The organism is Nitrospirillum guaranorum (assembly GCF_034653275.1).
Classification (GTDB): Bacteria; Pseudomonadota; Alphaproteobacteria; order Azospirillales; family Azospirillaceae; genus Nitrospirillum.
On record NZ_JAYEES010000003.1, the window covers coordinates 1,766,708 to 1,824,378 of the forward strand.

General features: G+C 67.9%; 48 protein-coding genes (2 of these 48 running past the window's edge). 31 read left to right on the forward strand and 17 right to left on the reverse strand.

What is annotated here, in order from left to right; all coding sequences use genetic code 11:
• The 6 genes from lipA to UAJ10_RS17090 all read left to right on the forward strand — a co-directional run.
• Positions 1-628, forward strand: partial view of a lipoyl synthase gene (gene lipA, locus UAJ10_RS17065; RefSeq protein ID WP_322916411.1) — the 3' portion only. 353 nt of this gene lie to the left of the window's left edge; 628 of the gene's 981 nt are visible here — the last part of the coding sequence; the start codon falls outside the window, past its left edge; its stop codon occupies positions 626-628.
• A 5-nt stretch (positions 629-633) separates the two neighbouring features.
• On the forward strand, positions 634-1,095 hold the full coding sequence (locus tag UAJ10_RS17070) for a type II toxin-antitoxin system RatA family toxin (RefSeq protein ID WP_322916412.1): 462 nt from the start codon (positions 634-636) through the stop codon (positions 1,093-1,095).
• A gap of 101 nt (positions 1,096-1,196) precedes the next feature.
• Positions 1,197-1,454, forward strand: coding sequence for a type II toxin-antitoxin system prevent-host-death family antitoxin (locus tag UAJ10_RS17075; protein WP_322916413.1), 258 nt, complete (start codon positions 1,197-1,199; stop codon positions 1,452-1,454).
• Between the two features lie 37 nt (positions 1,455-1,491).
• Complete coding sequence (locus tag UAJ10_RS17080; RefSeq protein WP_322916414.1) at positions 1,492-1,896, forward strand: hypothetical protein; 405 nt, start codon at positions 1,492-1,494, stop codon at positions 1,894-1,896.
• A 95-nt stretch (positions 1,897-1,991) separates the two neighbouring features.
• Positions 1,992-4,145 (forward strand): S9 family peptidase, encoded by a 2,154-nt coding sequence (locus tag UAJ10_RS17085; RefSeq protein ID WP_322916416.1) that lies wholly within the window; start codon positions 1,992-1,994, stop codon positions 4,143-4,145.
• Positions 4,146-4,252: 107 nt separating this feature from the next.
• Positions 4,253-4,981, forward strand: a complete 729-nt coding sequence (locus UAJ10_RS17090) for an SDR family NAD(P)-dependent oxidoreductase (RefSeq protein ID WP_322916417.1) — start codon at positions 4,253-4,255, stop codon at positions 4,979-4,981.
• Between the two features lie 4 nt (positions 4,982-4,985).
• Here the strand turns inward: UAJ10_RS17090 and rtcR are convergent, their stop codons facing one another.
• The gene (gene rtcR / locus UAJ10_RS17095) at positions 4,986-6,578 is read right to left on the reverse strand and encodes an RNA repair transcriptional activator RtcR (protein WP_322916418.1); all 1,593 of its coding nucleotides are present in this window, start codon (positions 6,576-6,578) and stop codon (positions 4,986-4,988) included.
• A gap of 249 nt (positions 6,579-6,827) precedes the next feature.
• Here rtcR and UAJ10_RS17100 point away from each other — a divergent pair, with 249 nt between their 5' ends.
• The 3 genes from UAJ10_RS17100 (at position 6,828) to rtcA (ending at position 11,479) form a co-directional block, all read left to right on the forward strand.
• On the forward strand, positions 6,828-8,372 hold the full coding sequence (locus UAJ10_RS17100; protein ID WP_322916419.1) for a vWA domain-containing protein: 1,545 nt from the start codon (positions 6,828-6,830) through the stop codon (positions 8,370-8,372).
• A 788-nt stretch (positions 8,373-9,160) separates the two neighbouring features.
• Positions 9,161-10,390 (forward strand): RtcB family protein, encoded by a 1,230-nt coding sequence (locus tag UAJ10_RS17105; protein ID WP_322916420.1) that lies wholly within the window; start codon positions 9,161-9,163, stop codon positions 10,388-10,390.
• A 75-nt stretch (positions 10,391-10,465) separates the two neighbouring features.
• Positions 10,466-11,479 carry an RNA 3'-terminal phosphate cyclase gene (gene rtcA, locus UAJ10_RS17110; protein WP_322916421.1) on the forward strand — a complete coding sequence of 338 codons (1,014 nt, stop codon included), beginning with the start codon at positions 10,466-10,468 and terminating at the stop codon, positions 11,477-11,479.
• A 16-nt stretch (positions 11,480-11,495) separates the two neighbouring features.
• Here the strand turns inward: rtcA and UAJ10_RS17115 are convergent, their stop codons facing one another.
• Positions 11,496-12,170 (reverse strand): hypothetical protein, encoded by a 675-nt coding sequence (locus UAJ10_RS17115; RefSeq protein ID WP_322916423.1) that lies wholly within the window; start codon positions 12,168-12,170, stop codon positions 11,496-11,498.
• Between the two features lie 4 nt (positions 12,171-12,174).
• Positions 12,175-13,167, reverse strand: coding sequence for an MBL fold metallo-hydrolase (locus tag UAJ10_RS17120; RefSeq protein ID WP_322916424.1), 993 nt, complete (start codon positions 13,165-13,167; stop codon positions 12,175-12,177).
• 199 nt (positions 13,168-13,366) lie between these two features.
• On the opposite strand from UAJ10_RS17120, the gene UAJ10_RS17125 reads away from it, so the two are divergent.
• Both UAJ10_RS17125 and UAJ10_RS17130 read left to right on the forward strand, forming a co-directional pair.
• On the forward strand, positions 13,367-14,128 hold the full coding sequence (locus UAJ10_RS17125) for an alpha/beta hydrolase (protein WP_322916425.1): 762 nt from the start codon (positions 13,367-13,369) through the stop codon (positions 14,126-14,128).
• Between the two features lie 97 nt (positions 14,129-14,225).
• Positions 14,226-14,888 (forward strand): NMCC_0638 family (lipo)protein, encoded by a 663-nt coding sequence (locus UAJ10_RS17130; RefSeq protein WP_322916426.1) that lies wholly within the window; start codon positions 14,226-14,228, stop codon positions 14,886-14,888.
• A gap of 40 nt (positions 14,889-14,928) precedes the next feature.
• Here the strand turns inward: UAJ10_RS17130 and UAJ10_RS17135 are convergent, their stop codons facing one another.
• Positions 14,929-15,438: a CinA family protein gene (locus UAJ10_RS17135; protein ID WP_322916427.1), complete on the reverse strand. Its 510-nt coding sequence runs from the start codon at positions 15,436-15,438 to the stop codon at positions 14,929-14,931.
• A gap of 5 nt (positions 15,439-15,443) precedes the next feature.
• Positions 15,444-16,619: a bifunctional 2-C-methyl-D-erythritol 4-phosphate cytidylyltransferase/2-C-methyl-D-erythritol 2,4-cyclodiphosphate synthase gene (locus tag UAJ10_RS17140; RefSeq protein WP_322916428.1), complete on the reverse strand. Its 1,176-nt coding sequence runs from the start codon at positions 16,617-16,619 to the stop codon at positions 15,444-15,446.
• Positions 16,620-16,872: 253 nt separating this feature from the next.
• On the opposite strand from UAJ10_RS17140, the gene dusB reads away from it, so the two are divergent.
• The 14 genes from dusB (at position 16,873) to UAJ10_RS17210 (ending at position 35,083) form a co-directional block, all read left to right on the forward strand.
• Positions 16,873-17,964 carry a tRNA dihydrouridine synthase DusB gene (gene dusB / locus UAJ10_RS17145; RefSeq protein WP_322916429.1) on the forward strand — a complete coding sequence of 364 codons (1,092 nt, stop codon included), beginning with the start codon at positions 16,873-16,875 and terminating at the stop codon, positions 17,962-17,964.
• Positions 17,964-19,088, forward strand: coding sequence for a two-component system sensor histidine kinase NtrB (locus UAJ10_RS17150; RefSeq protein ID WP_322916430.1), 1,125 nt, complete (start codon positions 17,964-17,966; stop codon positions 19,086-19,088). Before dusB ends, UAJ10_RS17150 begins: the two co-directional genes overlap by 1 nt.
• 3 nt (positions 19,089-19,091) lie before the next feature.
• Positions 19,092-20,546 (forward strand): nitrogen regulation protein NR(I), encoded by a 1,455-nt coding sequence (gene ntrC, locus UAJ10_RS17155; protein ID WP_322916431.1) that lies wholly within the window; start codon positions 19,092-19,094, stop codon positions 20,544-20,546.
• Between the two features lie 452 nt (positions 20,547-20,998).
• On the forward strand, positions 20,999-23,227 hold the full coding sequence (locus UAJ10_RS17160) for a sensor histidine kinase NtrY-like (protein WP_322916432.1): 2,229 nt from the start codon (positions 20,999-21,001) through the stop codon (positions 23,225-23,227).
• A gap of 17 nt (positions 23,228-23,244) precedes the next feature.
• A complete protein-coding gene (gene ntrX, locus UAJ10_RS17165) occupies positions 23,245-24,648 on the forward strand; it encodes a nitrogen assimilation response regulator NtrX (RefSeq protein WP_322916433.1) in 1,404 nt (467 codons plus the stop codon).
• A 65-nt stretch (positions 24,649-24,713) separates the two neighbouring features.
• The gene (locus UAJ10_RS17170; protein ID WP_322916434.1) at positions 24,714-25,598 is read left to right on the forward strand and encodes a D-amino-acid transaminase; all 885 of its coding nucleotides are present in this window, start codon (positions 24,714-24,716) and stop codon (positions 25,596-25,598) included.
• A complete protein-coding gene (locus UAJ10_RS17175; protein WP_322916435.1) occupies positions 25,595-26,281 on the forward strand; it encodes an HAD family hydrolase in 687 nt (228 codons plus the stop codon). Before UAJ10_RS17170 ends, UAJ10_RS17175 begins: the two co-directional genes overlap by 4 nt.
• 145 nt (positions 26,282-26,426) lie before the next feature.
• The gene (gene hfq / locus UAJ10_RS17180; RefSeq protein ID WP_322916436.1) at positions 26,427-26,675 is read left to right on the forward strand and encodes an RNA chaperone Hfq; all 249 of its coding nucleotides are present in this window, start codon (positions 26,427-26,429) and stop codon (positions 26,673-26,675) included.
• Between the two features lie 127 nt (positions 26,676-26,802).
• Positions 26,803-28,167, forward strand: a complete 1,365-nt coding sequence (gene hflX / locus UAJ10_RS17185) for a GTPase HflX (protein ID WP_463667867.1) — start codon at positions 26,803-26,805, stop codon at positions 28,165-28,167.
• 231 nt (positions 28,168-28,398) lie between these two features.
• The gene (locus UAJ10_RS17190) at positions 28,399-28,686 is read left to right on the forward strand and encodes a co-chaperone GroES (protein ID WP_145616338.1); all 288 of its coding nucleotides are present in this window, start codon (positions 28,399-28,401) and stop codon (positions 28,684-28,686) included.
• A 134-nt stretch (positions 28,687-28,820) separates the two neighbouring features.
• Positions 28,821-30,470: a chaperonin GroEL gene (gene groL, locus UAJ10_RS17195; RefSeq protein WP_322916437.1), complete on the forward strand. Its 1,650-nt coding sequence runs from the start codon at positions 28,821-28,823 to the stop codon at positions 30,468-30,470.
• A 166-nt stretch (positions 30,471-30,636) separates the two neighbouring features.
• Positions 30,637-31,488, forward strand: coding sequence for an inositol monophosphatase family protein (locus UAJ10_RS17200; RefSeq protein WP_322916438.1), 852 nt, complete (start codon positions 30,637-30,639; stop codon positions 31,486-31,488).
• A 111-nt stretch (positions 31,489-31,599) separates the two neighbouring features.
• The gene (locus UAJ10_RS17205; RefSeq protein ID WP_322916439.1) at positions 31,600-32,625 is read left to right on the forward strand and encodes a hypothetical protein; all 1,026 of its coding nucleotides are present in this window, start codon (positions 31,600-31,602) and stop codon (positions 32,623-32,625) included.
• A gap of 37 nt (positions 32,626-32,662) precedes the next feature.
• Positions 32,663-35,083, forward strand: a complete 2,421-nt coding sequence (locus UAJ10_RS17210; protein ID WP_322916440.1) for a S9 family peptidase — start codon at positions 32,663-32,665, stop codon at positions 35,081-35,083.
• Here UAJ10_RS17210 and UAJ10_RS17215 read toward each other — a convergent pair.
• Positions 35,080-35,781, reverse strand: a complete 702-nt coding sequence (locus UAJ10_RS17215; protein WP_322916441.1) for a glycosyltransferase family 32 protein — start codon at positions 35,779-35,781, stop codon at positions 35,080-35,082. The genes UAJ10_RS17210 and UAJ10_RS17215 overlap by 4 nt on opposite strands.
• Positions 35,782-35,784: 3 nt before the next feature.
• Positions 35,785-36,585: a glycosyltransferase family 2 protein gene (locus UAJ10_RS17220; protein WP_322916442.1), complete on the reverse strand. Its 801-nt coding sequence runs from the start codon at positions 36,583-36,585 to the stop codon at positions 35,785-35,787.
• A 402-nt stretch (positions 36,586-36,987) separates the two neighbouring features.
• Between UAJ10_RS17220 and UAJ10_RS17225 the strand changes: the two genes are divergently transcribed.
• A complete protein-coding gene (locus tag UAJ10_RS17225) occupies positions 36,988-38,013 on the forward strand; it encodes an alpha/beta fold hydrolase (RefSeq protein ID WP_322916443.1) in 1,026 nt (341 codons plus the stop codon).
• Positions 38,010-38,462 (forward strand): DUF6265 family protein, encoded by a 453-nt coding sequence (locus UAJ10_RS17230; protein WP_322916444.1) that lies wholly within the window; start codon positions 38,010-38,012, stop codon positions 38,460-38,462. The genes UAJ10_RS17225 and UAJ10_RS17230 overlap by 4 nt, the downstream gene beginning before the upstream one ends.
• 224 nt (positions 38,463-38,686) lie before the next feature.
• Here UAJ10_RS17230 and UAJ10_RS17235 read toward each other — a convergent pair whose 3' ends face one another.
• The 3 genes from UAJ10_RS17235 to UAJ10_RS17245 all read right to left on the reverse strand — a co-directional run bounded on the left by UAJ10_RS17235 (position 38,687) and on the right by UAJ10_RS17245 (position 41,246).
• Complete coding sequence (locus UAJ10_RS17235) at positions 38,687-39,463, reverse strand: SDR family NAD(P)-dependent oxidoreductase (protein WP_322916445.1); 777 nt, start codon at positions 39,461-39,463, stop codon at positions 38,687-38,689.
• Between the two features lie 12 nt (positions 39,464-39,475).
• On the reverse strand, positions 39,476-40,312 hold the full coding sequence (gene mazG / locus UAJ10_RS17240) for a nucleoside triphosphate pyrophosphohydrolase (protein WP_322916446.1): 837 nt from the start codon (positions 40,310-40,312) through the stop codon (positions 39,476-39,478).
• Between the two features lie 94 nt (positions 40,313-40,406).
• Entirely contained in the window at positions 40,407-41,246 is an 840-nt protein-coding gene (locus UAJ10_RS17245) for an isopenicillin N synthase family dioxygenase (RefSeq protein ID WP_322916447.1), read from the reverse strand.
• 506 nt (positions 41,247-41,752) lie between these two features.
• Between UAJ10_RS17245 and UAJ10_RS17250 the strand changes: the two genes are divergently transcribed.
• Entirely contained in the window at positions 41,753-42,058 is a 306-nt protein-coding gene (locus UAJ10_RS17250) for a hypothetical protein (RefSeq protein ID WP_322916448.1), read from the forward strand.
• Positions 42,059-42,061: 3 nt separating this feature from the next.
• On the opposite strand, the gene UAJ10_RS17255 is transcribed toward UAJ10_RS17250, so the two are convergent.
• The gene (locus tag UAJ10_RS17255) at positions 42,062-42,412 is read right to left on the reverse strand and encodes a TfoX/Sxy family protein (RefSeq protein WP_322916449.1); all 351 of its coding nucleotides are present in this window, start codon (positions 42,410-42,412) and stop codon (positions 42,062-42,064) included.
• Between the two features lie 98 nt (positions 42,413-42,510).
• On the opposite strand from UAJ10_RS17255, the gene UAJ10_RS17260 reads away from it, so the two are divergent.
• From UAJ10_RS17260 to UAJ10_RS17270, 3 genes are all read left to right on the forward strand, one after another.
• On the forward strand, positions 42,511-42,948 hold the full coding sequence (locus UAJ10_RS17260; RefSeq protein ID WP_322916450.1) for an EamA family transporter: 438 nt from the start codon (positions 42,511-42,513) through the stop codon (positions 42,946-42,948).
• Between the two features lie 78 nt (positions 42,949-43,026).
• On the forward strand, positions 43,027-44,319 hold the full coding sequence (locus UAJ10_RS17265; RefSeq protein WP_322916451.1) for a hypothetical protein: 1,293 nt from the start codon (positions 43,027-43,029) through the stop codon (positions 44,317-44,319).
• 100 nt (positions 44,320-44,419) lie between these two features.
• Positions 44,420-45,685, forward strand: coding sequence for a hypothetical protein (locus UAJ10_RS17270; protein WP_322916452.1), 1,266 nt, complete (start codon positions 44,420-44,422; stop codon positions 45,683-45,685).
• On the opposite strand, the gene UAJ10_RS17275 is transcribed toward UAJ10_RS17270, so the two are convergent.
• The 6 genes from UAJ10_RS17275 to UAJ10_RS17300 form a co-directional block, all read right to left on the reverse strand.
• The gene (locus UAJ10_RS17275) at positions 45,682-46,263 is read right to left on the reverse strand and encodes a YdeI/OmpD-associated family protein (RefSeq protein WP_322916453.1); all 582 of its coding nucleotides are present in this window, start codon (positions 46,261-46,263) and stop codon (positions 45,682-45,684) included. The genes UAJ10_RS17270 and UAJ10_RS17275 overlap by 4 nt on opposite strands.
• Positions 46,264-46,306: 43 nt before the next feature.
• Positions 46,307-47,284: a transglutaminase family protein gene (locus UAJ10_RS17280; RefSeq protein ID WP_322916454.1), complete on the reverse strand. Its 978-nt coding sequence runs from the start codon at positions 47,282-47,284 to the stop codon at positions 46,307-46,309.
• Entirely contained in the window at positions 47,262-49,823 is a 2,562-nt protein-coding gene (locus UAJ10_RS17285; RefSeq protein WP_322916455.1) for a circularly permuted type 2 ATP-grasp protein, read from the reverse strand. Before UAJ10_RS17285 ends, UAJ10_RS17280 begins: the two co-directional genes overlap by 23 nt.
• Positions 49,816-53,133 (reverse strand): transglutaminase family protein, encoded by a 3,318-nt coding sequence (locus UAJ10_RS17290; RefSeq protein ID WP_322916456.1) that lies wholly within the window; start codon positions 53,131-53,133, stop codon positions 49,816-49,818. Before UAJ10_RS17290 ends, UAJ10_RS17285 begins: the two co-directional genes overlap by 8 nt.
• A gap of 159 nt (positions 53,134-53,292) precedes the next feature.
• Positions 53,293-55,197: a tetratricopeptide repeat protein gene (locus tag UAJ10_RS17295; RefSeq protein WP_322916457.1), complete on the reverse strand. Its 1,905-nt coding sequence runs from the start codon at positions 55,195-55,197 to the stop codon at positions 53,293-53,295.
• A gap of 139 nt (positions 55,198-55,336) precedes the next feature.
• Positions 55,337-57,671, reverse strand: partial view of a TonB-dependent receptor domain-containing protein gene (locus UAJ10_RS17300; protein ID WP_322916458.1) — the 3' portion only. 662 nt of this gene lie beyond the right edge of the window; 2,335 of the gene's 2,997 nt are visible here — the last part of the coding sequence; its start codon lies beyond the right edge, outside the window; its stop codon occupies positions 55,337-55,339.

Here is a 57,671-nt window from a genome sequence, read left to right on the forward strand (position 1 = left end):
GGTCACCTCCGTCGACCGCGACGACCTGCCCGACGGCGGTGCGGAGCATTTCGCCCGCACCATCCGCGCCATCCGCCGCGCGGCGCCCGAGGCCACCATCGAGGTGCTGACGCCCGACTTCATGAAGAAGCAGGGCGCCATCGAGACGGTGGTGGAGGCCCGCCCCGACGTCTTCAACCACAACCTGGAGACGGTGCCGCGCCTGTATCCGGGCATCCGCCCCGGCGCCCGCTATTTCACCTCGCTGTCCCTGCTGTCGCGCGTGCGGGAGCTGGACCCCAGCATCTTCACCAAGTCCGGCATCATGGTGGGCCTGGGCGAGACCAGGGAAGAGGTGGGCCAGGTCATGGACGACCTGCGCGCCGCCGACGTGGATTTCATCACCATCGGTCAGTACCTGGCGCCCACACCCAAGCATGCGCCGGTGGACCGTTTCGTTACGCCGGATGAGTTCGCCAGCTATGCAACCCTGGCCCGGGGCAAGGGGTTCCTGATGGTGTCCAGCTCCCCGCTGACCCGCAGCAGCCATCACGCCGGCGACGATTTCGTGAAGCTGCGCGCCGCCCGCGAGGCCAAGCTGGCCGGCCGCCCGCTGCCTGTGGCGGCCGCCGAAGCCGCCGCCGAGTAAGCCTGATGCCCACGCACGCCGAGAAGCGCGTCCTGCCCTACACGCCGGAACAGCTGTACCAGCTGGTGGCGGACGTGGAGAAGTACCCGGAGTTCCTGCCCTGGGCGGTGGCGGCCCGCATCCGCCGCCGCGAGGGCAACACCTTCTGGGCCGATCTGGTGATCGGCTTCAAGATGGTGCGTGAGCGCTTCACCTCCAAGGTGGTGCTGAGCGAGCCCGGCCGCCGCATCGACGTGGCCTATACCGAGGGCCCGTTCCACTACCTGAACAACCACTGGATCTTCGAGCCGCACGCCGACGGCTGCCTCTTGGACTTCTACGTGGATTTCGAGTTCCGCAACCTCATCCTGCAGAAGATCATCGGCGCCCTGTTCGGCGAGGCCGTCCGCCGCATGGTCGCCGCCTTCGAGGCCCGGGCGCACCAGCTGTATGGCGCCCCCGGCGGCCGGCCGGTGGGGGCGGTCTAAGCCGACCGCGCCAAACTTATTGCCAGCCGGCGCCAGCGGCCCCATTTAACAGTTCGTGGGGATTGCATAGACTGCTGTCTACGTGGCAAGGGAGTGTGGTGATGCTGAAGGTGTCGGTGGCTGACTTTCAGCGCGATATTGGGCGTTATCAGGATATCGCATTGCGGGAGCCCGTGGCGGTTACCCGCGACGGCCGGGAATCCACCGTCCTGATTTCAACTGAGGAATATGCCCGCTTGAAACGACGCGATCGTCAAGTGCTTACCTTAGACGATTTCACGGACGCGGATATCAAAGCGTTGGAACAGTCGCGTCCCGACCCCGCCTCCTTGGCGTTTGACGCTGAAATGTCCCGTTGATCTCGTGGGGCTGTCGAAACCCACACCAGGACTGGTGGTGCGCTACAGTTATCTGTGGCAGCGGGAATATTTAAATGGCCGGGACGAGGGGTGCAAAGATCGGCCCTGTGCCGTCATCCTTGTCACCACGACGCAAGATGGCGATGAGGTGGTGACCGTCCTCCCGATCACCCATACGCCACCAGCTAATCCGGATCATGGGGTTGAAATCCCGTTGGCGACTAAGCGTCGCTTGGGGTTGGATGACGAACGATCCTGGGTAGTTCTCACCGAAGCCAATCGCTTCGTCTGGCCAGGGCCGGATCTACGGCCTTCGCGGGCAGGGGACTGGACCAGCGTCGCCTATGGATTGTTGCCCTATTCGCTGATGGAAATGATCCGGCTCAAGTTCATCGCTTTGCTGAAGACGAACCGGAGTGCCATTGTGCGACGGACGGACTGACCGCTCATCTTTTGCTCCGGCTTAAATTTTGATGCTCGTTCCTTACCCTGGTATGGTTACCCCAACGTGGGAACCACAAACAGGCAGGGATGGGAATGAGGCATTCTGTGACGCGCGCGCTGGCGGGCGCGCTGTTGGTTGGTTGCGCCTTCACGGCGCTGGGCGCGGCGGCCCAGGCGGTCGAGAAAAAGCCCCTCACGCACGAGACCCTATGGATGATGAAGCGCCTCGGCGCGCCCATCACCAGCCCCAACGGCAAGTGGGTGCTGTTTTCCCTGGTCGAGCCGTCGTACGAGCAGGACAAGTCGGTCACCGACCTGTGGCTGGTGCCCACGGATGGCAGCGCCGCCCCCCGGCGCCTGACTAACACCAAGGGCGGCGAAAACGACCCCGTCTGGTCGCCGGACAGCGGCAGCATCGCTTTCGCCGCCAAGCGCGAGGGCGATGAGGTCGAGCAGATCTATGTGCTGGACCTGGCCCAGGGCGGGGAGGCGCGGCGCGTCACCACCGTGTCCACCGGCGCCAGCCATCCGCAGTGGCGCCCCGACGGCAAGGCCATCCTGTTCGAGAGCCGCGTCTTCCCCGGCGCCACCGATGACGAGGCCAACAAGAAGATCGCGGCGGAGCGCAAAGGCCGGAAGTACAACGTCCGCACCTATGAGCATTTCCCCGTCCGTTACTGGAACGAATGGCTGGACGACCGGCAGCCCACGGTGATGGTGCAGGGGCTGGAGCCCGGCGCCATCGCCCTGGACATCCTGTCGCCCACAGCCTTCGCCCACACCGACGGCTTCGGCGGCATGCAGGGCGAAAGCAGCGTCTCGCTGTCCCCCATCTGGAGCCCGGACGGCGGCGAGATTATCTTCGAGGCCACGCAGACGCGCTGGAACGCCGCCTTCGCCCATGTGCCCTATCATCTCTACCGTATCCCGGCGGCGGGCGGGGCGGAGCCGCGAGAGGTCACGGCGGCGCCCGGCATTTACGGCCATGCGGCCTTCAGCCCGGACGGCAAGAACCTGTACTTCACCTACATGCCGCAGAATGAGGAGGTCTACAACCTGCCACGCCTGTCGCGGGTAGTCTGGCCGGCGGGCGGCGCCGTCACCGTGGTGGCGCGTGACTTCGACCGGCAACCGGCGCAGTACGCCGTGGCGCCCGACAGCCGCACCGTCTATCTGCTGGCCGAGGATGGGCCGGCGGAGAACCTGTACAGCGTCCCGGCCGAGGGCGGCAAGCCCGCGCTGGTGGCCCAGCCCAGGGTCGGCGGCTATACCGCGCTGTCCCTGCCCAAGTCGGGGAAGCTCCAGCTGATCGCCCAATACGGCAGCGCGGTGAACCCGGCGGAAATCGTGAAGATCGACCCGGCCGGCAAAGCGGGTGGGACGGAGGGCGGGAAGGGCGGCCACACCAACCTGACCAGCATCGACACCGCCGTCGCGGCGGGCATCGATTGGCAACCGCCACGGCACTTCACCTTCACCTCGGCCAAGGGGCGGACCATCCACAGCATGATCGTGCTGCCGCCCCATTTCGATCCCAACAAGAAATACCCGCTGTTCGTCTTCATCCACGGCGGGGCGGCCAGCAACAACCCGGACCAGATCGGCCTGCGCTGGAACTATCACCTGCTGGCGGCCAGCGCCGGCGGCACCGTCATCCTGATGACGGACTATACCGGCTCCACCGGTTTCGGCGAGGCCTTCGCCCAGGCCATCAAGCTGGATCCGCTGAAGACTCCGGCCGATGAGATCAACCAGGCGGCGGACGAGGCCATCAAGCGCTTCCCCTTCATCGACGCCAGCCGCCAGTGCGCTGGCGGCGCCAGCTATGGCGGCCACCTCACCAACTGGCTGGAGGCCACCACCACCCGTTACCGCTGCCTGGTCAGCCACGCCGGCGAGGTCGATCTGCTGACCCAATGGGGCGAGAGCGACGGCATCTATAACCGCGAGGTCAACAACGGCGGCCCGCCCTGGGAGGGCAACGCCATCTGGCGCGACCAGAGCCCCATCACCTACGCCGCCAACTGGAAGACGCCCATGCTGATGAGCATCGGCGAGCGCGACTACCGCGTGCCGCTGGGCAACACGCTGGAGGCCTGGGCGGTGCTGCAACACCAGCACGTGCCCAGCCGCCTGCTGGTCTGGCCCGACGCCTGGCATTGGATCACCAAGCCGGAGGACAGCCGCCACTTCTACCAAGAGGTGGGGGACTGGCTGGCCAAGTACCTGCAGGCGACCTCACCTTAAGGCTAGGGACTGATCCTTTCCCTCATCTCGGGCGTATCGTCCTTCGCCGTTGGCCCTCCGGGGCCGGCGGCGGGGTGGCGTGGTCAGGATGCGTGAAGGGTGATGGGATGATGGGCTACAACGGTCTGGCGCCGGACGGATGCGCCGTGGTGGTCGGGGCAGGGGGGCTGGGCCAGGCGCTGGCGGTGGCGTTGGAGAAACGTGGTGCCCATGCGCGCGTGATCCTGACCGGCAGGCGGACGGATCCGCCGTGCGACATCACCGACGAACGCGCCGTGGCCACCTTGGCCCAGCGGGTGTGGGACACGGGCCTTTCCCTGCGCACCGTCATCGTCGCGTCCGGCTTCCTGCACGGGCCGGGGCCGGAGCCCTACCAGGCCTTCGCCCCGGAGAAGACCTGGCGCCAGCTGGACCCCGCGCACCTGGCTCACGCCTTCGCCGTCAACGCCATCGGCCCGGCCCTGCTGGCCAAGCACCTGCTGCCCCTGTTCCCGGCCAGCCGGCGCTGCCTCTTCGCCGCCCTGTCCGCCAAGGTCGGCTCCATCGCCGACAACAGCGCCGGCGGCTGGTACGCCTACCGCGCCAGCAAGGCCGCGCTGAACCAGATCGTCCGCACGGCGGCCGTGGAACTGGCGCGCACCCGCCCCCTGTCGCTCTGTGTCGCCGTCCACCCCGGCACGGTCGACACCCCCCTGTCGGCCCCCTTCGCCAAGACGGGCCTGGAGGTGCGCAAGCCAGACCGCGCGGCATCGCAAATCCTGGACATGCTGGACCGCCTGACCCCGGACGACACCGGACGCTTCTGGGCCTATGACGGGCGCGAGCTGCCGTGGTGAGGGATCAGGCCGCCGTCAGCGTCGCCCATTCCAGCCCGAACCGCTGCAAATACTTCCGCAGCCGGTCGGCGTCATTCGATGACGCGCGCCGGGTGCGGGAGGCGCTGAACAGTTGACGTCCCGCTTCTGATAGACTGCGGCAGGCACGGCAGATGCGAATCACTTCGGCCAGTTGCACCCGGTCGAACGGGTCGAGGGCGGCAAGGGTGTCGGCGTCCAGCAGGGCGGCCAAGCCGTCGTCGGCGGGGGCGGGGCCCCACAGGCGGCGCAAGCGCGCGATCTCCTGCTCCACCGTGTCCTGGTCGATGCGGGCGCTGGGTGCCAGGGTGGCCATGCGGGTGATGCTGGCGGCGAGATCGCGGAAGTTGCCGGGCCAGGGCGCCTCCGGCCCGGTGGCGAAGGCGAGGAAGTGCGCGCGGGCTTCCTTGTTGAAGGTCACGCGCCGGCCGTCGCGCTGGGCGTGGCGGTCCAGCTCATAGTCCAGGTTGGGCTCGATATCCTCCCGCCGCTGGGCCAAGCCGGGCAGGGTGAAGGTCCACAGGTTCAGGCGGGCGTAGAGGTCGTCGCGGAAGGCGCCCTGGGCCACGGCCGCGCCCAAGTCGCGGTTGGTGCCGGCGATCAACTGGAAATCCGACGCCACCTCCTTGTCCGATCCCACGGGCAGGAAGCGCTTGTCCTCGATGGCGCGCAGGATCATGGCCTGCTCGTCCAGGCCCAACTCCCCGATCTCATCCAGGAACAGCATGCCGGTGTCGGCGGCGCGCAGCAGGCCCGGCCGGTCGCTGACGGCACCGGTGAAGGCGCCCTTGCGGTGGCCGAACAGGGCGGACATGGCGCCCTCGCCGCGCAGGGTGGCGCAGTTCACCTCCACGAAGGGACCGGACACCTGGTGCTTCAGGCGCTTCAGCTCATAGATGCGGCGGGCCAGGTGGCTTTTGCCGGCGCCGGTGGGGCCCATCAGCAACAGGGGCGCCTTGCTGCGCAGGGCCACGCGCTCGATCTCATCCACCATGCGGTTGAAGGCGGCGTTGCGTGTCTCGATGCCGGATTTCAGGAAGGACGATCCCTCAGCCGCCGCCGCCGCGAACCGGGTGGCGATGCTGTCATAGCGCGACAGGTCCAGGTCGATGGCGCCCCATTCCCCCGCCGGGTTGAGGCCCTCGCCACGGGAGGGCTGGGTCTGCAGCAAGCGGCCGGGCAGGAAGCGCGCCTCCGTCAGCAGGAACAGGCAGATCTGGATGACATGGGTGCCGGTGGTGATGTGGACCAGATAGTCCTCCCGCTCCGGCTCGAACGGGAAGGCGCGGGCGAAGTCCAGCAGCTTGCCGTAGACCTCCTCGAAGTCCCAGGGGTTGGCGAACCCCAGGGTGCGTCGCTCGACCGTCGTTTCCGGCGAGACGGTGCGGATGTCCTCCACCACCTGGTCGGCCAGTCGGCCGTGCCGCTCCCCATGCAGCAGCACGAAGCGGTCCACCCGCAAATCCTCATGCATGCAGATGCCCACGCTGGGCCGCCACTTCTGCCAGCGGCTGGGCCCGAACTTGGCGGCGTCCAGGGTGGAGCCCAGGAAGCCGATGACGGTGAGGGGGCGGGGCACGAGGCTTATCCATTTTTATAAAGTCGTATCTACTGATATCCGAATTTTCCCATTGCCGGAAGGCGTATTTAAAGCGGCCATGGTGGCAGTCACGAAAATATCAATTTAATATCAATGCATTAAATTTTTCCCTCGGTGCGCCCGAACCCTCTGGCACGGCCATTGCTCTATATCCTGGCATCGGATCGGGGCCGCCGGAATGCGCCGGCGGCCCCCGGGCGGAAGCCTCGAGGAAAAGGAGTGAGGACCATGGCCAACAAGCAGCTGTTCGCGTCGATGATCGCGAAACTGATGCCGGATGCGCGTAACCGCGAGGGCGCGCCGGCCTACAGCTATGGTCCGGAACACAAGCTGGCCCAACTGGCCGCCACCGGCACGCTGAACGACGGCTTCTACGGCGCGGCCGAGGCCCAGTTGGCCGAGGTGCTGGCCGTGGCCAAGGCGGTTGACCCGCGCTTCGTGGCCCAGGTCGCCGTCTATGCCCGCACCAAGGGGGTGATGAAGGACATGCCGGCGCTGCTGACCGCCTGGCTGACCGTGGCCGATCCTGACCTGTCGGTTGCCGTGTTCCGCCGCGTCATCGACAACGGCCGCATGCTGCGCACCTTCGTGCAGATCATGCGGTCGGGCGTGGTGGGCCGTACTTCGCTGGGCACCCGGCCCAAGCGCTTGGTGAAGCAGTGGCTGGAGCAGGCGTCCATGGCCCAGCTGATGCGGGCGGCCACGGGCAACGACCCGTCGCTGGCGGACATTGTGAAAATGGTCCATGCGGCGCCGGTGGACGCCACGCGTCGCGCCTTCTATGGCTGGCTGATCGGCAAGCCCTATGACGTGGCGGCGCTGCCAGCGGAAATCGCGGCGTTCGAGGCCTGGAAACGGGATCGCGCGCTGCCCCTGCCGCCGGTGCCCTTCGAATGGCTGACGGCGGAGCCGCTGACGTCCCGGCAATGGGCGGAGGTGGCGGACCGCATGGGTTGGCAGGCGCTACGCATGAACCTGAACACGCTGGCCCGTCATGGTGCGTTTGAGGGGACGGGGCTGGCGGAGCGCGTCGCCGCCCGGCTGGCCGACCCCGAGGCCATCGTCCGGTCCAGGGTCCTGCCCTACCAGGTGCTGGCGGCGCGGGGCATGGTGGGCGAGGGCGTGCCGCCTGTGGTGGTCGCGGCGCTGGAAACGGCGCTGGAGCTGTCGCTGGCGTCCGTGCCGGTGCTGCCCGGCCGGGTGGTGGTGTGCCCCGACGTGTCGGGGTCCATGGCCAGTCCCGTCACCGGCCATCGCAAGGGGGCGACGACGGCGGTGCGCTGCATCGATGTGGCCGCCCTGGTGGCGGCGGCGGTGATGCGGCGCAACCCCGGCGCACGGGTGCTGCCGTTCGAGACCAAGGTGGTGCCGCTGGACCTGGACCCCCGGGCCCCGGTCTCGGTGAACGCCGCCAAGCTGGCCGCCATCGGTGGCGGCGGCACCACCGTCTCCGCCCCGCTGGCCTGGCTGAACGCACAGCGGGCGGTGGCGGACCTGGTGGTGATCGTTTCGGACAACCAGTCCTGGGTCGATGCCAAGCGCTTTGGCGCCACGGCGACGATGCAGGAGTGGGAACGCCTAAAGCGCCGGTGCCCCCGGGCCAAGCTGGTCTGTATCGACCTGCAGCCCTATGGCACCACCCAGGCGGTGGAGCGCCCCGACGTGCTGAACGTCGGCGGCTTCTCCGACGCCGTGTTCGAAACCCTGGCCCGTTTCGCCGCCGGCGGAGCGGATCGGGATTGGGTTGCGGAGGTGAGCGCGACGGTCATCTGACCGACGGACTGGACTGAGTTGGGTCATGGCGAATGCTGGATGGAACTACATCCTCCACCAAAGCCCGTGGTAGAGCGCCCGGTCCGCAAGGGCCGGGAGGTGCGGTTCGAGCCCGCCTTGGAGAAGATAGCTCAAAGGGCGGTTTCATCCCTCCTGGTCGCCACGATCCAGCCCGTCCATCCCAGGTCACCGCCGGTGAATGCGGTGGGGAGTACAGTAGGCATGGCCGTAAGGCCTGCGGTTCGACTCCGCTAACCTCCCCATTCCCCTTGTCACCGGCGGCTCGGTCGTTGCGTCCATTCCCCGCAGGCGGTACCGGCGAATGTCGGCCGGACTACAAGGTTAGAGCGTCCACCGCAGGGTGGGAGGCGGCGGTTCAATTCCGCCCCCGGGCAACCGGGTAGCTCAGTCATTGTCTGGCAATGCCTTGTCGCCGGTGCCGCTTTCCACTTCCGGGCGAATGCCGTGGGGAACTCCGTCACCTGCAAGGTCGCCGGTGCAAGTCCGGTCGTGTCCGTCCCATCCGGGGGCTGGACGCGTAGCTCAGCAGCGAGAGCATGCAGCCCCTGTTTCCCACACCTCTCGTCGCCGTTTTTTGAAGTCAAAGCTTGTGGCGGCCCCTGGCGAATGCCGCGGGGAACTACAGGATCATGGGGCCGCCGGTTCGAGCCCGGCCAAGCGTCCGTTGCTTGTAGCTCAGTTGGTAGAGCACGTGGCTGTTTCCCGCATTCCCTCGTCGCCACCCGCCCAAGCTGCTAAATCTATGAAAGGACAAAAAGGAAATGACCATGAGTGAACATGGCTTCGAGGTGACGGTGGCCGACGGCGCCGTGCCCATCAAGATGTGGACCAAGGGGGTCGCCGTGGACGACCAGGCCCGCGCCCAGCTGGCGCGGGTGGCACGCCTGCCCTTCGTGTTCAAGCATGTGGCTGCCATGCCCGACGTCCATGTCGGCATCGGCGCCACCGTCGGCTCCGTCATCCCTACGCTGGGCGCCGTCATCCCGGCGGCGGTGGGGGTGGACATCGGCTGTGGCATGATGGCGGCCCGCACCTCGTTGGCGGCTGCCGACCTGCCGGACAATTTGGCGGGGCTGCGCACCGCTATCGAGCGCGCGGTGCCCCATGGCCGGGACGTGGGACGGGGCCGCCGTGACAGCGGGTCCTGGGGCGATCCGCCGGCCGACATCGTCGCTGCCTGGGCGACGTTGGCGGAGCGCTTTGCCCTCATCACCGCGAAGTACCCCAAGCTGGCCGGCGCCAACACGCTGGCGCACCTGGGGACGTTGGGCACCGGCAACCACTTCATCGAGCTGTGCCTGGATGAGGGTGGCCAGGTATGGGTGATGCTGCATTCCGGGTCGCGCGGGATCGGCAACGCCATCGGCACCTTCTTCATCGAGTTGGCGAAGAAGGACATGCGCCGCTGGTTCATCAACCTGCCGGATGAGGATTTGGCCTACTTCCCCGAGGGCACCGACCACTTCAACGACTATGTCGAGGCGGTGGGCTGGGCCCAGGATTTCGCCGCGCTGAACCGCCGCATGATGATGACCAACGTCATCGCGGCGATGCGGACCGTCATCACCAAGCCGTTCGACGCGGCCATGGAGGCCATCAACTGCCACCATAACTACGTCCAGCGGGAACGCCATTTCGACCGCAACAACGTCCTGGTCACCCGCAAGGGGGCGGTGAACGCGGCGGAGGGCGTGATGGGCATCATCCCGGGATCGATGGGGGCCAAGTCCTTCATCGTGCGGGGGAAGGGGAACGCGGAGGCGTTCAACAGCTGCTCCCACGGGGCCGGGCGCCTGATGTCCCGGCATGAGGCCAAGCGGCGCTTCACGCTAGAGGACCATGCCCATGCCACCGACGGGGTGGAATGCCGCAAGGATGCCGACGTCATCGATGAGACGCCGGCCGCCTATAAACCCATAGAGGCCGTCATGGCGGCGCAGGCCGACCTGGTGGAAATCGTGCATACGTTGAAACAGGTCCTGTGCGTGAAAGGCTAACGCCTTCACACACGGGGAAGCAGGTCCTGTGTGTGAAGGGGTAGGACCCTTCACGCGTCAGGACGGGGGGATACAGTGATCATCATTGATGGATCGGAAGGCGAGGGCGGGGGACAGGTGCTGCGCACCGCGCTCTCCCTGTCGCTGGTGACGGGCCAGTCCTTCCGTATCGACAACATCCGCGCCAACCGCGACAAGCCCGGCCTGATGCGTCAGCATCTGACGGCGGTTGAGGCGGCCTGCGCCATCGGCGGCGCCACCGCCGATGGAGCCGCCATCGGGGCGAGCAGCTTGGTGTTCACACCGGGCCGCGTGCGGGCCGGCGACTATACCGTTGCCGTCGGCACGGCCGGCAGCACGGGGCTGGTGCTCCAGGCCCTGCTGCCGCCCCTGTTGCTGGCGGACGGCCCGTCACGCCTGGTGTTGGAAGGCGGGACGCACGCCCATGCCGCGCCGCCCTTCGATTTCACGGCGCAGACCTTTCTGCCGCTGGTGTCCCGCATGGGCCCGGCGGTGACCGCCACCCTGGTGCGCCCGGGATTCTACCCGGTGGGCGGCGGCCGTGTGGAGGTGTCGGTGACCCCGGCCCCCTTGCGGCCCCAGGAGTTCATGGAGCGTGGCGCCTTGCGTGGTGTCCGTGGCCAAGCGCTGCTGTCCAACCTGCCGGCCAACATCGCGGAACGCGAGGTCGCCGCCGCCCGCCAGGTGCTGGATTGGCCGGAAGATGCTTGGGGCGTGGAGGAAGTGACTGAGGGACGGGGACCCGGCAACATCCTGATGCTGTCGGCCAGTTTCGATCAGGTGACGGAGGTGGTCAGCGCCGTGGGGCGCATCGGCCTGCGGGCCGAGGATATCGGCCGGCAGACGGCCAACCGCCTGGCGGGCTACATCGCCTCCGGCGCTTTCGCCGGGCCCTACTTGGCCGACCAGTTGCTGCTGCCCCTGGCGCTGGCCGGCGGCGGCCGCTTCACCACGGTGCGGCCGACGCGGCACACCCTGACGGGTGCCGCCATCATCCGCCGTTTCCTGGATCGGGACATCCGGATCGAGGGTCGGGCCGACGGCACCCATCTGGTGACGGTGGAATAAGCCTGAACCGGGGCGTCTACTTCGCCAGCGTCGTCACGACGACCGCCTTTTGCGGGCCGGCGGTGATGGTGGTGCCGGTGGCATCGGGGATGAAGCGGATGGGCACCTCGATCTGCTTGGTGCAGGTGCGCAGGGTCCACACCTCGCGCCAGGGTGGCGACTTGCCGCCCGGGGTGGGGCCAGGGGTGGGGGGAACCTCGCGGTCCACGAAGCGGGTGTCGGCCACGTATTCGCGGGCGCAGCCGTCCTCGGTGGCGCCGGGGGTGATCTTGACCAACTGATCCACCTGCTGGATGGCATCGCGCTGCAGCAGCACGTCGGTGTGCGTGCCGCCAGGCAGCAGGGCGCCCATGCCGATGGCCTGGCCCGCCTGTTTCCAGCCGATGACGTTCAAGGTGCGGGTGGCGCCGCAACCGGCGAGCGTCACCTGTTGGCGCCAGATGCCGGTCTGCAACTGGCCGGCGGCATCGAACACCAGGGGCTGGAACACCGCCACGTCGGTCGACACCGTGGCCTGGGCGCCGGGGCAGGGCTCGTTCATGACCACGGCCGATTGCTGGGCCGTGGCCAGGGTCATCTGCCGCACGCCGGGATCGGCGAACAATTTCGCCGTGTTGGCCTGATCATCCGCCCAAGCGGTTCCCGAGGCCACTATCAGGGCGAGGGTGGCGGCGATCCCGGTGCGCGTCATGGCCTCATTCCCCCAGGCTGAACTGCGCCGGTTCCCAGACGTAGCTCTTGGGATCGGCCTTGCCGTCGGTGGCGTCCTTGGGCCGGATGTGGCCGATGCCGGGGAAGGAGATATGGGCGGCGGCCACCCAATAGCCGTCCTTGGCGGCCTCGGCGAAAATCCTGGCCCGTTCCTTGTACGCGCTGGGGCTGTCGCTGTCGAACTGGACGGTGGTGGCCGGGGTGTCGAACTGCACCGCCGCCACATGCATCAAGTCGCCCCAGAACAGGATCTTCTGCCCCTTGCTCTCGGCGGCGTAGACGGTGTGGCCGGGGGTATGGCCGTGGGCGGGGATGGCGGTGATGCCGGGGAACAGGGAGGTCACGCCATCGAAGGTCTTCAGCTTGCCGGCGGCGGCATAGGCGTCCAGCATCTTATGCGCGGTGGTGAAGCCGCCCCGCTTGTCGGCCGGCGTCTTGGCCTCGGCCTCGGGATTCAGCCAATGGCCCTTCTCCGCCGCATCGACATAGACGGTGGCGTTGGGGAAGGTTATCCGGCCATCGGTCATCAGGCCGCCGATATGGTCGCCGTGCATGTGGGTGATCAGCACCGCGTCCACCTGGTCCGGCGTGTAGCCGGCGGCCTTCAGGTTTCCCAGCAGATGGCTGGGGGCCTGGGGACCCAGCAGGCCGTTGGCGCCGCTGTCGACCAGGACCAACTGTGCCCCCGTGTTGATCAGGAAGGCGTTGACCGAAACCGGTGTCGGGCTGGGTTGATGGTTGCGCGCCAGCGCCGTCCGCACCTTTTCCGGCGTCGTGTTGGTCATCAGGGTGTCGAGCGGCAGCGTGGCCACCGTGTCGTTCAGCGCCGTGATCTCGAAATCGCCCAGCATCAGGCGGTAATAGCCCGGCGCCTGGGTCTTGACCTGCAGGGCGGCGGCATGGGCGGCGTGGGGCAGGGACAGCGACAGCGGCGCGGCGGCGAGAGCCAAGGCCAGGCCGAGGGAACGCAGGGACATGGGGAAAGCTCCAAGAGGCATGAACCGCGCGCCAGACTAAGCCCCAGTCTCCCCGCGATGCAACCAAGGCAGGGTGCCGGTACCACTTTCTCCCCTGCGGCGGAGAGTCCCGGCGCCTGCCGTTGACGCGGTCCGATCCGCATCCGAAGCTGACTTGTCGGGGATGGCGGGGCGGGGGGATTGGATGCGCGGGCCCATCATGGCTGTGTTTGCCTGTCTGCTGGTCCTCACGACGGTACCGGTGTGGGCGGATGACCTGGTTCACCTGAGGGCCCGGCCGCAGGTTCCGCCCCCGGTGACGGAGGAGCCGGTTGGCCCCACGCGCCTGGGCGACGGGATCGTCCTCATCCCCAAGACCTACCGGCCGGGACAGCCTCTGCCGCTGCTGGTGATGCTGCATGGCGCCAGTCAGCGTGGCGCCGACATGGTGGCGAGGCTGGCGCCGGTGGCGGAAGCGCGCGGCGTCATCATCGCCGCCCCCGACTCCGGGGATTACACCTGGGACATGCTGGCCGCGCGCAAGCACGAGGCGGACGAGCGCTGGGGACCGCGCTATGGCACCGATCCGGCGCGCATCGACGCCTTCCTGGCCCTGGTCTTCGCCCGCTACGCGGTGGACCCGGCCCAGGTGGCGCTGGCGGGATTTTCCGATGGGGCGACCTACGCCCTGTCGCTGGGACCGGAAAACCGGGACCTGTTTACCACGCTGATCGCCTTTTCCCCGGGGCGCGTCGCGCCGCTGCATACCCAAGGGGCGATGCCCGGCGGCGGCCAGATCCGGGTGTTCATCAGCCACGGCAGGGCCGACCGCGTTTTGCCCTTGGATGAGACGACGCGCACCACCGCGCCGGCGTTCACACGGCGCGGCTTCCGGGTGGAACTGCGGGTGTTCGATGGCGGGCACGCCATGCCGCCGCAGGTGGTCGAGGGCGCGTTGGACTGGTGGTTGGGGCGCGGTTGAGCGTCAGGGCTGGAGAGTGATTGCACGGACGCAACCCATATGGGCTCAATTCCTTCGGCCATCCGTTGGGGGATGGCCTCGGCAAGAGGGGGATGCGTTGAAGCGGGTACGGGAAGCGGTCGCCGGGGCGGTGATGATCGTGGGGGTTCTGACCAATGTGGCGGCGGCGCAGGAGGCGACGCCGCAGCCGCCCCCTGCTCAATTTCCCGGTCCATCGCCTGAGGGGCCATCATCCGAGGATGTCGCCGCCGCGACGGAACTGGCCGAGGTCTTCGAGGATTTCTGCCTGAAGCGCTTTCCGGATGATGAGGCGGTCAAGGCCGGGGCACAGGACCTGACCGCCATGACGCCGGATCAGGTGAAGGGCATCTTGAAAGATGATCCGGGCATTGGCTGGTACAAGAAGACGCCCCTGGCCCTGTACAAGATCACCTTGGAACTGCCGCCCTATCATGCTTGCGCCGTTCGCCGCATGACCGCGAACGGCATACCGACGGTCAAGCCTTACCTGGCGGCCATCACGGCATTCGCCGCCGCGCAGGGGCGGCCTCTGCAGGGCCAGCAGGCCCAGAAGATGAACCTGCCCACGGGGCCTACCGTCACCATCTTTCCCCAGGCCATCGCGGACGTCACGGGGCAACGCATCCAGACCCAATTCATGGTGCTGCTGACCAACTACCACCATCAATATGGGGGTGAGGACTATGTTGGCGGCGTGGGATTGGAAGTCCGATACGTCCGGCAGGAAAAGCAGCCGTGATGGAACGCGGCCCCCTGGCGCTGGACGCCAGGGGGAAGGGTTAGCCTTCCCCCGTTTCGTCTTGCGCGGCGGTGGCCAGGCCCAGGGCCAGGGAGTGGGCCACCGCCGCCAGGCGCACCGCGTCACGGTCGCCTGGGAAGACATGGCGTTCCACCACCACGGGGCGGTCGCGGCGGGCGCAGCCGAGGTAGACCAGGCCCACCGGCTTTTCCACACTGCCGCCGCCGGGACCGGCGATGCCGGTGACCGACAGGGCGATGTCGGCGCGGGAGCGGGCCAGCAGCCCCTCCGCCATGGCGTGCGCCACCTCGCGGCTGACGGCGCCGTGCAGGGCGATCAGGCCGTCGGGCACGCCCAGCAGGTCGATCTTGGCCTGGTTGCTGTAGGTGACCACGCCCCGGTCCACCACGGCGGAGGAACCGGCGATGGCCGTCAGGCTGGCGGAGATCAGGCCGCCGGTGCAGGATTCGGCCGTGGCCAGCCACAGCCCGTCCTTTTGGCAGGCGGCAAGCAACCGTTCGGCCGCGCGTGTGATCTCCGCCGGGAACATGGGCCTCAGGCTCCCGCAGGGGCCCAGGGCAGGCGCACGGTGCAGGTCGCCATGGCGGCGATGCCCTCGCGCCGGCCGGTGAAGCCCAGGCCCTCGGTGGTGGTGGCCTTCACCGACACGCGGTCCGGCGCGATCGCCAGCAACTCGGCGACGCGGGCCACCATGGCCTCACGGTGCGGGCCCACCTTGGGCCGTTCGCAGATGACGGTGATGTCGCAATGGGCGATGACGCCGCCCTTGGCCGTCACCAGGCTGGCGGCGTGCTGCAGGAACTTGCCGCTGTCGGCGCCGCGCCAACGCTCGTCCGTGGGCGGGAAGTGGCTGCCGATGTCGCCGGCGCTGATGGCGCCCAGGATGGCGTCGGTCAGGGCATGCAGGCCGACGTCGGCGTCTGAATGGCCTTCCAGCTTGTGGGTGTGCGGCACCTTCAGGCCGCAAAGGACGATGTGGTCGCCTTCCGTGAACTTGTGCACGTCATAGCCGTGGCCCACGCGGACGTCGCCCAAGTCGTTCATGATGATCTTCTCCGCCCGCGCCAGGTCCTCGGCATGGGTCACTTTCAGGTTGTCGGGGTTGGTGGGCACCAGGCGCACGGGAAAACCGGCCTTCTCCGCCACGGCGGCGTCATCGGTCAGTTCCTGGCCCGCCAGGTCGCGGTGCGCCTTCAGGATGTCGGGGAAGCGGAAGCCCTGCGGGGTCAGCGCCCGCCACAGGGCGGTGCGGTCCACGGTGGCGGCCACGGCGCCGTCCTGGTCCGCGCGCTTCAGTGTGTCGCTGACGCTGGCCGCCGCCAGGGCGGCCGGTACCTCGCCCAGCGCCTTGATGACGGCGGAGATGCTGGCGGCGTCCACCAGGGGCCGGGCGGCGTCGTGGATCAGCACCAGATCGTAGCCGCCATCGGCGGCCGCGGCCTCCAGCCCGTTGCGCACGCTATCTTGGCGGGCGGCGCCGCCGGCCACGGGCGGGGGCAGGTCCAGGCCGGCCACGGCCTCCTCATACAGGTCGCGGTGGGCCGGATTGATCACCACCCGCACGGCCGTCACCTCCGGATGGTTCTGGAAGGCGGCCACGGTGCGGGCCAGGACGGGGCGACCGGCCAGGGACAGATATTGCTTGGGCATGTCCCCGCCGAAGCGGGAGCCGCTGCCGGCGGCGACGATCAGGGCAAGGCAGGACGGCATGGTTGGTCAAGACACCAGGAATGCGGGAGGCGGGTGGGGGATGCTGACAATTATCCCCATTTCGCGATGAGAGATATCTCCCCTTAAGACCTTGCCGCTAGGCTTGTTTGTTCGTCGGCGTCCACGATCTGCCATGCCACCTCGCCATACCATAGTCGCATCCGCCGTCTTCGGCGGCGTCGCTTCCCTTTGGCGGGGGCTCATGATAGCTTGAACGCCTAATTTTGTAGCAGTCATGGAAAGCGCCTAGGAAATGGGCAGTAAGTTAGCGCCGATCCAGGTCGGTCCCGTCACCATCCAGGATCCGGTGATCCTGGCGCCCATGTCGGGCGTGACCGACACGCCCTTCCGCCGCCTGGTGAAGCGCGCCGGCGCCGGCCTGGTCGTTTCCGAGATGATCGCCAGCCAGGCGATGATCCGCGCGACGCGCGAGTCCGAAAAGAAGATCGACCCCAACGCCCAGGAAGGCGTGCTGTCCGTCCAACTGGCGGGCTGCGAGCCCGAGGTGATGGCGGAGGCGGCGAAGTTGTGCGTGGACCGGGGCGCCTCCATCATCGACATCAACTTCGGCTGTCCGGTGAAGAAAGTGGTGAACGGCTACGCCGGTTCCGCCCTGATGAAGGACGAACCGCTGGCCGGCCGCATCCTGGACGCGGTGGTCAAGGCCGTGCCCGTGCCCGTGACCCTGAAGATGCGCAAGGGCTGGGACGAGCGGAACCTGAACGCGCCGCGCCTGGCCAAGATCGCGGAGGAGTGCGGCATCCGCATGATCACCGTGCACGGCCGCACCCGCAACCAGATGTACAACGGCGTCGCCGACTGGGCCTTCATCCGCCAGGTGAAGGACGCCGTGTCGCTGCCGGTCATCGCCAACGGCGACATCGTGGACTTCCCCGACGTCACCCGCTGCCTGGAAGAGAGCGGTGCCGACGGCGTCATGATCGGCCGCGGCACCTATGGCCGCCCCTGGTTCATCAACCAGGTCATCCAGATGCTGCGCACCGGCGCGGCCCCGGCCGAGCCCACGCTGGTGGAACAGCGCGACCTGGTGCTGGAGCATTACGACGCCATCCTGGAGCATTACGGCACCGACGCCGGCCTGAAGATCGGGCGCAAGCACATCGCCTGGTATTCCAAGGGCCTGCCGGGGTCCGCCGAATACCGCGCCAAGGTGAACACCATCGAGAAGGCGGAGCTGGTGCAGGACTTCGTGCGCGGCTGGTACCAGGATCTGCTGGACCGGGGCATCGTGGGGCGCGACCTGTCCGGCCGGGGCCTGACCGCCGAGGCCGGTTGCGATGTTGAGGACGACGACACCGCCGGCGAAAAGAAGGTGGCGGCCTGATGGGGCGGACGGCGGCCCTGCCTGCCCCGGCGAACGGCATGGTCGATCCCACGGCCATCCTGTCCGCCCTGCCGGAGCCCATCCTGGTCATCGACCGGCAGCGCCGCATCCATTTCGCCAACCTGCAGGCGGAGGAATTCTTCGACGCCAGTGCCGCCCTGCTGGTGGGCAGCCAGCTGGACACGTTGATCCCGGGCGACAGCCCCGTCCATTCCCTGATCGACCAGGCGCGGATGACGGGCGGCAGCGTGTCGGACTACAGCATCATGCTGGAGACGCCGCGCATCGGCCTGCACTTCCTGACGGCCAAGGCGGCGCCGCTGTCCGATCCGCCGGACCTGGTGGTGTTGTCGCTGCACGAGCGGTCCATCGCCCGCAAGATCGACAACCAGCTAACCCACCGGGGGGCCGCCCGGTCCGTCGTCGCCATGGCGGCCATGCTGGCGCATGAGGTGAAGAACCCGCTGTCCGGCATCCGGGGGGCGGCCCAGCTGTTGGAAGAGAACGCGTCCGAGGGCGACCGCATGCTGACCCGCCTCATCTGCGATGAGGCCGACCGCATCGTGGCCCTTGTGGACCGCATGGAGGTCTTCACCGACGGCCGGCCGCTGGAAAAGACGGCGGTCAACATCCATGGCGTGCTGGAGCACGTGCGCCGCGTGGCGCAGAGCGGCTTCGGCCGCGCCATCCGCTTCGTCGAGCGCTACGACCCGTCGCTGCCGCCGGTGCTGGGCAACCGCGACCAGCTGATCCAGGTCTTTCTGAACCTGGTGAAGAACGCGGCCGAGGCTTGCCCGGAAAAGGGCGGGGAAATCGTCCTGTCCACCGCCTACCAGCATGGGGTGCGCCTGGCGGTGCCGGGGTCCGACAGCCGGGTGCACCTGCCATTGCTGATCAGCGTGCAGGACAACGGCGACGGCATTCCCGAGGACCTGAGGGCCAACCTGTTCGATCCCTTCGTCACCACGAAGATGAACGGGACCGGCCTGGGCCTGGCGCTGGTGGCCAAGATCATCGGCGACCATGGCGGGGTCATCGATTTCGACAGCGTGCCGCGTCGCACGATTTTCAAAGTGTCGCTGCCGGTCGCCCCTGGGCGGACGGCGTCAGAGGGGGGCGTTTAATCCATGGGTCCATCCACCATCCTTGTCGCTGACGACGACAGGGCCATCCGTACCGTTCTGAACCAGGCCCTGCTGCGCCTGGGCCATGACGTGCGGGTCACCGGCAATGCCGCGACCTTGTGGCGCTGGGTCCAGGATGGGGAGGGAGACCTGGTCATCACCGACGTGGTGATGCCGGACGAGAACGGCCTGGACCTGCTGCCGCGCATCAAGAAGCTGCGTCCCGACCTGCGCGTCATCGTCATGAGCGCGCAGAACACGCTGCTGACCGCCGTGAAGGCGGCGGAGCGCGGCGCCTTCGACTACCTGCCCAAGCCTTTCGACCTGAAGGACCTGATGGGCATGGTGGAGCGCGCCCTGTCCACGCCCCAGCCGGCACCGCCGGCGGCGGCCGGCGCCGCGGCCGCGCAAGCCGAGGAGGAGGCGCTGCCCCTCATCGGCCGGTCGGCGGCCATGCAGGAGATCTACCGCGTCCTGGCCCGCCTGATGGGCACGGACCTGACGGTCATGATCACCGGCGAGTCGGGCACCGGCAAGGAACTGGTGGCCCGCGCTCTGCACGATTACGGCAAGCGGCGCAACGGCCCCTTTCTGGCGGTCAACATGGCCGCCATCCCCCGCGAACTGATCGAGTCCGAGCTGTTCGGCCATGAGAAGGGGGCCTTCACCGGCGCCACCGTGCGCTCCACCGGTCGGTTCGAGCAGGCGCAGGGCGGCACCCTGTTCCTGGATGAGATCGGCGACATGCCGCTGGACGCCCAGACCCGTCTGCTGCGCGTGCTGCAGGAGGGGGAGTACACCACGGTCGGCGGACGTACGCCCATCAAGACCGACGTGCGCATCGTCGCCGCCACCCACCGCGACCTGCGCACCCTGATCCGTCAGGGCCAGTTCCGCGAGGATTTGTTCTATCGCCTGAACGTGGTGCCTATCCGCCTGCCGCCGCTGCGCGAGCGGACGGAGGACATCCCGGCGTTGGTCCGCCATTTCTTCGGCCTGGTGAACCAGCAGGGCCTGCCGCTGAAGAGCATGGACAACGCCGCCCTGGACCGCCTGCGGCGCCATCGCTGGCCCGGCAACGTTCGCGAACTGGAGAACATGGTGCGGCGTCTCGCCGCGCTCTACACCCAGGAAGTCATCACCATCGATGTCATCGAGCAGGAGCTGGCGGACTTCGCCCCCGCCGCCGCCCCGGCCGAGGAGCCGCAGAACGAAGGCCTGGGAGCCGCGGTGGAGCGGCACCTGAAGGACTATTTCGCCGCCCATAAGGACGGCGTGCCCGCCGCCGGCCTGTACGACCGCGTGTTGCGCGAGGTGGAACGGCCCCTGCTGTCCCTGTCGCTGATCGCCACCCGGGGCAACCAGATCAAGGCCGCGCATATGCTGGGCCTGAACCGCAATACCCTGCGCAAAAAGATCCGCGACCTGGACATCCAGGTTGTCCGTGGCCTGAAGTAACAGGCGGCACTTCTACCAACGGGCGTAAGACGGACGGCTGGAAACACGCGTGGCATTCTGGTAACAGAGGTGGGCGCCCGGGCAACAGCAGCCCCTGCCGGGCGATGCCCCTCCGGTTTTGGCCGGACCGGCGTCGCTTGACGGATGTTGTCCGCACCACCTCCGCGCCGGGGGTGGCGTTTGCGCCGTGCAAACCACCGGCCTGGCAGGAACCGTGCTTCGTTTCGCCTTCAATGCGGTCTCACATCCCATCGCAGCGACGCCGCCCCGGGCGCCAGCCTTGATCATCGCGCCCATGACGGTGCGGCCATGACCGAGGTCCCTCCGGCGCTGATCACGCCGCCCAGCCCCCCGGCCGCCCCGCAGGTTCCCCCCAGGGCCCCAAGAGCGACAGCTGGTGGCGGCGCCTGTCCGTCTGGTCGGCCCGCCTGGGCCTGGGCAACAAGCTGGCGGTGGCCCTGGCCTTCGCCGCCGTGCTGTCGGGCTTCGCCACCTACGCCGCGCTGACGCAGCAGCCGCCCTTCGGCAACAGTCCCAACACGGTCAGCCTGCTGCTGACGCTGGACGGCGCGCTGCTGCTGATGCTGCTGGCCCTCATGGCCCGGCGCATCGTCGGCCTGTGGATCGAGCGGCGCCGGGGCCTGGCCGGGTCGCGGCTGCATGTGCGGCTGGTGGCGGTGTTCAGCCTGCTGGCCGTGCTGCCCGCCATCGTCATGGCCGCCTTCTCCGCCTTCTTCTTTTACCTGGGCCTGCAGTCCTGGTTCAGCGACCGGGTGCGCACGGCGGTGAATGAAAGCCTGGTGGTGGCCCAGGCCTATCTGGACGAACACCAGATCGCCATCCGCAACGACGCCTCGTGGGTCGCGAACGACCTGCTGGCCGCGCGCCAGGGGCCGCTGGTCACCCTGGACCCGCTGTTCATCTACGCCTTCCTGCGCAACGAGTCCTTCCAGCGCTCCTTTACCGAGGCGGTGATCTTCGACGGGCAGGGGCGGCAGTACGGCAGTTACACCCTGGGCTCCGTCTTCCAGCCCGACGTCATGCCCAAGGAACGGCTGGAGCGGGCGCGCAAGGGCGAGGTGGACTTCGAGTTCAATGAGAAGGAGAAGCGCGTCACCGCCCTGATCCGCCTGGATCCGGACTTCGACATCTTCCTGCTGCTGGGCCGCCCGGTGGAAGCCAAGGTGATGGAACACCTGAACGCCGCCCAGACGGCGGTGCGCGAATACACCGAGCTGGAGGGCCAGCGCTTCGGCTTGCAGACCAAGATGACGCTGATCTTCATCATCGTCTCGTTGCTGCTGCTGCTGGTGGCCATCTGGGCCGGCCTGAACTTCGCCAACACCCTCATCACGCCCATCAGCGCGCTGATCATCGCGGCGGAGCGCATCCGCACTGGCGACCTGACGGCGCGTGTGCCGGAGACCCTGCCGGGACCGGAGGATGAGCTGACCTCGCTCAGCCGCGCCTTCAACCGCATGACCAGCCAGCTGTCCTCGCAGCGCAGCGACCTGGTGGAGGCCAACCGCCAGCTGGATCTGCGCCGCCGGTTCACCGAGGCGGTGCTGGCGGGCGTGTCCGCCGGCGTCATCGGCCTGGACGAGCAGGGCTTCATCAACCTGCCCAACCAGTCGGCGGCCCAACTGCTGGACATCCCGGACGTGCACGAGATGATGGGGCGCGACATCCTGGCCGTGGTGCCGGAGCTGGAGGAGCTGATGTCCGCCATCCGCCGGCGCCCGTCGCGCCTGGTGGAGGGGCAGGTGCAGATCCGCCGGGGCAACACCCAGCGTACCCTGCTGGTGCGGGTGGCGGCGGACACCAGCGGCAACGGCATTCGCGGCTTCGTCATCACCTTCGACGACGTGTCGGAACTCCTGTCGGCGCAGCGCAAGGCCGCCTGGGCCGATGTCGCCCGCCGCATCGCGCATGAGATCAAGAACCCGCTGACCCCCATCCAGCTGTCGGCCGAGCGCCTGCGGCGCAAGTACCTGAAGGAAATCCAGAGCGATCCGGAGACCTTCAAAGCCATGACCGACACCATCGTCCGCCATGTGGACGACATCGGCCGCATGGTGGACGAGTTCTCCGCCTTCGCCCGCATGCCCACGCCGGTGATGAAGCCGCAGAACATCCAGGAGCTGTGCCGCCAGGCCGTGTTCCTGCAAGCGACCGCCCAGTCCGGCATCAAGTTCGACAGCATCCTGCCGCCCGAGCGGGTGGAGGTGGAGTGCGATGGCCGCCAAATCTCGCAGGCCCTGACCAACCTGCTGAAGAACGCGGTGGAGGCCATCGAGGGACGGATGGAGGAGGATGCGGCCGGTGGCCACGACTCCCCGCCGGGCCATATCTCCCTGAAGGTGGAGACCATGGACGACCACATCGTCCTGACCATCGCCGACAACGGCAGGGGCCTGCCCAGCGAGGGCCGGGACCGGCTGACGGAACCCTATGTCACCACCCGGGCCAAGGGCACCGGCCTGGGCCTGGCCATCGTGAAGAAGATTTTGGAAGACCATGGCGGCACCCTGGGGCTGGATGACAACCCCGGCGGCGGCGCCCGCGTCACCCTGATCCTACCGCTTGTGCAAGCGGCCGCCCCGCAGGACGCGGAAACGGCCGCCACCCCGGTCCTGGCCCCGGTCCTGGTGGCCGGGACCAGTGCCCCCAAAGGCGTTTGACCCAAAGGCGTTGACCCATGGCGCATGATATTCTGATCGTCGATGACGAGGCCGACATCCGGATGCTGATCGCCGGCATCCTGGAAGACGAAGGCATGAAGACCCGCGAGGCGGCGGACGCCGACCAGGCGCTCGCCGCCGTCGCCGCCCGCCGGCCCAGCCTGATCATCCTGGACATCTGGCTGCAGGGCAGCCGCCTGGACGGCCTGCAGATCCTGGACGAGATGAAGCGCGACCACCCCGACGTGCCGGTGGTCATGATCAGCGGCCACGGCACCATCGAGACGGCGGTGGCCGCCCTGAAGAAGGGTGCCTACGACTTCATCGAGAAGCCGTTCAAGTCCGACCGCCTGCTGCTGCTGGTGGAGCGCGCCATCGAGGCGGCGCGCCTGCGTCGCGAGAACCGCGAGCTGCGCCTGCGCGCCGGCGGCGAGGTGGAGCTGATCGGCCGGTCGCTGATGATCAACCAGTTGCGCCAGTCGCTGGACAAGGTGGCGCCCACCGGCAGCCGCGTCCTGGTCAGCGGCCCGCCGGGCAGCGGCAAGGAGATCGTGGCCCGCATCATCCATGAACACTCCCGGCGCGCCGACGGCCCCTTCGTGGCGCTGAACTGCGCCACCATGCGGCCCGACCGGCTGGAGGTGGAGCTGTTCGGGACGGAGCATCCCATCGACGGGGCGGGCCGCAAGGTAGGCACCTTCGAGCAGGCGCACGGCGGCACCCTGTTCCTGGACGAGGTGGCGGACATGCCGCTGGAGACCCAGGGCAAGATCGTGCGCGTGTTGCAAGAGCAGACCTTCGAGCGCGTGGGCGGCAGCACCCGGGTGGAGGTGGACGTCCGCGTCATCGCCAGCACCAACCGCGACCTGGCGGCGGAGATCGAGGCCGGGCAGTTCCGCCAGGATCTGTACTACCGCCTGGCGGTGGTGCCGCTGAAGGTGCCGTCGCTGCGGGAACGGCGGGAGGACATCCCCTTGCTGGCGCGCTATTTCCTGCAGCGCTCCGCCACCGCGTCGGGACTGCCGCAGCGTGTCCTGGGCGAGGACGCCATGGCGGCCCTGCAGGCCTATGAATGGCCGGGCAACGTGCGCCAGCTGCGCAACGTCATGGACTGGCTGCTGATCATGGTGCCGGGCGACCCCGATGAGCCCATCCGCGCCGACATGCTGCCGCCGGAGATCGGCTCCATCACCCCGACGGTGCTGCGTTGGGAAAAGGGCGGGGAGATCATGTCCCTGCCGCTGCGCGATGCCCGCGAGGTGTTCGAGCGCGAGTATCTGCTGGCCCAGGTCACCCGCTTCGGCGGCAACATCTCCCGCACCGCGTCCTTCGTGGGCATGGAGCGTTCGGCCCTGCACCGCAAGCTGAAGTCGCTGGGCGTGCATGGCAACGATCGCGGCGATGGTAAGGGTGAGGAATAAGAGGCAAGATATTGTTATAGAAACAATATTTATCGCTTCTTAAGATTTAAGGTGAGGTTCAGCCCATGCCGCGGACAGCCTATGTCAACGGTCGCTACGTCGCCCACGGCGGCGCCCATGTCCATATCGAGGACCGGGGCTTCCAGTTCGCCGACGGTGTCTATGAGGTGGTGTCGGTGGTCGACGGCGTCTTCGCCGACGAAGATGGCCATCTGGCCCGCCTGTCCCGCTCGCTGAACGAGCTGGACCTGCCCTGGCCCATGCACCCCATGAGCCTGCGTTTCGTGATGCGGGAGGTGGCGCGCCGTAACCGGGTGCGCAATGGCCTGGTTTATGTCCAGATCACCCGGGGCGAGGCGCCGCGCGACTTCCGCTTCCCGGCGGATCCGGTGCCCACGCTGGTGGTCACCTGCCGCTCCACCAAGTTCAGCGCGCCGCAGCAGCTGGAAAAGGGCGTGTCGGTCATCACCATCCCCGACATCCGCTGGGCCCGGCGCGACATCAAGTCGGTGGCGCTGCTGCCCCAGGTGCTGGGCAAGCAGCGGGCGGCCGAGGCCGGCGCCTTCGAGGCGTGGCAGGTCGACCCGGACGGCACGGTGACCGAGGGCTGCTCCAGCAACGCCTGGATCGTCACCCAGGAAGGGGTGCTGGTCACCCGTGCGGCCAGCACCCGCATCCTGAACGGCATCACCCGCCTGTCACTGCTGGCCGAGGCCGAGGCGGCGGGTATCCCGTTCGAGGAGAGGGCGTTCACGGTGGAAGAGGCGTACGCTGCGCGCGAGGCCCTGATCTCCAGCGCCAGCACCTTCTGCGTGCCGGTCACCCGCATCGACGGCAAGCCAGTGGGTGACGGGGTGCCCGGCCCCTTGGGCCGCCGCCTGCGCCAGGCCTATCTGGCGCATGTGGGTGTGGCCGACCCTGTGATTGCCCCGATGGTGACCAAGCTGTGACCGTGACCGCGCGCGATATCTTGTCCGTTCCCGCCTTGGCCCTGCCCAAGGCCGTGCTGTTCGATTGGGACAACACCCTGATCACCAACTGGCGCTGCGTCCATGCCGCCACCAACGCGGCGCTGGAAGCCTTCGGCATGCCCGCCTGGACGCTGGAGGAAAGCTACACCCGCGTGCGCCAGAGCCTGCGCGACGCCTTTCCCGCGCTGTTCGGGGACGGTTGGGAACGGGCGCGGGACATCTTCTACGCCCATTTCGAGACCCACCACCTGGACTACCTCGACCCGCTGGCGGGGGCGGGCCAGTTGCTGGAGGCGCTGTCCGCGCGCGGCGTCTATGTCGGCGTGGTCAGCAACAAGACCGGCCGCTTCCTGCGCACCGAGGCCCAGGCCCTGGGCTGGGACCGCTGGTGCGGTGCCCTGGTGGGAGCCGGCGACGCCGAGGCCGACAAGCCGCATCCGGCGCCCGTGCATCTGGCGCTGCGGCCGGCGGGCTTGGCCCCGGGGCCGGACGTTTGGTTCGTGGGCGACGCCGACGTCGACATGGAATGCGCCCATCGCACAGGCTGCGTACCCCTGATGGTGGGGGCCACCCCGCATGGGGAGGGGGCGCTGAGCGTCTACCCGCCGCATCACCGCTTTGCCGGCTGTGACGAACTTTGCACCTTGGTGGATGGGCTCTAGCACCCCATATCACTTCCTGTGCTAGGATGGCGGACGCCCCGGGGTGTGCCTGGGGCCGCCGGCACTTTCACGCACGGCTCCATAACCGCCGAAAAGGCAATCCCGGGCGCTCCATAGAGGGCCCCAATAAAGAGCGAGGCATGCAATGTCCGAAAAGTCGCAAAACGTTCAGGACGTGTTTCTGAACCACGTGCGGAAGAACAAGACCCCTGTGACGGTCTTCCTCGTCAACGGCGTGAAGCTGCAAGGCATCATCACCTGGTTCGACAATTTCTCGGTGCTGCTGCGCCGCGACGCCCATTCGCAGCTGGTCTACAAGCATGCGATCTCGACCGTGATGCCGGCCCACCCCATCCAGTTGTTCGAATTGGCCAAGGAAGGCGACCACGATTGATACGCGTAAACAGTCGGCCCCATCCCTTGATGGGACGGTTCGGCCGGTTGACGGGAAGGACGGCGGCGCTGTGACGGATCGTCCGGCGGATGAGCCCGCCCCCCTTTCTCCCCTGAACGTAGAGGGGTTGCCGGAGGCGGCGCCGGCGGAGAAATCCGCCCGGCGCGCCCTGGTGATCCATCCCATCCTGCGCGAAGAACTCGACGACAAACGTCCGCCGGAGTCGCGGTTGGAAGAGGCCGTTGGCCTCACCGCCGCAATTGAGTTGGACGTGGTGGCGGCGGAGTGCGTGCGCGTCACGCGGCCCAAACCCGCCACCCTGCTGGGCGGCGGCTACCTGGAAGAGGCGGCCAAGCGCGTCGCCGAGCTGGGCATCGGCCTGGTCGTCGTCGACCATGCGTTGTCGCCCGTTCAGCAGCGCAACCTGGAACGCGACCTCAAGACCAAGGTCATCGACCGTACCGGCCTGATCCTGGAGATTTTCGGGGCGCGTGCGCGCACCCGCGAAGGCCAGCTGCAGGTGGAACTGGCGGCGCTGACCTACCAGCGTTCGCGCCTGGTACGGTCCTGGACCCACCTGGAACGCCAGCGCGGCGGCTTCGGCTTCCTGGGCGGTCCTGGCGAAAGCCAGCTGGAAATGGACCGTCGCCTTATCGGCGACCGCATCATCAAGCTGAAGGCGGAGTTGGAGGAGGTGCGGCGCACCCGCGGCCTGCACCGCAAGGCGCGCGAGCGCGTGCCTTATCCGGTGGTGGCGCTGGTCGGCTACACCAACGCCGGCAAGTCCACGCTGTTCAACCGCATGGCGCGGGCCGACGTGTTCGCCAAGGACCTGCTGTTCGCCACGCTGGACCCGACCATGCGGTCCATCGTCCTGCCGTCGGGTCGCAAGATCATCCTGTCGGACACGGTGGGCTTCATCTCCGACCTGCCACACCATCTGGTGGAGGCGTTCCGCGCCACCCTGGAGGAGGTGCTGGCCGCCGACATCATCCTGCATGTGCGCGACGCCGCCCACCCGGACAGCGAGGCGCAGAAGCGGGACGTGGAAACGGTGCTGGCCGAGCTGGGTATCGAGGCGGAGACCGATCCCCGGGTGGTCGAGGTCCTGAACAAGATCGACAAGCTGCCGCCCCTGGACCGTGAGACCCTGGTGCGCCAGAGCCGCCGGCCGGATGGCCTGGTGGCCGTGTCGGCCCTGACCGGCGACGGGTTGGAAAGCCTGTTCAACGTCCTGGACCGCCGCATGGTGGCGGGCCGCGACGTGGTCAAGGTCAGCGTGCCGGTCAGCGACGGCGCCGCCATGGCCTGGCTCTATGCCAAGGGCGAAGTGACGGAGCGCGAGGACGACGACGACAACGCCCACCTGACGGTGGCGCTGGAGCCGGCGGACGTGGCCCGCTTCCGTGATCGTTTCCCGGCCTGTTCCGTGACCGAGACCCCGCCGCTTGCCGAACGGGTTGCCCCGGACAGGCAGGCCCAGGCGTCCTGACCCCCGCCATTCGTACCGCGCCCGCGCATCCGCGCTTCCGGCCGCCTTGGCGGTTGGGCCATAGCCGGCTGCGTTAAGTCAGAACGACAGCCGGCTATGGCTGAGTCTGTCTGCGAGCAAATTCACGTGCCAAGGCGGTTCCGCCTTCGCACGATCTGCTCTAAGGTGCCGGCCACCCGACGCCGGTCCGCTTCAAGAGAAGGGGCCGGCGCCCATTTCTGGAGGTTCCAAATGAGTTTCAGGCCCCTGCACGACCGTGTGGTGATCCGGCCCATCGAGCAGGATCAGAAGACCGCCGGCGGCATCATCATCCCCGATACCGTCAAGGAAAAGCCCCAGCAGGGTGAAGTCCTGGCCGTGGGCAGCGGCGCCCGCAACGAGAAGGGCGAGATCGTCGCCCTGAGCGTGAAGGCCGGCGACAAGGTGCTGTACGGCAAGTGGTCCGGCACCGAGGCCAAGATCGACGGCAAGGACGTGCTGATCATGCGCGAGTCCGACCTGCTCGGCGTCCTGGAATAAGAAACAGCGCCCAACAATCTTCCCTAGGCCCCGACCGGGGCCGCCGGAGCGAGTACCGTAGGGCGCAGCGAGGATAGCCAAGGCCACGGATGTGGCCGCCCGGCGCCTGAGGGAAACGAAAAAGGAATTCAAAAATGGCTGCCAAGGACGTGAAGTTCAACACGGATGCCCGTGACCGTATGCTGCGCGGCGTGGACATCCTGGCCGACGCCGTGAAGGTGACCCTGGGCCCCAAAGGCCGCAACGTGGTCCTGGACAAGAGCTATGGCGCCCCGCGCATCACCAAGGACGGCGTCAGCGTCGCCAAGGAGATCGAGCTGGCCGACAAGTTCGAGAACATGGGCGCCCAGATGGTGCGCGAAGTGGCCTCGAAGACCAACGACGTCGCCGGTGACGGCACCACCACCGCCACCGTGCTGGCCCAGGCCATCGTGCGCGAGGGCGTGAAGGCCGTGGCCGCCGGCATGAACCCGATGGACGTGAAGCGCGGCATCGACCTGGCGGTGACCGCCATCGTCGACGACCTTAAGGGCCAGTCGCGCAAGGTTTCGACCTCCGACGAGATCGCCCAGGTCGGCACCATCTCCGCCAACGGCGAGGCCGAGATTGGCGAGATGATCGCTCGCGCCATGGAAAAGGTGGGCAACGAGGGCGTCATCACGGTGGAAGAGGCCAAGAGCTTCGACACCGAGCTGGAAGTCGTCGAGGGCATGCAGTTCGACCGCGGCTACCTGTCGCCGTACTTCGTGACCAACGCCGACAAGATGACGGCCGAGCTGGAAAGCCCGTACATCCTGCTGCACGAGAAGAAGCTGGGCAGCCTGCAGCCCCTGCTGCCGGTGCTGGAAGCGGTGGTGCAGAGCACCCGTCCGCTGCTGATCGTGTCGGAAGACGTGGAAGGCGAGGCGCTGGCCACGCTGGTGGTGAACAAGCTGCGCGGCGGCCTGAAGATCGCCGCCGTGAAGGCCCCGGGCTTCGGCGACCGCCGCAAGGCGATGCTGGAGGACATGGCCATCCTGACCGGCGGCCAGGTCATCTCCGAAGACCTGGGCATCAAGCTTGAGAACGTGTCGCTGGATATGCTGGGCACCGCCAAGAAGGTGGTGATCACGAAGGACGCGACCACCATCGTGGACGGCGTGGGCGCCAAGGCCGACATCGAGGCCCGCATCGGCCAGATCAAGGCGCAGATCGAGGAGACCACCTCGGACTACGACCGTGAGAAGCTGCAGGAGCGTCTGGCGAAGCTGGCGGGCGGCGTTGCCGTCATCCGCGTCGGCGGCGCCACCGAGGTCGAGGTGAAGGAGCGCAAGGATCGCGTTGACGACGCCATGCACGCCACCCGCGCCGCGGTGGAAGAGGGCGTGGTGGCCGGCGGCGGCACCGCCCTGCTGCGCGCCACCCGGTCGCTGGCCAACGTGAAGCCGGTGAACGACGACCAGCGCGTGGGCGTGGACATCATCCGCAAGGCCCTTCAGTCGCCCGTGCGGCAGATCGCCTTCAACGCCGGCACCGACGGTTCCATCGTCGTCGGCAAGCTGCTGGACAACAACGACGCCGGCTTCGGCTACAACGCCCAGACCGGCGAGTTCGGCGACATGTTCAAGTTCGGCGTCATCGACCCGACGAAGGTGGTCCGCACCGCCCTGCAGCATGCCGCGTCCGTTTCCGGCCTGCTGATCACCACCGAGGCGATGGTCGCCGAAAAGCCCGAGCCCAAGCCGGCCCTGCCGGAAGGCGGCGGGATGGGTGGCATGGGCGGTATGGGTGGCATGGGCTTCTAAGCCCTTGCGCCATCCTTAAGCCCGGCTTTCCGGCCGCGTTTTGAAGAGGGATCGCCCGCTGGTTTCGGCCATGGGCGGTCCCTTTTTCTTTTTGGGGCTTTATGGTTCGCCCTATCGATTCTATTCCTAGGGGGCACGACCGCCGCCGCCAACCATAGATGTCCCCATGACCGCGCCCCTGCCTGCGACCGACGTTCCCGCCATCGACTTGGCCGCTGTCGACGCCATCATCCGTTCCGTGGCCGAAACGGAAATCCTGCCCCGCTTCCAGCACCTGGACGGCGGCGACATCCGGGAGAAGGGGCCGGGCGACCTTGTGACCGTGGCGGACGAGGCCTCGGAACGGGCGCTGACCGCCCGGCTGACGGCGCTTTTGCCCGGCAGCACCGTGGTGGGGGAAGAGGCCGTCTCGGCCGATCCCGGCGTGCTGGATCGGTTGCTGGGTGCCGATCCCGTCTGGATCGTCGATCCCATCGACGGTACCGCCAACTTCGTGGCCGGCAAGCCGCGCTTCGGCGTCATCGTCGCCCTGGCCGCCCATGGCCGCACCGTCGCCGGTTGGATTCACGACCCCGTGGGACGGCGCACCGTGCGCGGCCGGCTGGGGCAGGGCGCCTGGCTGGTGGGCGCCGCCGCCGCCGAGGCCGGCACCCGCTGCGTCGCCCTGCCGCCGGTGGCGGTGGAGCAGATGCGCGGCATCGCCAACATCCGCTTCTTCGACAGTGATATGCGTCGCCAGTTGACCCAGCGGCGGGAACGCGTGGCCGAGGCTTACACCCAACGCTGTTCCGCCCACGACTATCTGGACCTGCTGACGGGCCAGGCGCACTTCAGCCTTAACAACATGATCAAGCCCTGGGACCACGCGGCGGGCGCGTTCCTGTATGCCGAGGCCGGCGGCCACGCCGCCAAGCTGGACGCCAGCCCTTACCGCCCGACGGATCGTACCGGCGGCCTGCTGATGGCCCCGGACGCCGCCAGCTGGCAGGCGCTGTATTCGGTGCTGTTCGACGCGTGATCGGTGGGCCGGACGTCCCGGCCCGAGCCACGATCATCCGTGACGCTCCCGCCTCAGCACCTCAACCATGATATCCTGGGCCTGATATACCGACTGGAAGGCCCTGCGATCATGACGACACGCGCCCTCTTTCCGACGGTCGCCCCGTTTGTGAGGCTGGCGCCCCTTCCAATCATCGCGGCGGCCTCCCTGGCCATTCGCACGCCGTGGGCGGTCGCGCACGCCGGTCTGGCGGCCCTGCTGTTCCTGTGGATCACGGCGGACGGCTTGGCCACCGGCCTGATCGTGGCGGAGCGGATGCGTTTGGGCCGGCCGCCGGCGGCGCGGGTGGTGCTGGCCGCCATCGCCCTCGGCCTGGTCGGTGGTGTGCTTGGCCTGACGCCGCCCTTGCGTTCAGCCCTGGCGGACATGCCCTGGGTTGTCGCTGTGGTGGCCACCTTGGTTGGCGGGCATCTCCTCTATGGGGCGGCCGGTGCCTGGGATGTCCTGCGCCGCCCCGGTGTGGCGAAGCTGGAGGCTGCCGCCGCGTGCTTTGTTCCGCCGCCGCTCGCCCAGCTTGTGGCTAAGGAATTGGCGTTGCTGCATCTGGCCCTGTTTCGCTGGCGCGCGCCGCCGGACGTACCGCCAGGCTGCCAGGCCTATGGCTACCACCGCGACCTGACGCCCCTAATGGGGGGCCTGCTGGCGGCCCAGGTCATGGAAATCGTGGTGATGGATGTGGCGCTGGGCATTCATCACCGCACGGCGGCGCTGGTCCTGTTCGCCGTGGGGGATGTCGGATTCATCTACCTGCTGGGTCTCACCAAGTCCTTCCGCCTGCATCCGGTGCTCCTGACGCCGCAAGGCGTCCGGATACGCTTCGGCCTGCTGGCCGACCGGCTGGTCCCCTATGAGGCTATCGCGCATGTCGGTGCCGCCGACGGTCTGGAACGGCGCGGCCCGGAGAACCTCTGCCGGCTGGTGGCGCCCAATGTGGCGCTGACCCTGGTGGTGCCGGAGACGCGCCACCGCGTCCTGCGGCCCGCCCTGGCCGTGACCAGGCTGGCCTTCTCCGTCGACGAGCCCCGGGAATTCATTGGCGCTGTCAGGGACAGATTGGCTGCCGCTCAGAAATCCCTTGAATGGGATATTGTATAAATTCTTAAATGGCGTCTCCAATCATGGGGAGCCGTTCATGCGCCGTCGTTCGTTCATCGCCGCCCTGCCTGCCGCCGCCGCCGGGGCCCATGCCTTGGGCGCCCGCGCGGCGGTGGAGACTGTCGGGGTGGCCGCGCCGTTTCCCGCAGGGGCTGGGCCGGCGCCCGCCGCCGGGCCGGTGCCGACCGAGGCGGATTATGAGCGCGCGCTGTCCCTGCGCGACCGTTGGATGGGCCTGACGGAGAATGTGGCCTGGCCCGCCCGCTGGGTGGGCAAGAGCGGACGCCTGCTGTACCGCAAGACCGTGCCGGGCGGCTTTCAGTTCACCACGGTCGATGCCGCCACCCTGCGGAAGGAGCCCGCCTTCGACCATGATCGGCTGGCGGCGGAGTTCAGCAAGGTCGCCGGGCAAAGCTTCACCGGCCTGCATCTGCCGTTCGAGCGCGCGCGCTTCGGCGAGGACGGGCAGACCCTGACCTTCGAGTGGGAGGAGGCGGAATGGTCCTGCCGGCTGTCGGACTATGCCTGCAAGCGGGAGCCGGAGGAGGGCGGCCGCCGGCCCCGGGGCTTCGGCGTGGTGCGCGACCTGGCCCGGCCGGGCGACACCGGCCCCAAGACCTCCCCCGACGGACGGTGGGAGACGCTGATCCTGAACCAGAACCTGGCGCTGCGCGAGGTCGCCACCGGCACGGTGACGCCGCTTAGCACCGACGGCAGCGAGGGTGACTTCTACGATGGCGAGACCATCGCCTGGTCACCGGACTCGCGCAAGCTGGCGATTTACCGCGTGCGCCCCGGATTCCGGCGGGATGTGCACAAGGTGGAGTCCTCGCCCAAGGACCAGATCGAGCCGAAGCTGCACACCCAGCTCTACCCCAAGCCGGGCGACGCCGTGGACCAGGAGCAGCCGGTGCTGTTCCATATGCCCCGCGCCGGCGCGCCCGGCCGGAAGCTGGACATCGACGCGGCCCTGTTCCCCAACCCCTACCTGATGACGGATTTCGAGTGGCGGGCCGACAGCGCCACCGTGGTGTTCGAGTACACCCGCCGGGGCCACCAGATGGTGCGGGTGATCGAGATCGACGCCGCCACCGGCCTGTCCCGCGCCGTGGTGACGGAGACGGCGGCCACCTTCGTGAACAACGAACGCCGCTTCCGCCATGACGTGAAGAAGGGCGGTGCCGAGGTCATCTGGCTGTCGGAGCGGGATGGGTGGGCCCATCTCTATCTCATCGACGGACGGACGGGGAAGGTGAAGACCCAGATCACCAAGGGGGACTGGGTGGTGCGCCATGTGGCCAAGGTGGATGACGACCGCCGGCAGATCTATTTCGCCGCCGGCGGCATGCGCCCGGGCGAGGATCCCTACCTCCAGCACTTCTACCGCGTGGATTTCGACGGGCGGAACCTGGTGCCGCTGACCACCGCCGACGCCTATCACGACGTCAGCCTGTCCGACGACCTGGCCTATTACGTCGACACGTATTCCCGCGTTGACATGGCGCCGGTCATTGAATTGCGCCGCACCACCGACCGTGCCCTGGTGGCGGAGATCGAGCGGGGCGACATCAGCCGCCTGCTGGCCGCCGGCTTCCGCCCGCCGGAGGTGTTCAAGGCCAAGGGCCGCGACGGCAAGACGGACATCTGGGGCGTCATCGTCCGCCCCCTGGGCTTCGACCCCGGCCGCCGCTATCCGGTCATCGAGAACATCTACGCCGGGCCGCACGACAGCTTCGTGCCCAAGACCTTCTGGCCCTTCGGCTTCCATTCCGGCGGCGACAAGGTCATCGGCATGCAGGCCCAGGCGGAGATGGGCTTCATCGTCGCCCAGATCGACGGCATGGGCACCATGAACCGGTCCAAGGCCTTCCACGACGTGTGCTGGAAAAACCTGAGGGACTCAGGATTCCCGGACCGCATCCAGTGGTGGCGGGCCGCGGCCGCGCAGTATCCGCAGTTGGACATCACCCGCGTGGGCATCTACGGCGGGTCCGCCGGCGGGCAAAGCTCGCTGGCCGCGCTGCTGTTCTTCGGGGACTTCTACAAGGCCGCGTTCTGCTATGCCGGCTGCCACGACAACCGCATGGACAAGATCAGCTGGAACGAGCAGTGGATGGGCTGGCCGGTTGATGAGAGCTACGCCCAATCCTCCAACGTCGACAACGCCCACCGGCTGACGGGCCAGGTGGCCCTGGTGGTGGGCGAACTGGACGACAATGTCGACCCGTCGTCCACGATGCAGGTGGTGAACGCCCTCATCAAGGCGGACAAGACCTTCGATTTACTGGTGGTGCCGGGCGAGGGGCATTCCGCCGGCCGCTCCACCGGGCCCATCCGCTACGCCTTGCGCAAGCAGTACGGCTTTTTCCTCAAGGCGCTGGGCGGCGCCGACGCGCCCGACTGGAACGCCCGCGCCAGCACGGCGGCGGCCATGCCGACAGCTGGTGGTAACGGCTAGCGGTAACGGATGAAGCTGGGCTGGAGGGGGGCTTGCAGGATCCGCTCCCGGAACTCGTAGACCAAGGGGTGGAAGATGTCGCCCAGCAGCTCCGTCCATTTCAGCGGATAGGGTGAGGGCGTGCCGTCCGGCAGCAGGATGCCCTGGCGGTCCAGCGGGTGGATGGCCGGGTGGCGCCGCAGCTCCGGCAGTTTTTGGTCTAAGAGCGCCTCCGTTCGCGCCAGCCAGGCGGCGGTCAGGGGCGTGCCCTTGCGGAAGATGAAGGCGCAGAGGCCGATGAGGTCGGCATAGGAACGGCGCAGCTCATCGCCCAACGGTCCATCGATGGGGGCGACGCCGTTGGCCAGTTCCTGATAGCCAAGGGCCAGCTTGTCGGACTGGGCCAGTTGCTCGAAGAAGGGGCCCCACGCCTTCGACGTGGTCTTGATGTCGGTGTAGCCGCCGCCGTAGTGGTGCATGAGATAGCAGCGCAGATAGTCCGCCTTGTGCGTGGCGCTGAGGTAGGGCCAGGCGGGGTGCAGCGGGTGCGCCGGCTTCACCCACTCGCCCAGGGTGTCGCGGTTGAGGAAGGCGACGGCGCAGCCGGTGGTGCGGAAGATGGTCCACAGCGCCCGCAGGCGGTCGTCCGACATCTCCTCATGCCCCGTCCACAGGCAGAACAGGGTGCGGTACTCCAGGGCGTCCAGATCGTGCGGCACGGGTCACACCATCTCGGGCGTGACGGGGATGTTGAAACTGTTCAGCAAGGCGGCGCGCCGCTGTCCCAGGTCGGCGTCGGGGGCCTTGTGGCGGCGGTAGACGTACAGGTAGTCGAACACGGCGTTGTAGTCGTGGGACTGCTGGCTGACGCCGCGCCGCTCCGACTCCGCGCCGCTGTCCTTGAAGATGCGGGCGCCGATGACCGGCACGTGCTGGGCCTTCTGCCGGGCATAGACCGCCAGCATGAACTCCCAGTCCTCATACGCCCGCATGTGCACGTCGAACTTCAGCCCGGCCAGCAGGGCGCGCGGGAAGGCGAAGCAGCAGACGGGAATCTGGTTCTTCAGGTAGATCTCATCGGTCAGGCGGCCGGCCATATCGACGCCCCCCTCCGACAGGATGGCGGCGTCCGCCCCCCGGCGCTCATTCACGATGGCGCAGTTGAAATAGACGGGCAGGCCCTGGCGCACCGCCGGCTGGTCCTTCAAGGCCGCCAGGAAGCCCTCGTACCAGGCGTCGTCGTCATCCAGGAAGATGATGTAACTGCCTTTGGCCAGGTTCAGGCCCATGTTGCGGCTGGCCGACGGGCCGGGCGGACCGTTGCGGCGCACGTACATGTCGGCGGGGGTCAACAACTCGGCGCAGACGGCATCGGTGTCGCCATCGGTGGCGTCGGACACCACCAGGATCTCCACCCCGCCCACGCCCTCGCGCTGGGCATTGATGGACGCCAGCGTCCGGCGCAGCAGGACCGCCCGTTTATGGGTGGGCACGATGACGGAAAAAAACGGCAACTCGGCCATCAGGCCCCCCAAAAACGCGAAAGGAACACCCTGAATGAAAACGGCCCGCCTAGGACCCTGCCCCAGTCTCTCAGACTGGCGGTGGGATGCCAAGGCGGGCCTGATCGCTTATCGGTTCAGGCCGTGAACTCATAAATCCGCTGGCCGTTCGCGGTCTGTCGTGAGTCAAGGCTTCCCAAACGGTGAGCCTCGAGGAATCTGGTGGAATGGTTCCTCAACCAGATCAAAACAGTTGCGTGGCATCGCAACCCTCTACGATAAACGACCCGAAAACTTCCTGGCTGCCGTTAAGCACACTGCGGCCAGAATTCGGTGCCAGTGTCTGCGAGTCCAGGCCCGCGCTTTACATGCGGCGTCTGGGCAGCTCTCGCTTTGATGCCCTGCAACGCTTCGGGAGGAAGCATGAAAGCTGTTGTTGGCGCCGCCATAGGACTGTGTCTTGCTGGCCTTACGGTCAATGCGCGCGCACAAGTCATCAAGGACGTACCGGTGGTTGAGGCGATGGCCGACTACGTCGCGCCCGAGGGCCTGGTTCCTGTCGACGGCGCGCGGCGTGTCCATCTCCGGTGCCTGGGACAGGGCTCACCCACCGTGGTGTTCACGGCGGGCCTGGGCGGGTGGTCGGCCACCTGGGCCAAGGTGCAGCCCGAGGTCGCGAAGGTGACGCGCGCCTGCGCCTGGGATCGCGCGGGCTTCGGGCTCAGCGACGCCGACGCCAAGGCACCGCAGACCGTCGGCCAGACCACCGACGATCTCGAGCGCGCCTTGGAGGTCGCGGGCGTGAAGGGGCCGTTTGTGCTGGTTGGCCATTCCGCCGGAGCGCACGAGGTCCTGACCTTCGCCGATCGTCATCCGCGCGATGTCGTCGGGATCGTCCTGGTCGATCCGGTGCGGCCTCACGATCTCGCGCGTGAAGCCGCCGTCGGGCCCAAGGCCGCCGCCGCGGATCGGACCTATCTCGCCGGCGAGGCTCAGCGACTGCGCGATTGCGCGAGCGGCGTGGAGGGCGGACGCGTCAAGACCGGCGCGCCGGCGCCGCCGTGCTTCGTCTATTTCCCGGAAATTCCGGAAAAGGCGCAATCGGTTCTGGCTCGTCTCGATGCCGATCCCGCACGACTGCGCACCCAAGCTTCTGCTTTCGAGGAGTATGAGCCCAATGGAGAACGCGTCGTGAAGAATGACAGGACCTATGGCGATCTGCCCCTGATCGTGGTCAGCGCGGGAAAGCCAGATCTGTGGGCCCCCGAGGCCAAGGAGGAATATCCGGCGCTGCGGGCGGACTGGACTGACAGCCACAAGGCGCTGGCTGGGCTTTCCCGGCATGGGGAGCGGCGCGTGGCCGACGGTTCGGGACATCTGGTCCAGCTGAACAGGCCCCAGGCTGTCATCGACGCGGTTCTCGACGTTGTTCGCGCGGTGTCGAAGTGAGAGCGCCCTGCATCGCCGCGGTCGCCGTGTTGCTAGCTTCGCCCGCGCTTGCGCAGGACACGGATCCGCTGGCCTGGTTCAATGGCCGCTGGTGCACGGAGGCGGGTAAGCCGGAGCAGACCTGTGAAGTCTGGGGACCTGCGCTTGGCGGGGTCAAGGTCGGGACCTCGCAGACCGTTCATGATGGCAAAAGCCGCACGATCGAACTTGTCACGATCGCGGTGGACGGGCCCAAAGCCCAGGTGAACGTGTTCGTGAATGGCCGCGCGCCGATCCCATTTACCGAGACCGCCCGCGAACCCCTGGGCATGACGTTCGAAAACCCCGCCAACAGCTACCCTCAGCGCATCCACTATTGGCGCGTCGGCGACGTCATCCATGTCAAGATCATGAAGATCGATGGCAGCGCGCTCGATCAATGGAGCTACCGCCTTCAGCAAGACCGTTAGGCCGCCGCCCCGTCAAGCTCCAGCTGGCCGTTGGGCAGGTTGCCGGCTGCACCAAGGCCGCCACCGACGGCCCCCAGCACTGGAACCAGCGGTATGAGATTTTCTCACACCGCTGTAGGACGCGACCGCGTCCGCCGGACCTTTCCGCGGAACGTGGTGGAACGGAAGAAACCAATCCCACGGATGCGGGCGCCCGGCGACTGAGGGAGATTTCCTGAAACTCCCTACTTCTTGAACCGGTGAACAGCCAGGCCGGCCGGGGCCTGGACCGTCGGCATGATTTCCACGCGGTTGACGTTGAAGTGCGGGGGCAGGGTAGCGGCCCAGGTGACCGACTCCGCCACGTCCTCCGCCGTCAGCGGCGTGGTGTCGGCGTAGACCTTGGCGGCCTTCTCGGCGTCGCCCTTGAAGCGCACCAGGCTGAAGCTGGTCTCCACCATGCCCGGCTCCACCGAGGTGACGCGCACGCCGGTGCCCAGCAGGTCCGCCCGCAGGCTGAGGCTGAACTGGGTGACGAAGGCCTTGGAGGCGCAATAGACATGGCCGCCGGGGTAGGGGTAGCTGCCGGCGGTGGAGCTGAGGTTGATGATGTGGCCGCGTCCCCGCTCCACCATGCCGGGCAGGATCAGGCCGGTCATGATCGCCAACGCCTTGTCGTTGGTGTCGACCATGATTTCCCAGTCGTCCAGGTTGGCTTTCTGTGCTGGTTCCATGCCCAGGGCCAGGCCGGCGTTGTTGATCAGCAGGTCGATCTCGGCGAAGTCGGCCGGGATGCTGGCCACCGCCGCCTCCATGGCCTTGCGGTCGCGCACATCGAAGGCCAGGGTGTGGGTGGGCACGTCCAGGCTGACTGCCAGGGCCTTCAGCTTCTCCGTATTGCGGCCGGTCAGGATGAGGCGGCTGCCCAAGGCCGCGAAGCGGCGGGCGAAGGCGGTGCCGAAGTCACCGGTGGCGCCCGAGATCAGGACGATGGCGGGGATGTGGGGCGGGGCGTAACTCATAAGATTGCCTCCTTATTTGCTTTGGCGTTCCAGGCCCTTGGCCTGCTGCCACAGGGCTTCCATCTCTTCCAAGGTCGCATCGCCGGGGCCGCGCCCGCCCTCCGCCAGCCAGGCCTCGATCTGGCGGAAGCGCCGCTCGAACTTGGCGTTGGTGCCGCGCAGGGCGGTTTCGGGATCCACGTCGATGTGGCGCGCCAGGTTGGCCAGCGCGAACACCAGGTCGCCCAGCTCATCCTGCATGCGGGCTTTCTCGGGCACCGCGTGCTCCATCTCCGCCCGCAGCTCGCCGATCTCCTCCTCGATCTTGTCCAGGATCTCCTTGGCCTGGGTCCAATCGAAGCCGACGCGGGCGGCGCGCTTTTGCAGCTTCACCGCCCGGGTCAGGGCCGGCAGGCCGCTGATGACGCCGTCAAGGGCGGAGGCCTTGGCGCCGCTGGCGGCGGCCTTGGCCGCGCGCTCCCCCGCCTTCTGGGCTTCCCAATTCTTCACCTGGTCGGTGGCGTCGGCCACGGCGCCGACCTGCTCACCGAACACATGCGGGTGGCGGCGCACCATCTTGTCGCTCAGCGCCGTGGTGATGTCGTTGAAGTTCCACAGGCCCCGCTCGCTCGCCATCTGGGCGTAGAACACCACCTGGAACAGCAGGTCGCCCAGCTCCTCCTTCAACGCCGCCATGTCGCCCTGCTCGATGGCGTCGGCCACCTCATACGCCTCCTCGATGGTGTGCGGAGCGATGGTGGGGAAGTCCTGTTCCAAATCCCAGGGGCAGCCGCCGTCGGGGTCCCGCAGCTTGGCCATGATGGCCAGCAGGCGGTCGATGGGGGCGGTCGCGGACGGGCGGTCGGTCATGGGCTGGTCCCGGAAAGGCGAAAGGGGAGCCGGATGGCCCCCCTTCCTACACCGAACCATGCGCCCGAGGCCACCGGCCCGGCGGCATGCGACATCACTTCTTCAGGCCGATCTCACGCAGCCGCTGGTCCAGATACTCCCCCGCCGTGTAGGCGTCGCTGAGGCGCACGTCGGGCCGGGGATGCAGGAACATGGGCATGGAATAGCGGGAGACGTTGTGCTCCGGCGGCGGGTTCACCACGCGGTGGGTGGTCGCCGGGAAGTAGCCGCCCGACGCCTCCTTCAGCATGTCGCCACCGTTGACGGCGATCATGCCGGCGTCGCAGGGCACGTCGTGCCAGTTGCCGGCCGTGTCCTTGGCCTGCAGGCCGGGCTCGCTGCCCGTCACCAGCAAGGTGATGAGGTTGATGTCCTCGTGCGCCGCGGCACGCACGGCGCCCGGTTCGAAGCCGTCGGCCAGGGGCGGGTAGTGCAGCACGCGGAACAGGCTCTGCGTGCTGCCTATCATCATGTCCGGCAGGGCCACGGAGAACTTCGCCTTCACCCCGTCCGGCGTGTGCTGCTGCAGCCAGCCCAGCAGGTCGGCGCCCAGCTGGGTCAAGGCCGCGTACATGGCCTCGGTCGCTTCCTTCACGCCCGACGGCAGGGGCCGGTTGGGATAGACGTGATAGAATTCCTTCAGGTCCTTGATGGGGCTGTCCTTGGCGTTTTCCGACCGGAAGGGGAAATAGCCGTCCTGCGTCTCGGGCGAGAACAGGTGGTCCATCTTGGAGTCCGACGCGAAGAAGGCCGCCCATTCCTTGTACAGGCGGTCGATCAGCGCCGGATCAATGGGGTGGTTGCGCAGCACGGCGAAGCCGGTCTCGTGCATGGAACGCACAAACTCGGCCGGGGCCGTGGACTCGGTGCAATCAACACTGGCGATATCGAACATGGGTGTTCCCTGAAGGCGCCCGTCCTCCCCGCCTTTGCGGAAAAGGGGATGGCATGCGGACGCCGTTACATCCGCCCCCGGGCCGCGGGCCAGGGACTGTTTTAAGGATCAAGGCCGGCCGCGGGCAGCCATGTCGAATTTCGGCGACTATCAGCAGGCGGGCGGCCCGCCGTCAACCACGCAGATGTTGGAGAGTGTTTCCGTTTTTTGCAGGGGTATGGTGAAGTTCAACCTCCCTATCCGGAGGTGCCCCATGCGTCTGTTCCCGGCCGCCGCGCTGATGCTGGCCTCCACCGCCGCCCTGGCGGGCCAGGGCGTGTCCGCCTCCAACCCGCCCGCCTCCAATCCCCCCACCTTGGCGCCGGCCCTGGCGCCGCTGGGCTTCTTGCTGGGGGATTGGAGCGGTGGGGGCAAAACGGCGGACGGCGGCACGGCGCGCGGCACCTCCACCATCCAGGCCGTGGCCGGCGGTGGCGGGCTGCTGCGCCGGGACCACACGGATTCTGGTGGGCAAGGACGGCAAGCCGGTGCCGGGCGCCGGCTTCGACCAGATCATGCTGATCTATCCGCAGGACGGCACCCTGCATGCCGATTACCTGGATGGCCAGCACACCATCCACTACACCAGTGCCCAGGTGGCGGCCGGTGAAAGCGTGGCCTTCCTGGCCGACGCCACGGCCGCCACACCGGGCTTCCGCCTGGGCTACACCAAGGTGGACGCCGGCACCCTGCACGTGAAGTTCGAGATGCTGCCCCCCGGCGCCCCCGGCTACATGACGATGGCCGAGGGCGACGTGAAGCGGCGCAAGTAGGTCTCAGGCCTTTTTCACTTTCTTGGCCGGCGCCTTCGCGGCCGCCTGGGCCGCCTTGTGCACCCAGTCGCGCAAGGCGGCCGCGTCGGCCAGCAGGTCGTCGGGCACCACGACATAGCTCTTGCTCACCGGCTGGTCCGGCCCGTACTGCAGCGGCTTGGCGTCCGGCAAGGATAGAAGCGCCGCCTGGTCCGCCCCCGCCAGCTTCAGCGCCAGCCCGACGTCGGACAGCGAGGCCACCGGCTTGCCCCCGGCATAGGCCAGGATGCCGCCGAACATGGGCTTGTAGGTGAGTTCCAGATCCGGCACCGCCGCGGCCATCGCCGCCTGGAGAGTTTTGGGATCGTGCGCCATGAGGGTCCCTGTCGTTAGGCTGGTAACGGGGAATTTAGCATCCCCGGCGTGACAGATGCTGGCAGGATGAAGGCCCGACATCGGCGCAGGGCGACCCCATGAACTCCCCCCATCTGACCTGGCAATTCTGGGCCGTGCTGTCGGCCCTGTTCGCGGCGCTGACCGCCATCCTGGCCAAGGTGGGGGTGGAGGGGGTGAACTCCGACTTCGCCACGCTGGTCCGGACGGCGGTGATCCTGCTGGTCATCGCGGCCCTGCTGCCCGTCACCGGGCAGTGGCAGCCGCCGGGCAGCGTATCGGCCCGCAGCTATCTGTTCCTGGTGCTGTCCGGTTTGGCCACCGGCGGGTCGTGGCTCTGTTATTTCCGGGCGCTGAAGCTGGGGGAGGCGGCGCGGGTGGCGCCCATCGACAAGATGAGCGTGGTGCTGGTGGCCCTGTTCGGCGCGCTGTTCCTGGGCGAAAGGCTCAGCCTGCCCAACTGGCTGGGCGTGGCCTTCATCGCATTGGGCGCGGTGCTGGTGGCCTTGCGGGGATGAGATGGGTAAGGGTTTCTTAACAGCTTCCACACCATCCTATGGCGATAAAAATGAAGAATTTTCAACGGGGGGTGTTTTGTGGACGGCTTGGACCTGGAACAGTCGAGCGAACAGTTCTTGCAGGCGGCACCCAAGCTGCGCGCCATTTTCCGGGCGCAGAACCAGGCCTGTGCCGGCAGCCTGCACATGGTCGGGCTGGATAGCCTGCGCGAGCGGCTGGGGGACCGCTGGCCGCGGGTGGCGGACCGCGTGCACATGTTGGCGGAACGCCTGTTGGGGCAGTTGCTGACGCCCAGGGACACCTGGTTTCGCCATGGGGAGGAGGGCTACATCGTCGTCTTCGCCCAGCTGGGCCGGCGCGAGGCCGGCCTGGTGTGTGGCAAGGTGGTGGAACAATTGCAGCGCCTGTTGCTGGGGGATGTCGACACGGCCGCCGTGCGCGTGCACTCCGCCGTGCATCAGGTCGGCCGCGAACTGCTGTTCCAAAGCAACACCCTGAACGACATGCTGGCGGGCGCCGCCGCGCAGGCGGCGGAGTCGACGGCGGCCGCGACGGCGGTGGAAACGGGCAAGGCCAGCGCCTGGTGGACCCATGCCGCCTTGCAGGAGCAGCCGGCGCAGGTCGTCTACCGGCCCATCTGGGATGTGCGCAAGGAGGCGCTGTCGATCTACATGGCGCGCATCATGCGGCCGCGCCGGGGGCGGCAGCCCTTGTGGGGTTATGATTGCATCAACGATTCGCGCGACATGCAGCAAATTCTGGCCCTGGATCTGGAGGTGCTGCGCCAGGCCATGGAAGTGTATGGGGAGCTGTATGTGAACCAGTTCCGCTGCTTCCTTTCGGTGCCGGTTCATTTCGAGACGCTGGCCAGCGTGGGACGGCGGCGGGAATACCTGTGCGCCCTTCAGGCCATCCCACGGGAGCTGCTGGCCTTCCTCGCCTTCCATCTGGTGGGCTTGCCCCAGGGCATCCCGTCCAGTCGCGCGGCCGAGATGGTCAGCCTTCTGAAGCAATTCAGCCGGGTGGTCACGGCCGTGGTGGAGAGCGGCTCCCAAGATTTGCCGGCCTTGGCGGCGGCCGGCGTCCACATCGCCATCATATTGCTGCCGCCCGGCGCCTCACCCCGGCATTGGGGAACGGAACTCAAGCGCTTCTCACATGAGGCCACGCGCCTGCGCATGCGCGCGGGCGTCGAAGGCGTGGATACCGCCATAATGGCCTCCTACGCCGATGAGGCCGGCTTCCAATACATGGCCGGCGATTTCATCGGCCCCTGGTCCGAGGTTCCGGAGAACGCCCTGCGGTTCACCCGCTCCGATCTGAAAGCCCGCATGGACGCGAGCCGGGGACCTGAACGTCCACGCGGCTGATCGTTGGCTGGCTGCGGATCATCCCGGCGGCAACCCCTTCTTAACCAGCGGAGGGGCAATCTGAAGTCTTGGGGATGGGGAGTTTTCGGGATTGTCAGTCATGGACGGGTTGGCACAGCGGGAAGAGACGGGCGGGCACTTCACCGAGGCGGCGCCCAAGTTGCGCGCCATTTTCCAGGCTCAGACGCAGGCCGCCGCCGGCAGCCTGCACATGGTGGGACTGGACAGCCTGCGCAGTCGCCTGGGCGCGCGTTGGCCCCGCGTGGCCGACCGGGTGCACATGCTGACGGAGCGCCTGTTGCGGCAGATGCTGAACCCCCGGGACGCCTGGTTCCGCCATGGGGAGGAGGGCTATATCGTCGTCTTCCACCAGTTGGGCCGGATGGAGGCGGGCCTGGTCTGCGCCAAGGTGGTGGAACAGCTGCAGCGCCTGTTGTTGGGCGATGTCGACACCGCCGCCGTGCGCGTCCATTCCGCCGTGCATGAGATGGACGGCGAACTGCTGTTCCAGAGCAACAGCCTGCATGAAATGCTGGCGGGCGCCGCCTCGCAGGCGGGGGCGGCGGTGGCGGCGGAGAGCAGCGCCGACAAGGCCAATCCCTGGTGGGCCCACGCCGCCCCGCAGGAAGAGCCGGTGCAGGTCGTCTATAGGCCCATCTGGGACGTGCGCAAGGAGGTGCTGTCCATCTACCTCGCCCGTGCCATGCGGCCCCGCCGGGGGCGCCTGCCGCTGTGGGGCTATGACTGTGCCGCCGATCCGCAGGACATGCAGCAGATCCTGGGCCTGGACCTGGACGTGCTGCGCCAGACCATGGAGGTCTACGGCGAACTGTACCGCAACCAGTTCCGCTGTTTCCTGTCCGTGCCGGTGCATTTCGAGACGTTGGCCGGCATAGCCCGCCGGCGCGAATACCTGGCGGCCTTGCAGGCCGTTCCGAAGGAATTGGTGGCGTTCCTGGCCTTCCACGTCGTGGGCTTCCCCCAGGGCGTGCCGGTCAGCCGGGCGACCGAGATGGTGGCGTTCCTGAAACAGTTCAGCCGCGTGGTCATCGCCGTGGTGGAAAGCGGCTGCCAGGATCTGCCGGCCTTGGCGGCGGCCGGCGTCTACATCGTCACCATGCTGCTGCCGCCGGGTGCCTCGCCCAAGCGCTGGGGGCCGGAGCTGTCGCGCTTCTCACACGAGGCCTTGCGCCTGCGCGTGCACGCGGGGGTGGAGGGCGTGGACACCAGCCTGATGGCCTCGTACGCCGATGGCGCCGGCTTCCACTACATGGCCGGCGACTTCATCGGCCCCTGGTCCGAAGTGCCGGAGAACGCGCTGCGCTTCACCCACGCCGATCTGCGCGCCCGCATCGTCGCCGACTAATCATCCAGCCCCTTGCCGGCCAGGATCAGGGGGGCGCTTTTCTCGATGCGCGCCATCCGGGTCTTGGCCTGTTTAGCGGATGAGAAGTGCAGCAGGTAGCCGCGCTGCCGGCCGGGCGTCAGGGCGTCGAACGCCGCCTTCAGCGCGGGGTCGCCGTCCAGGCGGCTCTGGAATTCCTCGGGTACGGCGAATTCCCGGGTCGGCTTGAAATCCACCTTCAGGCCGGCCTTCTCCACGGCGATGGCCTCCAGGATGTAGGCCTTCAGCGTTGGCGCCAGCTGGGCGATCTCACCGCTGGTGGTGAAGCGGATCTGGCGGCCGGCCTGCACATTCTCCGTCTGCTGGACCAGGATGCCGTTGGGGTCCTTCATGAGCGCGCCCTTGAAGAACAGCAGGGCGCAATACTCCTTGAAGCCGTGGATCAGGACGACGTTGGCGCCGCCGGAGGTGTAGCACGGATGGCCCCACTTGAAGTCCTCCACCAATGGGCAATCCAGCGCGATGGCCCGCAGCTTGGCGACTTCCTCGCGCCATTTGCCGGCCTTCTCCACATAGGCGTCGACCTTGGAATGGGTCATGCGGTCCTCCCGACCGATTATCTTTAGTTCTTGCTTGTATGGATCAGAGCGTCTGGGACTGGCGTTGGCCCTGGCCATCCTGGATTTGCGCCTGCCGCAGGGCGGGCGGATCCTCCCCCACCTCCTCGACATCCACGCTGACATACAGGGCATGGGTGTCGCCGCCCAGGATGACGCCGCGCAGGGGGCAGACGTCATCGTAATCGCGGCCATAGGCCAGGGTGATGTGGTTGCGGTCGATCAGCACGTCGTTGGTGGGGTCCATGTCGACCCAGCCGGCGTCGGGTCCGCACCACACCTGCGCCCAGGCGTGGCTGGCGTCGGCGCCTTGCAGGCGCGGCTGGCCAGGCGGCGGCAGGGTGCGGAGATAGCCGCTGACATAGCGCGCGGGCAGCCCCAGGGCGCGCAGGGCGCCGATCATGACGTGGGCGAAGTCCTGACAGACGCCGCGCTTGAGCGCCAGCGCCTCCAGCACCGGCGTGGTCACGCTGGTGGCGGTGGCGTCGAAGGTGAAGTCATCGTGGATGCGGCGCGTCAGGTCGCGGGCGCCGGCGCCGACGGGCATGCCGGCCGGAAAGCTGCCGGCGGCGAAGGCGGCCAGGTCCGGGCTGGGCTGGGGCAGGCGGGGGGAGGCCTCGATGAACTCAGCCACCGCCAGCAGGCCGGGCGCCTGGGCCGCGATTTCCTCCCACGCCGGTGTGGCCTCCAGGTCCGGGGCGGGCCGCGGCGTCAGGGTGACGTCCAGTTCCACCGTCATGGACAGGTCCAGGTGGGGCGTGTCGATGGCGACATAGCTGGTGGGATTGCCCAGCCAATCCAGGCGGTCCGCCACCACCGTGGGCTCGGGCTCCACCGTCAGCGCCACCACCCGCGCCCGCTGGCCCGCCAGGTCGCGCGGTCCCAGGTGGGCGATCAGCTGGGAAGAGACGACCTGCACCGTGTAGCTGTACCGCGTGGTGTGGCGGCAGCGGTAGCGGACGGGCGCTAGGCGGGGCTGATCAGGCGGCACGGGCGCGGACATGGCTGAAATAGGCTTGTGACAGCAGGTTGGACATGTCGGGAAGCGCCCAGCCCAGCTGGAACAGGGTGGCGCTCAACAGCCCCATGTCCCGGGTCAGCGCCAGATCCTGCACGCGGTAGCTGGCTTGCGCCACCAGGTCCGCCAGGCGCATCAGCGGATCGGCGCCCCCGGCGGCGCCGAAGGCGGGCAGGGAGGGCAGGCGGGAAACCTGACGACGGATAGTCTCCAGCTGGAACAGCAGAGAATGCGGGTGTTCCGGATCGGTCAGCAGCAGGCTCAGCGCCGCCTCGCGCTGGACCCCCACCGGGAAACGCTCACGATAGGCGGGCCCTGCCTCCGCCAGTTCCAGCAGCACCTCCTGCGTGGCGGCGTCCGGCCGCTCATGGGCGATGCCGCTGGCCTGCAGCCGCTCCACCGCGTCGATGGCGCGCTCCAGCCGGCGGCCCAGCACCAGGAAGCGCCAGCCGGCGCCGCGCGGCATGCTGTCCAGCTCCAGCCCCGTCTGCGCCGCCAGCACCTGGCTGAAGTCGCCCAGCAGCACGGCCAGCGCCGCGCGGTCCGCCTTGGCCAGGCGGGCACCCAGAACGTCCAGGCGACCCAGAATCTGGCGGCTGTCCAGGGGCAGGCGATCGCGCACGCTGCCCATGGCGCGGCGCAGCCGGCCGGTGGTGGCCACCAGGCTGCCCGGGTTGGCGGGATCGACCGCGATCTCCAGCGCCTGGCGCATGCCGCGCACGGCGTCGCTGTCGGGCAGCTGCGCGATTTCTTGCGGGATCAGGGTGGCGCGGCCCATCAGGCGCAACAGGGGCGACAGTTCCTCCCGCGCGGCCGGCCTGCTGTCATCGGACAGGCGCAGGGTGGCGCCGCGCAGCAGGCGCACGGCCGACGCCGCCCGCTCGGCATACCGGCCCACCCAGAACAGGTGGTCGGCCGCGCGGCTGGGAAGGTTGCCGGGCACGGGGCTGGGCTCGCGCGCGCCATCGGGCGGCGCACCGATCAGGCGGCGGATGGTGCCCGGCGGCTCCGCCCCCACGATCCAGAGATCCTTGGAGCCCGCGCCTTCCTGCAGGGACACGGCGGCGTGTCGCGCGTCGGCGCTGATGCGCACCAGGCCACCCGGCATGACCGTCCAGCCGCCGTCGCCGCTGGCGCAGAGGAAGGCGCGCACGACCAGGGGCCGCGGTTCCACCCGTCCGTCCCGCCACAGCGGCGCGGTGGAGGGGGCCACCGGCAGTTGCCCCGCCCAGTCCTGCGGCCGGGCGCGGATGCGCGCGGCCAAGTCCTCGCGCGCGACCTCGTCCAGGTCGGGCCCATTGGCGACGTGGCCGGGCAGGCTGGAAAACGCCGGCCGCATCACCATGCGGTCCAGCTGCGCCAGCAGCGCCTCGCGCTGTTCCGGGTCGCCGCCCCAGCATGTCGGCACGTTGGGCAGCAGCAGCTCCTCGCCCAGCAGGTGCCGGCTCAGCGCCGGCATATGGGACAGCAGCGCCATGCTTTCCGCCATGCCGGACCCCAGGGCGTTGACCACGGCGACGGATCCGGCGCGCACCGCCTGCAACAGGCCGGGCACGCCCAGCGCGCTGTCCACACGCAGTTCCAGCGGGTCGCAGAAGGCGTCGTCCACGCGGTGCAGGATGACATCCACCCGTTCCAGTCCCGCCAGGGTCTTGAGGTACACGGCCTGGTCGCGCACCACCATGTCCGCCCCCTCCGCCAGGGTCATGCGCAGGTGGCGGGCGAGGTAGGCGTGCTCGAAATACGCCTCGTTGAAGGGACCGGGGGTCAGCAGCACGGCGCGGGGATGGCCGTCCACGCCGGAATGCTGGGGGGCCGCGCGGGCGATGGCGGCGCGCAAGGCCTCGAAGAACGGCGATAGCCGCTCCACATGGCAGGCGCGGAAGGGATCGGCCAAGGTCTGGCTCAGCACCGCCCGGTTCTCCAGGGCGTACCCCACGCCCGTCGGCGCCTCCGTCCGGCAGGTCAGCACCCGCCAGCGGCCCTCGCCATCGCGCACCAGGTCGGCGGCGAACAGCGCCAGGCGCCGCCCGCCGGGCACGTCCATGCCCTGGCAGGCGCGCAGGTAGCCGGGGTCGGCATAGAGCAGGCTCGGGGGGACGATGCCGTCGGACAGCAGGGTCTGGGGACCGTAAAAGTCCTCCAGCACCTTTTCGGTCAGGGTGGCCCGTTGCACCAGGCCGGCGCTGATCGCCTGCCATTCCGGGGCCGAGAGCAGCAGGGGCACGGGATCCAGCGGCCAGGGCCGCTCCGTCCCCTGCGGATCACGGTAGGAGTTGAAGGTGACGCCGTTCAGGAACAGCCGCTGGCGCGCCGCCGCCCACCTCGCCGCCATCTGCTCCGGCGTGAAGGGGCCGTGGGCGGCGAAGAAATGCTGCCAATGCGGACGCAAGGTTCCTGTGCCGGTCACCATCTCGTCGAAGACGGGACCGATGCCATAGCCGAGGTCGCCGGCGTCGCTGAACAGCGAAGGCTGCTCGGGCGGCTGTTGGGAAACGGTTTCCGCCAAATCCTGCTCAGCCAAGTCTCAGGTCTAGGGTCATGGGATAGTCCGGGTTCCGTGTTTCCGGCGGGATGGCCATGGGCCCCGGCGTATGCCCGAAGGGATGGAAGCGCGCCAGCCGGCGCCCCTCCGCTTCGTTGGCATTGACCGGGAAGGTGGTGAAGTTGCGCCCTCCTGGATGGGCGACGTGATAGGTGCAACCGCCGACGGACCGTTCCGTCCACAGATCCAAAATATCGAAGACCAGGGGCGTATGCACGGGGATAGTCGGATGCAGGCATCCCGGCGGCTGCCAGGCGCGATACCGCACGGCCGCCACATATTCCCCCTCCGTGCCCGTGGGGTGCAGGGGCAGGCGGCGGCCGTTGCAGGTGACGGCGTACCGGTCGCCCACCATGCCCGTCATGCGGACCTGGATGCGTTCCAGGCTGCTGTCGACATAGCGCACGGTGCCGCCGCCGCCCGGCTCCTCGCCCAGCACGTGCCACGGCTCCAGCGCCGTGCGCAGTTCCAGGGTCAGGCTGCGCTGGCTGACGGCGCCGATCTTGGGGAAGCGGAAGTTCAGGTGCGGGGCGAACCAAGCCTCCTCGAAGGCGTAGCCTGCCTCGCGCAGTTCGGCCACCACGTCCTGGATGTCCTGGGTCACGAACTGCGGCAGCAGGAAGCGGTCGTGCAGCTTGGTGCCCCAGCGCACCAGCCCGGCGCGATAGGGCTCCCGCCAGAACCAGGCGATCAGGGTGCGCAACAGCAACTGCTGCACCAGGCTCATCTGCGCGTGCGGCGGCATTTCGAAGCTGCGCAGTTCCACTAGGCCCAGCCGGCCGGTAGAGCTGTCGGGACTGTACAGCTTGTCGATGCAGAATTCGGAGCGGTGGGTGTTGCCCTGCACATCCACCAGCAGGTGGCGCAGCGCCCGGTCCACCAGCCAGGGCGGCGGGTTGGGGCCGGCGCGGTCCAGCTCCTTGAAGGCGATTTCCAGCTCATACAGGCTTTCGTGCCGCGCTTCGTCCACCCGGGGGTGCTGGCTGGTGGGCCCGATGAACATGGTGCTGAACAGGTAGGACAGGCTGGGGTGGTTCTGGAAATAGCTCAGCAGGGACCGCAGCACGTCCGGCCGGCGCAGGAAGGGGCTGTCCGCCGCCGTCGGGCCGCCCACGACCACATGGTTGCCGCCGCCGGTGCCGACATGGCGGCCGTCCAGCGCGAACTTCTCCGTGCCCAGGCGGGTCTGGCGCGCGTCCTCGTACAGGGTGGTGGTGGTGTAGACCAGGTCCTGCCAGTTGGATGAGGGATGGATGTTCACCTCGATGACGCCCGGGTCCGGCGTCACGGCCATGCTGTTCAGGCGTGGGTCGCGGGGCGGGGGATACCCTTCCAGGACGACGGCCAGGTCCAGGTCGACGCAGGTGGCCTCGATCTGGGTGACCAGCTCGATCCAGTCCTCCAGATAGCTGGTGGGCGGCAGGAAGATGTAAAGGCGGCCATCGCGCGGCTGCACGCACAGGGCCGTGCGCACCAGCCACCAGGCGCTGGCGCCCTTTTCCGGCGCCTGGTCGCGCACATCGGCCATGGCGCGCTGGCGTAGCGGTTCCGTCTGGCCCTTGCGCAGGACCATCTGCCGTTCCAGATCCTCGCGCGAGGGCAGGTCCGGCCGGCTGTCGAAGGGATCCTGTTCGTAGGAATAGACGCGGTCGATGGTGTCGACCCAGGGCAGGGAGCCCAGGGGCAGACGATAGCCGATGGGGCTGTCGCCCGGGGCCAGCAGCAGCCTGTCGCTGCGCGTGGGCCAGGCGCTGGACAGCCAGACGGGGCCGCTGGCCTCATGCCGGCGGCTGATGGGCAGGGCGTAGCCGACGGCGGTGCCCAGGCCGGTGTCAAACACCTTGGCCAGGCGCGCCCGCTCCTCCGCGTTCTCCAGCTTGCTGTCGAACGGGTCGACGTTCACCGGCAGTTCGCGTTCCTTGCGGATGTAATGCCAGGGGTCCTCGAAGGCGCCCCGCGCGTAGTCGGGATCGATGCCCAGCCGTTCCGCCAGGCGGCGGATGAACCGCTCGGACTCAGCCAGGCCATAGCCGTAGTGGCGGCGCTCGTCAGCCAGGTATTCAGCATGGGTCCAGAGCGCGTCGCCGTCGCGGCGCCAGAACAGCTGCAGGGCCCAGCGCGGCAGGCTTTCGCCGGGGTACCACTTGCCCTGGCCGAAATGCAGCAGGCCGCCCTGGGCGTAGCGGGCCTGCAGGCGGCGGATAAGGTCGCCGGACAGCAGGCGCTTGGTGGGGCCCAGCGCCGCCGTGTTCCACTCCGCCCCCTCCATGTCGTCGATGGAGATGAAGGTGGGCTCCCCGCCCATGGTCAGGCGGATGTCGCCGTTAACGATCTCGCGGTCCACCTGCTGGCCCAGCCGGTCGATGGCCCCCCACTGGTCGGGCGTGTAGGGCTTGGTGGTGCGCGGCTGCTCACGGATGCGGGTGACCGACATCGCGTGCTCGAACGTCACCTCGCACATGTCCAGGCCGCCGGTGACCGGGGCGGCGGAGAAGGGGTCGGGTGTGCAGGCCAGCGGGATGTGGCCCTCGCCCGCGAACAGGCCGGAGGTGGGGTCCAGCCCGATCCAGCCGGCGCCGGGCAGGTAGACCTCCGTCCAGGCGTGCAGGTCGGTGAAGTCCGCCGTGGGGCCGTCCGGCCCCTCCAGCGGCTTCTGGTCGGCCACCAGCTGCACCAGATAGCCGGAGGCGAAGCGGGCGGCAAGGCCCAGGTTGCGCAGGATTTGCACCAGCAGCCAGGCGGTGTCGCGGCAGGAGCCGGTGCCCAGCTGCAGCGTTTCCTCCGGCGTCTGCACGCCCGGTTCCAGGCGGATGACGTAGCCGATGCGCTGTTGCAGCTTCAGGTTCAGGTCGGCCAGGAAGGCGACGGTGCCCGTGGGCGTGAGGTCAACATCAGCCAGCAGCGCCTTGACCAGGGGGCCCGGCTCATCCGCCTCCAGGAAGGGCTTGAGGTCCTTGGCCAGCCACGGCTCATAGGTGAAGGGGAATTTCTCCGCCGCCGGCTCCAGGAAGAAGTCGAAGGGGTTGATGACCGCCATGTCGGCCACCAGGTCCACCTCCAGCGTGAATTCCTCCGTCTTTTCGGGGAAGACCAAGCGCGCCAGCCAGTTGGACTGCGGGTCCTGCTGCCAGTTCAGGAAGTGCTGCTTGGGCGTGACCTTCAGCGAATACGACAGGATGGGCGTGCGGCAATGCGGCGCCGGCCGCAGGCGCACCAGCTGGGCCCCCAGATTGATCAGACGGTCGTAGCGGTAGCTGGTCTTGTGATTGATGGCGACGTGGATGCTCATGACTTCCCCTGTTCGCGGAAGCGATGGCGACCCATAGCCCCCGGTGCCCTGACCCGGCCACGGTACCATTAATGCCCGCAGGCGTTAAAGTGCGTTGCAGCATGTTTTTTGGGCAGCGCAAAAAATAGGCAATGCGCTGCCCCCAGGACCGCTTGCCGATCAGGCCCGGCCGCCGATGTCGAACGCGACGGTCGTGCGCGTCTGCGCGCTGTGGAAGGGGATGGTGCCGTGCCACATGTAGCTTGGGAAGAGCACCAGCAGGCCGGGGCGCGGCTGGATGGCCCGTTCCCAGGGCAGGGTGGCGCCGGTCCCCTGGGCGAAGGCGCCGAAGGTGATCCAGCCCTGCTTGCCCTCGGCATCCTTCACCACGTCGGGCATGTCCACGTAATAGCAGCCGCTGATCCAACCCTCGGGATGGATGTGGTTGGTGTGATAGCCCTGGTCGCGCAGCCGGGCGGACCATGATCCCGCCCAGACCAGGGACTGGCCCTTGCGCCGCAGGAAGGGATGGTCGGGATCGTCCGGCAAGCCCGCGATATAGCGATGGGTCGCGGCCAGAATGCTGTCGCGCAGGGCCTGTATGGCGGGGGCCACGCCCACGCGCGTGAACAAATTCTCCCGCGTTTGCGTGCCGTTGCGCAGTGTCTGCTCAATGGGTTCGTGCGTGGCCACGTGCTGGGCGTCCAGCGCCGCCATCAGGTCCGCGTGGAAGGCCGCCAGATCGGCGTAGCCCGTCGGCGGCGGCAGGTCGATGGATTGGATGAAGCGGTCGTAATCGTAAAGGCCCCGCGGATCCGGTTGGCCCAGCAGGCGATAGGCCGTGGCCTGGAAGGCGGCGGCGAACTGGCTGTCCCGTGCCACGGCGTCCAGGCGATGGGCGGCCTCCAGCGCCTCGGCCGGCCGGTTCAGGCGCAACGCGGACTCGGCCACCCGGTGCAGCAGCAGCTGGTCGTCCGGCGTGGTGGCCAGGCCCTGGCGGGCCGCTTCCAGCGCCTCCTCCACCTGTTGCTGGGCCAGCAGCAGCGTGGCGCGCAGACGGGGCAGGACCGGCGCATCCGGCTGCAGGGCGGCGAGGGCGGCGATGTTGGCCTCCGCCTCGTCATGCCGGCCGAACAGGATGTAGGCCTCCGCCGCCATCCCCAGCAATTCGGGGTCGTTGGGCTTGCGTTCCTTGGCCCATTCATAAGAGTTCAGCAGCTGGGTGTGCTGCCCGGTTTCCCACAGCGCCTGGTTCAGGGCGCTCTGGGCGGCGTAGTTGGCCGGGTCCAGCACAACCACCTTCTTGAAGCAGATGATGGCGTCGTCCATCCGGCCCAGGGCCAGGAAGGTGTTGCCCAGGTTCAGCCAGATCTGCCAGCGGTCGGGCGCCCGCTCCGCCGCGCGCTGGAGGTGGGGCAGAGCCTCCTCGAACCGCTGCTGGCGGCGCAGGGCCGTGCCCAGGCTGTTGTTCAGGTAGAAATCGTTGGGCAGCCGGGTCAGACCGGCGCGCAACAGCTCTTCCGCCTGTCGCGGTTCGCCCAGTTGGAGATAGGCTTCCGCCATGCCCACGCGGGCCGGCACGAAATCGGGCTGTAGGTGCAGGGCCCGGCGATACAGGGGCAGGGCCGTTTCCAGCAGCGCGCGGGCGTTGCCGGGCTCCCGGCTCGCCAGCATGGCCAGGCACTCGGCGCGGTTGGTGTAGGCCTCGACGTAGTCGGCCTTGTGCAGGATGGCCTTTTCATAGAAGGGCAGCGCCTCGGCCGGGCGGCCGGTGTCCTTCAGCAGGTTGCCCAGGTTGTAGTTCACATGCGGCTGGCGGCTGTTCACGACGAGCGAGCGGCGCAGCAGCTGTTCCGCCTGGTCCAGCTTGCCGTTGCGCTTGGCGATCAGGCCCATGAGCTGCAGCGCGTCCGGTTCCGAGGCATCCACCGCCAGCACCTGCAACAGGATCTGTTCCGCCTCATGCAACTGGCCCCGCGTCTGGAAGGTCAGGGCCTGCTGGATCAGCGCCTGGATGCGCTGTCGCTGGGGCGCCGAAACGGACGGGGTGACGGGGATGGAGAAGGGGGACTGGCCGTTGGTCATGAGGCGTGCGCCGATGCGTCGTGAACGGGAGTGAGAAACGGCGGGCCCCTGGGTAGGGACCCGCCGCATGTCGAGTTTATACGATAAGCCGTCCCAGGAGTCGGCGATTAGAAATCGGCGGTGATACCCCCCGCGCCGATTAGAAATCGGCGGTGATACCGAGGAAGAAGGTCCGTCCCAGCGTGTCGTAGATGCCGGGGTAGGTGTTGCCGTTGCCGTAGGTGCCCAGCACGCTGACATAGTCGTCGTTGGCGGACTGGATGGGCGGGTCCTTGTCGAACAGGTTGTTGACGCCGAACCGCAGCGTGTAGTGGTCCATCAGGTTGATGGTCCCGGCCAGGTCGAAGTAATTGTAGGCGGAAATCTTGCCGTCGATGTTGTTGTAGATGCCCGAGCCGGCGTTCAGGCTGGGGTCGGTGCTGTTGTTGTCCAGGCTGGTGCCGCCGATGTAGCGCCAGTTGACCGACAGGTCGGCGTTCCACGGCGTGTTCCAGGTGACGCGGAACTGGTGGCGCCAATGGGGCGTGGGCTGGCCGCAGGTGCTGCCGTAGAGGCCGGCGCAGTCATACTTGGCCTCGTGCAACAGCGGCTGGTAGCGGTTGAACTGAGTCCAGGAACCGATGAACTTCAACGTCACGCCGCCCAGATCCTTGATTCCCAGGTCCTCTAGGTCCTGGCGGTAGGTGCCGGAGATGTCGATGCCCGCCTGCTGGCGGTAGCCGGCGTTGATGTCGGTGGTGATGAAATAGCCGTCGGTGGAGTTCAGGCTGCCCGAGGCGCCGCGGTGGATCAGGTCGCAGTAATAGGAATTACCGGTGTTCAGGCATTGCGACATGATTTGCGAGGTCGGCACCGTGCCGATCAGATCTTGGATCTTGATGTTGTAGTAGTCGACCGTGGCCGCGAAGTTGGGCATGAAGGTCGGCGTGAAGACGAAGCCGGCGGTGTAGGTGTCCGCCGTTTCCGGCTTCAGCGCCTTGTTGCCGCCGCTCAGCGTGTTGCAGCCGTCGACGGAGGTGCATTCGGAGATGTTGCCGTACTGGGCCGCCGTGACGCCGGTGCGGCCGCACTGGGCCAGCGACGCCGACGGGTTGGAGCCGGAGCAGGGATCCAGCGCGCCGCCGATGCCCGACGTGTTGGTCTGGAACAGCTCGATGATGTTGGGCGCGCGGACGGCATGGTTGTAGCCGCCGCGGAAGGCGACGTCGCTGATGGGGGCGTAGTTCAGGCTGGCCTTGTAGGTGTTGGCCTTGCCCGCCAGGTTGTAGTCCGACCAGCGATAGCCGGCATCGACGGACAGGTCCTTGATGAAAGGCTGGTCCGACACCAGCGGCAGGCGCAATTCACCGAAGATGTCCTTCACCTCGGTGGCGCCCACGGCCGGCTGGGTGGTGCCGGCGCCGGAGCCAGACAGGTCGCCGGACAGAACGTTCTCGCTGTACTTCAGGTCGATGGCGTCGCGCCGCCACTCGCTGCCCAAGGCGATGGCCACGGCATCCTTGGCGAAGGGGCTTTTCACCCCCCAGGCGCCGAAGTCGCCGGAGACGGTGCCGCTGACGATGTCCTGGGTGGTGCTGCCTTCCTTGAAGCTGGTGGTGTAGACGTAGTTGTAGGCGGCGCTGCTGATCTTCCCCAGCTGGAAGATGTTGATGGGCACGCAGGCGGTGTCGGTGCCGCTGATGACGGATTCGCAGGTGGCGACGCCGTTGACGTTCTTCGCCAGCAGCGCGTTTTGCAGCTTGGCGATGGAAACGTCGTTCTGGTAGGTCTCGTTGTAGATCACCGCTGAATGCTGGGCGTAGACGTCGTAGGACCAGCCGCCGCCCAAATCGCCCCTGGTGCCGATGACATAGCGGTAGTCGGTGTGCCGCAGATCATCATAGCGGGGGGCGTTGTTGTCGGTGAAACGATAGGCGACGTAGCCTTTCCAGGTGGCGCTGGCGCTGCCGGCGTTGGCGCCGCATAGGGTCGTCGCCTCGGATGCCGACATAAGCGGGTTGTCGCAGTTGATGGAATAGGTGGTGCCGCTGAAGAAGCCCGACGGCGCGATCTGCGCCTTGGTGTGGTCGGACATGAACATGAAGTCGGTGTAGACGTCCAACGCCGGACTGATCTCATAGTGCGCGAAGGCGCCGCCCGTGTACCGCTCGTCCTGGCGCTGGATGTAGTTGTAGGGGCCGTAGTTGAAGGCCAGCGCGCTGTTGTACTTCACGAACGACGCGGAGCCGTCGGGGTTCAGCGAATAGCCGGTGCCCGAGCCGTTGGTGCGCAGGCGGGCGTAAGCGCTGTTGGATGAGCCGGAGCAGTAGCGCTGGTTGTCCTGGGTGGCGAGCGCGTCCTCGTTGCTGCTGGTGGTGGCCATGGTGCACGCCGACCAGTCACGGGTCGCCTGCGTCACCGGTTCGGTCCAGCGATAGGTCGCGTAGGCCGTGACATTGCCCTTGTTGTTGGGTGAGTTGACGCCCATGACGAAG

What these genes read in the sequence shown, in the direction of transcription:
- UAJ10_RS17090 (WP_322916417.1), top strand. Translation starts at nt 4,253, where the DNA reads ATGATGGGCTACAACGGTCTGGCGCCGGACGGATGCGCCGTGGTGGTC.
- hfq (WP_322916436.1), top strand. Translation starts at nt 26,427, where the DNA reads ATGTCCGAAAAGTCGCAAAACGTTCAGGACGTGTTTCTGAACCACGTG.
- ntrX (WP_322916433.1), top strand. Translation starts at nt 23,245, where the DNA reads ATGGCGCATGATATTCTGATCGTCGATGACGAGGCCGACATCCGGATG.
- UAJ10_RS17290 (WP_322916456.1), bottom strand. Translation starts at nt 53,133, where the DNA reads ATGAGCATCCACGTCGCCATCAATCACAAGACCAGCTACCGCTACGAC.
- UAJ10_RS17260 (WP_322916450.1), top strand. Translation starts at nt 42,511, where the DNA reads ATGAACTCCCCCCATCTGACCTGGCAATTCTGGGCCGTGCTGTCGGCC.
- UAJ10_RS17135 (WP_322916427.1), bottom strand. Translation starts at nt 15,438, where the DNA reads ATGTTCCCGGCGGAGATCACACGCGCGGCCGAACGGTTGCTTGCCGCC.
- UAJ10_RS17105 (WP_322916420.1), top strand. Translation starts at nt 9,161, where the DNA reads ATGAGTGAACATGGCTTCGAGGTGACGGTGGCCGACGGCGCCGTGCCC.
- UAJ10_RS17170 (WP_322916434.1), top strand. Translation starts at nt 24,714, where the DNA reads ATGCCGCGGACAGCCTATGTCAACGGTCGCTACGTCGCCCACGGCGGC.
- UAJ10_RS17275 (WP_322916453.1), bottom strand. Translation starts at nt 46,263, where the DNA reads ATGACCCATTCCAAGGTCGACGCCTATGTGGAGAAGGCCGGCAAATGG.
- groL (WP_322916437.1), top strand. Translation starts at nt 28,821, where the DNA reads ATGGCTGCCAAGGACGTGAAGTTCAACACGGATGCCCGTGACCGTATG.
- UAJ10_RS17220 (WP_322916442.1), bottom strand. Translation starts at nt 36,585, where the DNA reads ATGGCCGAGTTGCCGTTTTTTTCCGTCATCGTGCCCACCCATAAACGG.
- UAJ10_RS17070 (WP_322916412.1), top strand. Translation starts at nt 634, where the DNA reads ATGCCCACGCACGCCGAGAAGCGCGTCCTGCCCTACACGCCGGAACAG.
- UAJ10_RS17085 (WP_322916416.1), top strand. Translation starts at nt 1,992, where the DNA reads ATGAGGCATTCTGTGACGCGCGCGCTGGCGGGCGCGCTGTTGGTTGGT.
- ntrC (WP_322916431.1), top strand. Translation starts at nt 19,092, where the DNA reads ATGGGTCCATCCACCATCCTTGTCGCTGACGACGACAGGGCCATCCGT.
- UAJ10_RS17235 (WP_322916445.1), bottom strand. Translation starts at nt 39,463, where the DNA reads ATGAGTTACGCCCCGCCCCACATCCCCGCCATCGTCCTGATCTCGGGC.
- UAJ10_RS17190 (WP_145616338.1), top strand. Translation starts at nt 28,399, where the DNA reads ATGAGTTTCAGGCCCCTGCACGACCGTGTGGTGATCCGGCCCATCGAG.
- UAJ10_RS17100 (WP_322916419.1), top strand. Translation starts at nt 6,828, where the DNA reads ATGGCCAACAAGCAGCTGTTCGCGTCGATGATCGCGAAACTGATGCCG.
- UAJ10_RS17120 (WP_322916424.1), bottom strand. Translation starts at nt 13,167, where the DNA reads ATGTCCCTGCGTTCCCTCGGCCTGGCCTTGGCTCTCGCCGCCGCGCCG.
- UAJ10_RS17225 (WP_322916443.1), top strand. Translation starts at nt 36,988, where the DNA reads ATGAAAGCTGTTGTTGGCGCCGCCATAGGACTGTGTCTTGCTGGCCTT.
- UAJ10_RS17255 (WP_322916449.1), bottom strand. Translation starts at nt 42,412, where the DNA reads ATGGCGCACGATCCCAAAACTCTCCAGGCGGCGATGGCCGCGGCGGTG.
- UAJ10_RS17075 (WP_322916413.1), top strand. Translation starts at nt 1,197, where the DNA reads ATGCTGAAGGTGTCGGTGGCTGACTTTCAGCGCGATATTGGGCGTTAT.
- UAJ10_RS17295 (WP_322916457.1), bottom strand. Translation starts at nt 55,197, where the DNA reads ATGACCAACGGCCAGTCCCCCTTCTCCATCCCCGTCACCCCGTCCGTT.
- UAJ10_RS17205 (WP_322916439.1), top strand. Translation starts at nt 31,600, where the DNA reads ATGACGACACGCGCCCTCTTTCCGACGGTCGCCCCGTTTGTGAGGCTG.
- UAJ10_RS17270 (WP_322916452.1), top strand. Translation starts at nt 44,420, where the DNA reads ATGGACGGGTTGGCACAGCGGGAAGAGACGGGCGGGCACTTCACCGAG.
- UAJ10_RS17210 (WP_322916440.1), top strand. Translation starts at nt 32,663, where the DNA reads ATGCGCCGTCGTTCGTTCATCGCCGCCCTGCCTGCCGCCGCCGCCGGG.
- UAJ10_RS17140 (WP_322916428.1), bottom strand. Translation starts at nt 16,619, where the DNA reads ATGCCGTCCTGCCTTGCCCTGATCGTCGCCGCCGGCAGCGGCTCCCGC.
- UAJ10_RS17150 (WP_322916430.1), top strand. Translation starts at nt 17,964, where the DNA reads ATGGGGCGGACGGCGGCCCTGCCTGCCCCGGCGAACGGCATGGTCGAT.
- UAJ10_RS17280 (WP_322916454.1), bottom strand. Translation starts at nt 47,284, where the DNA reads ATGTCCGCGCCCGTGCCGCCTGATCAGCCCCGCCTAGCGCCCGTCCGC.
- dusB (WP_322916429.1), top strand. Translation starts at nt 16,873, where the DNA reads ATGGGCAGTAAGTTAGCGCCGATCCAGGTCGGTCCCGTCACCATCCAG.
- UAJ10_RS17115 (WP_322916423.1), bottom strand. Translation starts at nt 12,170, where the DNA reads ATGACGCGCACCGGGATCGCCGCCACCCTCGCCCTGATAGTGGCCTCG.
- UAJ10_RS17245 (WP_322916447.1), bottom strand. Translation starts at nt 41,246, where the DNA reads ATGTTCGATATCGCCAGTGTTGATTGCACCGAGTCCACGGCCCCGGCC.
- UAJ10_RS17125 (WP_322916425.1), top strand. Translation starts at nt 13,367, where the DNA reads ATGGCTGTGTTTGCCTGTCTGCTGGTCCTCACGACGGTACCGGTGTGG.
- UAJ10_RS17200 (WP_322916438.1), top strand. Translation starts at nt 30,637, where the DNA reads ATGACCGCGCCCCTGCCTGCGACCGACGTTCCCGCCATCGACTTGGCC.
- mazG (WP_322916446.1), bottom strand. Translation starts at nt 40,312, where the DNA reads ATGACCGACCGCCCGTCCGCGACCGCCCCCATCGACCGCCTGCTGGCC.